This is a genomic window from Flavobacterium cupreum (genome assembly GCF_003996965.1).
Taxonomy (GTDB): domain Bacteria; phylum Bacteroidota; class Bacteroidia; order Flavobacteriales; family Flavobacteriaceae; genus Flavobacterium; species Flavobacterium cupreum.
This window is the reverse complement of sequence record NZ_QWDM01000005.1, coordinates 1-57671: the sequence shown is the minus strand read 5'-3', so window position 1 is coordinate 57671 and position 57671 is coordinate 1. Positions and strand designations below refer to the sequence as shown.

The following is a 57671-nucleotide window of genomic DNA, read 5'->3' as shown; positions in this document are numbered from 1 at the left end:
ATTCAGGACCGGATGTAGTAGGTGGAAATGTTAAAACATTTAACCCGCTGATCCCTGGTGTTACGTATACGTTTGTGGTACACGATTTAACTACAAACTGTTACTTCTTAAAATCTGCGGCCGGACCAATTCCATCAGCTTCTACGTTAGTGGGTACTCCAACTCCTCAGAATGTTACTTGTAAGGGACTTGGTGATGGTAGAGTGACCTTTACTATTACAGGACAACACGCTACTACAACATCTGTAGATTATCAGATTTTCAGAGATCAGGATAATGCTGTGATCAGTCCTTTATTAAATGCACCGGTAGCTGCACCATTTACAGTTACATATCCTTCAGCAGGTCCTGGAACATTAGTACCGGGAAGATATTATATTGTATTCACAGAAAGAGGCGGAACTATTGACGGTTGTCAGTCTGCTTCGACAATGTTCGAAATAAAAGAATCCACAACACCATTAACCTTATTGGCATCATCACTTGGAAATGCCAATTGTAATCCAAACGCCGGTATTGTTACCGCGCAGGGTAAAGGTGGAGCAGGTTCTTATTTATACCAAATCATTACAGATACAGGAGCAATTGGTGACGCTGACGATCCAAAACCAACAGCAGCATCATTCCTGCCGATCCACAGTACCAATACATTCTTTGTTAATTCAGGAGATTATTTGGTATGGGTTAAAGATGCAAACAACTGTATTACAAGTGCAACTGTTAAAGTTATTCAGGATCCTCTTCCGGTATTTAACGTTGACTTTACTACTTTTTGTGCAGGAGAAGGCGCATTTGAAGTTACGGTGAATATAACAGATCCGGTACCTACAATGGGTCCATATAAAGTAAGTGTTGATAACGGTACTCCGGTTCCGGTTACAGGACTAAGCTACACTGCTTTAGGTCTTAATTCAGGACCACATACTTTTGTAGTAATAGACAAAAACAATTGTTCTCAGGCACTGCCAACTAATCTAAACATAAATGCAACGCCATCTGCAATAGCATCTATTGGAAAAGTATTAGCTTGTTCGGTTACAGGAACTGTAGTGGAAGACGCTGTTATTCATGTTGAAATTAAAGACGGTACACCGGCTTATACATATGAAGTTAAGAAAGGAATTGCTGGTTTCGTTACAATAACGCCTGCGACAACTGTTGTTGCCGGAGTAACAGCATTCGATTACGCAGTGCCTTCAGGAGCTGCAGATACTTATATCTTCAGAATTACAGATGTAAATGGTTGCCCTGTAAGTACAAATGCAGTAACAATTGAAGCTATTGTACCAATTGTACCGGCAGCTAATCCGATACAGCCATTATGTTTTGGTGGTACAGGTACTATTGTATTGTCGGCAACTGGAGGACAAGGACCTTACAGGTATAATTTCAATAATTTAGGATTCTCTACAAACGATACGTATACGGCTACTGCAAGTGCAACAGCTTACCCGTTTATTGTAAAAGATAATTTAGGTTGTGAAGTTTCCAGTTCTGTAATTTTAGGGGAACCAACAGAGGTTAATTTCATTGCCCCGGTTATTACACCTTTAACGTGTGGTCCTGGTAATGTGGGAGTAGACGCTCAGGTTGTTTTATCTGCAAGTGGAGGTACAGGAACTATTGAATATAGTTTTAACGGAAGTGATTTCAGTACTCAGACGACGTACAATGTTATTGATACGGGAAGCGATCAGCTGAATATTCCATTCAGTGTGAGAGATGCAAATAGCTGTTCTAAATCAGGTACTGTGGATATCCTTAAATTAGATCCGCCTGTATTTAATGAACCGGCATTTACACAAACTACTATTACATGTCTGGCAACGACAAGTGATGTTCAGGTGGTAAGTACCAATGGAATTGGAACTTCTACTTATAAAATCATTTCGCCGGTTGCACAGGCAGGAAATATATCAGGTTTAAACTCTGGTCTTTTCACAGGTTTACCTGCTGGTGACTATATCTTTGAAGTGACGGATTCCAGAAACTGTAAAGATCAGGCTCCGTATACTGTAAAAGATGTAATCAAAATCAACGTAGTGGAGCAATCCACAACTGGAATAACCTGTGCTACGGCTACAGACGGGAAAGCTACTTTCTTCGTATCGGGCTTTGGTTCAGCTGCTCCGGGAACATACCACTATATATTAGATACAGATCCAGCTGTAAATAACTTAACAGCTTCAACAATTAATTTAACAGGATTGTCAAGCGGTAATCATACCCTTACGGTATATGATGATGTAACGGGCTGTTCTATGGCATTGCCATTAGGATTTGACATTGCTGCACCACCTGCTCCGCTATCAGCAACTAAAGTGGTTACACCATTAGGTTGTACTACTTTTGGAGCCGTAACAATTACAGCTGTTGACGGTTGGGGTGATTATACGTACACTTTAACTCAGGGTGCAACTGTTAAAACAAATACAGATGGAATTTTTGCCGGTCTTACTGTAGTAGGTACCTACAACATTTCTGTAAAAGACAGTAATGGTTGTGAAGTAACAGATTCGTTTAGTTTAACAACTCCTGTTAAACCAACAATTGCAATAGATGCTTCTAATTACTGCTATGTAAATGATAATACAACAACAATCAATGTAAGTGCTACTTCTGTAGGTACGCCACATCCTGTAACACCATACGAATTTAGTATTGATGGTACAAACTGGCAAACTTCAGGATCATTTACAGATCTGAAACCTGGTGATTACACCATTACGGTTAGAGATAAATTTGGTTGTACAGATGCTATAACAACTAAGATTAACGGTCAGCTTTTCGCTTCTGCGGAAAACAGAAAAGACCTTTATTGTGCAGGTCTTGCTGCTGACGGAACAATCAGAGTGAGTGCTGTTGGCGGATATCCGGCTTACACTTACACGGTAAATATTAATGGTGCCGGAGCTTCTGCACCAGTGGTATTTACAAACCCGGCTTTCTCTGATTACACTGTAACAGCTGCTGGTAGTTATGTATTTACAGTATACGATTCAAGAGGGTGTGCGTATCCGATTCCTGCTGTAGTAATGTTAGATCCGACTCCGGTTGTATTTACTGCTGCACCAACTTCACCAAGTTGTTCAGGAACTCAGGGAACTGTAGGCGATGGTTCGATTTTATTTAATTTGCCTCCGTCTAACAACAATCCGGATTACAGGTACACGATTCAACGTACAGTGCCGGCTGGTGGTCTGGTGGTTACGCAGGTGAACAATCCTTTATTCAAAGATTTAATTGCAGGTACTTATACAGTTACTGTAACATCAGGAAGAGATTGTCCGGCGACAGACACCGTTATTATCAATCCTCCAACTCCGGTTGTGGCTTCATACTTAGTGACACCGTTTAAATGTTCAGGAACAAACACCCTAAATGCAACTGTAGTTACGGTTACAGGTACAGGTGGAAAAGGAACTAATCTGATTACAGATTATACTTACAGTGATAACGGATCGAACTGGAAAACAACAAATACTTTTAATGTGATAGATAACGGATCAGTTCAAAATCCAGTCTATTATGTGAAAGATGGTAACGGATGTATCGCTTCTATTTCAGTTCCGGTAAACCCATTCCCTAAATTGATTTCTGCTACAGCTACTTTAGATACTAAAGCAGATTGTAAGAATGCAGGAGAAATTATTAACGTCGTTATCGCAGGCGGATCTGTTCCGGCTAATTTTGAATATGACGTTTATAAAGATGGTATTCTGTTTGCTTCTGCTATTCCTGTAACAGGTAATACATTTGACTATACAGCACCGGATGCAGGTCATTTCTATCAGTTTAAAGTAATTGATAAAACGACAGATTGTTTCATTCTTTCTAATGTATATAACGTTCCGTTATTCAATACTATGAAAGTGATTGCGACAGCGTCTCAAATGGTAAGCTGTAATGGTTTCAGCGATGCAGAAATTACCGTGAGCATAACCAATTATACAGGTGCATTTACCTACCAGGTTTACGATGCAGCTAATACTGCCGTGCCGGGTGCTTCTGGAACAGGAAATGCTGCAACAGGTAATCCGTTTACAATTACGGGACTTCCTTTTGGAGATAATTATACTGTTAGAATTACACAAACAGCTTACCCTGAATGTACAGTTGATTCAAACCCTGTCGATATTACACAGCCTCCGGTATTAAGCCTGGCAGGTTTAAAAGTGGACAATGTAAACCAAAACTGTAACAATGACGGAGCAGTACTGACGGTAGATCCTTCAACAATTGTTGGTGGTACTCCTGGATTTATGTATGCATTTGCTCCTGCGGGAACAAGTACAGCGCTTTTAGTGTATACGCCGTCTCCGACAAAAACAATTGTAACAACGAAAGTGTTCCCATTATTTGATGCGTGGGATGTGTATGTAAAAGATGCGAAAGGTTGTTTTGATCATGTAACAGTAAATGTTTCATTAGATCCTAAACCGACCATTAAAGATGTAAAAGTAGCGAGCCAGTGTGACAGCGCTTCAGGATACAGAATTGATGTTACGGCCACCGGAGTTGGAACTTTACAATACAGTTTAGACAACGGACCATTTACAACAGATAATTTCTTTATCGTTTATTCTCCGGGACAATATACCGTTACCGTACAAGATGCAAATCAATGTACTACAACAGCTCTTACACCGGTTACTGTTTTGGAACCTCTTACACTAAGTGGAGAAATAACGGTGATGTCAGATTGTAACACGGCAACAGGAGAAATTACTTTACATGCTGAAGGCGGTACGGTTTTACCAGCTAACAGTTATGTATATACGAAAGACAACTGGGTTACAAGCCAGGTGAGTCCTGTCTTTACAGACCTTGCTCCTGCTGTATACAAATTTAAAGTAAGAGATATTGTTACTTTATGTGAAAAAGAGTTTGATATCGAAATAGAAAAACCAACAGATGTAACCGGAATTATTTTAACTCCAACAGCTGTTTCTTGTAAAGATGGTTTAGATGGTACAATCACTGTAGCCATTGCAACTTCAAATAATAACCCTGTTTATACCTATAGTTTAACAGGTCCGGCAGGATTTACGCCTAGACCAGCGCAGGAATCTCCTGTTTTCAAAGACTTACCGTACGGACTTTATACCGTAACCGTATTGTCAGGAAGAGGATGTTCAGGTACAGCAACAATTACTGTTGCCGAGCCAGCTGTAATGGCGATAGGTTTACCGGCGGTTACGCAATATGTTTGTAACACGGGCAGTAATGCAGTTAAATTTGCGACGATCACCGTAACTCCGGGTTCTGTTGTTGGTGGTTCAGGTAACTACCTGATCTATGAATTCTTCAGAGATGGTAAATCAGTTCAGAAAGACGATAGAAATACGTTTACGGAATTTGATTACTTAGGCGGAACGTACACCGTAACGGTTTACGACAGCAACAATTGTCAGGCACAGTCTAACAGTGTGATTATTGCTCCATATGCAGATATTGATGATTTAAAAATCGATGTAACTAAAATAACTTGTAAAGACCCAGAGTCAATTCAGGTTACTGCAATTAATACAAAAGGAACGTTGCCAGCTTTAGATTATACAATCGAAGGTGTTGCTCCAAATACTTACCCGCTTACCTCTAGTCCAACAGGATTATTTGCAGGATTAAATGTGGGTCAGTACAAAATCACGGTGACAAATCCGGTAACAGGATGTAGTATCGTAAGATACCATACCGTGAATGAGCCAAACACATTCAAAATTGTGGCTACAGAGGTGAAAAACCTTATTTGTTTCAGTGATACTAACGGAAGCGTTACACTAACATTAGTAGACAATATTGTACCATCAGATGAAGCAGGTGTGTTTAGTTATGTTATCACACATGAATCAGGTACACAGCAAAGTGGCGTTACGACATCAACGGAACTGAAACTTGCTAATCTGATCAGAGGGAAATATACTGTAGCAGCTACTTTAGTTAATACACCATTCTGTCCGGTTACTACTGAATTTAGTATTGAAGGTCCGGCAGAAGAATTGTTACTTACACCAAGTGTAAAACAAATTACTTGTGCAGACGGTAACAGCGATGGTATTATTTCTGTATCAGCAACTGGCGGATGGCCGGGTGAATACCAATATAAATTAGAAGGTGCCAAAGCAGTACCATATTCTACTGTAAATGTTTTCGAAAATTTAGCAGTTGGATCATATGTAGTATTTGTGAAGGACATTAACGGTTGTGAGGTGTCAGCACCAATTCAGTTAGATGCTCCGAAACCAATTGATGTAACGGTTGGTTTAGATAAAACAAAACTTCTTTGTTATGATGATACAGATGCTACGTTAACGGTTAACACGATTACAGGCGGATCAGGAAACTACACGTATACCTTACACGGAACTTTGGCAAACGGTACAGTAATTACCAGAGATGCCCAGCCGGATAAAGTATTCGCAGGATTAGGTGCAGGAACTTATTTTGTTACTGTTTCTGATGACTGGACTTGTGTAGGAACATCTAACACAGTTACAGTTGACCAGCCAAACGTAGTGGAAGCAACTATAGCTATAGACAGAACAGAAACTTGTGCCATTACGCCAAGAATTATTCTTAAAGCTACAGGCGGAACAGGTCCTTATTTCTATAGTACGGATGGAACTACCTATAACCCAACATCATTTGTATCACAAGTGACGATTGATTTACCAAAAACCACGGCAAATGTAACGTACAAGTATTTTGTAAAAGATTCAAATGATTGTAATGCTGCAACCGAAGTGAATGTTGAATTCTCACCAGTTCCTGCAATTACATTGGAAGTATATGAGCACCAGGATATTCAGTGTAGAGGATCTGTATCCGGATCTATTACGGCTATTGCAAATGGAGGTTTAGGGAATTATGTTTACATTTTAACAGATGTAAATGGTAATGCAATTACTCCGGCTCCGACACAATTGACACCGGGTGAATTTACAGAACTTGCTGTAGGCAAATACCGTGTGACAGTACAAAGTCTGGATTGTGAGCAGCCTTTCGAGATCATCGAAATTACACAGCCGGATACTGAATTGTCTGCAACATTAGCTGTAGAAGATGTGAAGTGTAACGGATTCAGTAATGGTAAAATTACGGTTAACGCTGTAGGAGGAACGGGTGCATATGTATATGCATTACATCCAAACCTTAAACAGTTCTTTGATTCAAATGTTTTCGATAACTTAAAACCTGGTATTTATACCATAAGAGTTCAGGATGCAAACGGATGTTACCGTGATTACCAGGATGAAGTTAAACAACCAGACCCATTAGATGTTACTGAAATTGTAAGTTCACAAATTCCGGAATATTGTTTCGGTGATAAAGACGGAGTTGCATTTGTTGAAGTGACAGGTGGTGTGGGACCATATATGGCCAGTATAACAGGAGATGGTGTTACAATTGATTTCAGAGCACCGGATGTTGATGCCAATACATTTAGTTTCCAGGGTCTTTCTGGCGGAATTGAATATCACGTAATAGTTAAAGATCTTAACGAATGTACCAATGAGGTATTCCTTAAATTACCGGATCCGGTTAAATTAAACCCGATCGCGAAGGAAAACTACAGTTGTGAGAATGACCTTCCGGTGAATAATATCACGGTTGAGGTAGATGCAAGTATCGATGATACCAGAAAAGCGACTATCGTTTATACTTTATTCGAAGATGGAGTTTCTAAAGGAATTACCCAAACCGGTAACCCGATATTCAGAAATCTTCCTACTGGTAATTACAGTGTTCAGGTTGTCCTTGAAGGATGCGAGAGAATGACAAATACCGTTCGTATTGATGCTGTTCAGCCATTGAATTTAATAGATGTTACGGCAACTGTTAACAAAGACCTGAATATTATCGAAGTGAAAGCTTCTGGTGGTGTACCGGCTTACGAATACAATTTCAATGATGAAGGATTTACGTCATCAAATACCTATAGAATCTATAAAACAGGTGAGTATAGCGTAGTGGTGAGAGACCAGAATGGTTGTGAGTTCAGAACTACAGTGAAGGGTACATTCTACGACTTCTGTCTGCCGAATTACTTTACACCGGACGGTGACGGACGTACTGATCTGATCGGTCCTGATTGTGGCGCATTAGCATACAAAAACCTGACTTTCGATATTTTCGACAGATATGGCCGAGTAGTAGCGAAGTATCATGTAGGTGAGAAATGGGATGGTAGATACAACGGCGCAGAATTGCCAACAGGTGATTACTGGTATGTTCTTAAACTAAATGACGAGAAAGATCCAAGAGAGTTTGTTGGACACTTCACTTTATACAGATAACAAAATTATAGCCCCGATGATGTTATCTAAAAAATTTATTACAATGAAAAAATTTATTCTATCCTTAGTACTCCTGGCTGTAACAACATGTTACAGCCAGGAGCTAAACCTACCGGTGTTTACACAGTATTTAGCTGATAATCCTTTTATACTTTCGCCTGCTTATGCCGGTATCGGTGATAACCTGCGAATCAGGGCCAATGGTCTGACGCAGTGGGTCGGAATAAAAGATGCTCCTGATAACCAGTCTGTATACGCCGATTTTCGTGTGCTGGATCGTTCCGGAGTTGGTATATCATTGTACAATGACAGCAATGGTAATACGAGACAAACGGGTGCTAAAGTTTCTTTTGCGCATCACCTTATTTTAGATTATACGTCAAAACAATACCTTTCCTTTGGTATTTCGTATAACTTTAATACGTTTCGAATCTTAAAAGAAAACTTCACTGATAATAGTAATAATCCAAATGATCCTCCGGTTACGCTGAACCCGGCGTTGCTTGGAGATCGTAACAACACGAACAATAACTTTGATATTAGTGCGCTGTATCGTAATAAAAGCTTTTACATCAGTTTTAATGCCAATAACGTTTTGAAGAAAAACGTGGATAAATTCAAAGGAGTAGAGCCGGAATTGCTTTCTAACTATCAGGTGTACACCGGATATGTTTTTAAAGATGGTGAAAACAGCCGTATCGAATACGAGCCATCTGTTTTCTATCAGTATTTTGCAAGTGACCAGCGTTCTACAACCGATTTCAACTTCAAATACAGACGTTTTAACCGTTATGAAGATTACTACTGGATTGGTGTTTCCTATCGTTTCCTGAATGACCAGTTTCCAAAACCATTATCTGTGGGGCCTATGGCCGGTTTTATGAAGTCTAAATTTTACTTCGCCTATTCGTATCAGGTAATGTTCAACGATCTTGGAAGCTACAATACAGGTACGCACTCTATCACAATCGGATTTGATTTCTTAGGGTCCATCAGTAACTGTCCTTGTACACAAAGTCCTGTTCACGACTAATAAAGTATACTGTTGAAAATCTGTTTCAAACGAAGTTTTCATGCTGTAAAGAGTATGAAACACTTCTGTTTGAAGCCGGTTTTTGACCGTTAACTTATAAATAAGCATTTTTATCTTTTTTAAATATAAATTTGTTTTTTTTCATAATTTACAACGTTTTCGTTGTTATTGATCCGTTATTTTTGCTTTTTTCAAATTTAATACTACTCTAAAAGTTCTATATTTGTTATTCTTTCAAAAAAATTAAAAATTTATCAAATGAAAACTTTAAACGATTTCGATTTTAAAAATAAAAAAGCAATTATCCGTGTTGACTTTAATGTGCCACTGGATGAAAATTTTAAGGTGACGGATGCAACTCGTATCGAAGCTGCCAAACCAACCATTGATACTATCCTGGAACAAGGTGGAAGTGTGATTTTAATGTCGCATTTAGGAAGACCAAAAGGTGTTGAAGAAAAATATTCGTTAAAACATATTTTGAAAACGGCTTCAGAAATTTTAGGAGTGGAAGTTAAATTTGCTACAGATTCTGTTGGAGAACCGGCTCAGACTGCAGCAAAAGAGCTTAAACCTGGAGAAGTTTTATTATTGGAGAATTTACGTTTTCATGCTGAAGAAGAAGCAGGAGATGTTGCTTTTGCAAAAGAACTGGCTTCACTTGGAGACATCTATGTAAACGACGCTTTCGGAACGGCGCACAGAGCACATGCCTCTACTACTATTATTGCACAATTTTTTCCAACTGAAAAATGTTTCGGAACCTTATTGGCAAAAGAAATAGAAAGTTTAAATAAAGTACTTAAAAGTAGCGAAAAACCGGTAACGGCAGTTTTAGGAGGATCTAAAGTATCTTCTAAAATTACGGTTATCGAAAATATTCTTGACAAAGTAGATCACATGATCATCGGTGGTGGTATGACTTTTACATTCATTAAAGCGCAGGGTGGTAAAATTGGTGAATCAATCTGTGAAGATGATAAACAGGAACTGGCACTTGAAATTTTAAGATTGGCCAAAGAAAAAGGCGTACAGGTTCACATTCCTGTTGATGTAGTGGCTGCAGATGATTTTTCTAATACTGCCAATACAAAAATTGTAGATGTGAAAGAAATTCCTGACGGATGGCAAGGTCTTGACGCAGGTCCTAAATCTTTGGAAAATTTCAAAAAAGTTATCCTGGAATCTAAAACGATTTTATGGAATGGCCCATTAGGAGTTTTCGAAATGGAGTCCTTTGCAAAAGGAACAATCGCACTTGGTGATTATATTGCTGAGGCTACGGAAAACGGGGCTTTCTCCTTAGTTGGGGGAGGTGATTCTGTTGCTGCCGTGAAGCAATTTGGCTTCGAAGATAAAATGAGTTACGTGTCCACTGGTGGAGGCGCTATGCTTGAAATGCTGGAAGGAAAAGTACTGCCTGGAATCGCAGCAATTTTAGACTAAATATCACAATTAACATTTTTTTTGATATTTTTCTTCCACAAAGGCCTTAAGTTTGCAAAAATACAATCCTTCTAATTATTTGAATTATAGGATTTTAATAAAATGTTATATGATTGTAAGAAAAATTTCCTTAGCGGTTTCTGCTTTTTTCTCTATCGCTGCTTTTGCACAGGATGTGGCAAGTTCAGACGTTCAGATTAAGCCCGAAGTTAAAATCTCGTACTTAGATTCAGTAAAGAGTTGTTTCAAAAAAGACAATATGGCTACCCGCGTAGACAGTCTCTGGATGAACGAATTAGTAAGTCTTGACATCTACGATGATTTAACGAAAGACATTCAAACCATCAATTCAGACGTTTCTGTAGATGAAGAACTGCCAACCGAGTTGCTGAAACAGCGTCTCCAGGCCATGAATGAGAAATCACCTTTTGAAATAGAATACAATCAGGGCCTTGAAAACATCATAAAGTCGTTTCTGAAGAACCGAAAAAAATCGTTCTCACGTTTAATGTCTTTATCAGAATATTACTTTCCAATTTTTGAGGACGCTTTTGCAAAACAGAACGTTCCTCTTGAAATTAAATATCTAGCCGTTGTAGAATCTGCTTTAAATCCTAAAGCAGTTTCTAAAATGGGCGCCACCGGTCTCTGGCAATTTATGTACGGAACCGGAAAACAATATGCTCTTAAAATCGATTCATACATTGACGAACGCAGTGATCCGCTGAAAGCTACTGCGGCCTGTTCGCAATACATGACCAAAATGTTTACTATTTTTGGAGACTGGGAACTTGTTCTGGCCTCTTATAACTCAGGCCCGGGAAATGTAACAAAAGCCATTCGCCGTTCAGGAGGAAAAACAAAATACTGGGACATTCGAAACCATCTTCCAAAAGAAACCCAGGGGTACGTTCCGGCTTTCCTTGCTACGATGTATCTTTTTGAATACCATAAAGAACACGGAATCAATCCGGAAAGAGCAGTGGTTAAGAATTTTGAAACCGATACGGTTCAGGTTAAATCTCAAATGTCATTCAAACAAATTGCTGATTTGTTAGACATGCCACAATCACAAATTCAACTTTTAAATCCTTCATACAAATTAAACGTAGTTCCTTTTTATCAAAGCGAAGCACACTACTTACGTTTACCGAAAGATAAGATCGCCGCTTTTGTTTCCAATGAAGATAAAATTTACGCTTACGTAAAACATCAGTCTGAATTTAAGGGACTTCCAAAGCAGCTTGCTTTAAAAGTTTCCCCTAAATCGAAAGCCAGACTTGAAAAAAGTGCCGAGGATATTCAGTTTTATAAAGTTCGTAAAGGAGATAATTTAGGTACGATTGCAGATAAATACGATGTGTCCATACTGGACTTAAAGAAATGGAACAATCTGAAAACCAATTCACTTTCTCTGGGTAAAACACTGAAAATTAAATCTAACGATTCGATTGTTAAATCTCCGAAAGAGTTAAAAGCACCGTTAATCGATAAAAAAGCAGCTGAAGAAGCAATTGCAGCTTCAGACAATACTAAAGAAAAAACTACTGTCCCTTCTCAGGAATATAGCGTTGCAGCCGGAGATAATCTGGGAAGTATTGCTAAAAAGTTCGGTATGACTATTGCTGACTTAAAAGAGCTAAACAACCTGACATCAAATAATATTGGTTTAGGAAAAACTCTAATGGTGGCCAAAACTGCTGTTGTTGAAGAAACAACAACTGCAACTACGGCTATCGCCTCAACGTCTTCTATAGATTCATTTAAAAAGAAAGCACTATCTGCTAAAAATTTAGGTGAAGATTATTACGTTAAAAAAGGAGATTCATTATACAGTATTTCAAAAAAATATCCGGGAGTTACGATTTCAGATATTAAAAAGTGGAATGGTATAAAAGATGATGATTTAAAACCGGGAATGAAACTTAAAATAAACGGATAATAAAAAATCTTAACTAAATTTGGGTTTTATTTCATAAATTATAAAAATGAATAAAACCCATTTTTTATGCCTTATACTTTCGTGCCTTTTTGTTTCTTGTTTTAAAAACGAAAAGCAGCCACAGCCTGTATCCGGCAAAACAAACACCATTTCAATTATCATAGACGATCAGTTGTGGTATGGCGAAGTTGGTGACAGCATTCGGAATAAATTTGCCTCTCCTGTTCTCGGACTTACACAGGAAGAACCGTTGTTTACCATAAATCAGTATCCCGCCAAACTTCTGGAGGGATTTGTAACCGACAGCCGCAGTATCATTGTGGTCAAGAAGGCAACAATGGACAAATTTGAGATCAAACACAATTCCAAATCACTGCCTCACAACACTTTTCGAATTTATGCCAAATCGGTAGATGATATTATCTGCAGTATCGAATTTAATTCCGCGCAGATTATTAAGGTCATTCGTGATGCCGAAATTCAGAAGATCCGGCAGGACAACAGTAAATCACTCCTGAATCCGGCCGTTATCAAAAACAAATTCCATATCAATTTGCAGATTCCGTCGGGATATGAATACATGCTTCATAAGAAGAACTTTATCTGGCTCAAAAAGGAAATTATAAGCGGCAACACCAGTTTGCTTATTTATCAGATACCGCTGCCAAAACTTAAGCAGGGTTCGAATGTGGTTGAAAGCATCGTCCGCATGAGGGATTCTGTAGGTCGTTATATAAAAGGCCGTGAACCCAACACGCAAATGATTACCGGAGAAGCCTATGCGCCTTATTTTTCGATCACGGAATTAGACGGTAAGAAAACCTTTGAAACCAAAGGCACCTGGGAATTAAGAAATGATTTTATGACAGGCCCTTTTATTAATTATGCCATAATTGATAAAGCCTACAATCGAATTCTGGTGATTGAAGGATTTTGTTATTCACCGTCCTATCAGGAAAGAGATCTGATGTTAGAACTGGAAGCCATAATCAAATCGGTTAAGGTAGATAAGAGATAGGTTTATTATTTTTTCGTTACTTTTGTTTTAATAAACTTTAAATCAGGTAATTATGAAAAATCTATGGATAACATTTTCACTGTTGGTATTTTGTTTTTCTTCTTGTAAAAAGGATATAAACACAGAAACACAAAACATTAAAGTTACGGACAGTGTTACAACCGAAGAACCTGTAACAGAACCACCTTTAGATTCTGCGGCACAAATGAAAGCATGGGTAGCCTATGCGACACCCGGAAGCCCCCATAAAATGATGGCAGACGAGACAGGGATCTGGAACTGCGAGATGACTTTTTGGATGGAACCCAATGGCAAGCCGGAAAAAGCAACTTCTACAGCAACAATCAAAATGATATTGGGCGGCCGTTATCAGGAAGCGAATTATTCGGGAACCATGATGGGGCAGCCGTTTGAAGGTAAAAGCACCCTGGCGTACAACAATGCCAGTAAAGAGTATACCACAACTTTTATTGACAATATGGGAACTGGTATACTGACGGCCACAGGTAAATACGATGAGAAAACTAAAAGTATAGCGTTTAAAGGAGATATGGTGAATCCGCTAAACGGTAAAAAAACACCTTACAGGGAAATTTATACCATTGTAGATGCTACAACCCGCAAGATGGAAATGTTTGATGTTAAGAATGGAAAGGAATACAAGAGTATGGAAATTGTCATGAAGAAAAAATAAAATAATTTGTAAGTTCTGATTGAAATCCCGGTTGCAACTCGCAATCGGGATTTCTATTTGATAATATTTAATGTAATTTTGCTTTCAGTAAGTTAACAACAACAACAAACCCAAAACAACAAACCCAAGTTACATGGAATTAAAATGGAAAATAAAGCCTTTTGAGGCATTAACGGTACATGAGTTATATGATTTGCTCAAACTGAGGAGTGAAATCTTTGTAGTGGAGCAAAATTGCGTTTATTTGGATCTTGACGATAAAGACAAACTTGCTTTGCACCTGATCGGAGAGTATGATGGAAGAACGGTCGCTTATGTACGTTTATTCGACGCAGGAATCAGTTTTGATAATGCTTCAATCGGACGAGTAGTGGTAGATGCCAATTATCGCGACCGAAAATGGGGGCATGACTTGATGCGGGAAGCAATTGCTGCAATAAAAACCAACTTCAGTAAAGATGCGATTACTATCGGTGCTCAGTTGTACTTAAAGAAATTCTACGAAAGTCACGGTTTTGTTCAGACCAGCGAAATGTATCTGGAAGATGATATTCCGCATATCGAGATGGTTCGTTCTTAATAATATAGAGAGTAGCTTTCCGGAATAGTTTCTTTCCGGAAAATATTTTAATTTACTGAAATAGACCCAAGATTAGTTTTGTATTAAAGATTATAACAATATGAAAGGTACAGGTTAGAAGCTTGCAGGAACAAGAAAGTCAATGTAAACGTATAAAATAGCCGGAAAAACGGAAGGACTTTCCTGCTTTTTTATGCTCTTATATTTTATCAATCATCCCAATCATCCCAATCATCCCAGTCACCCCAGGGATCATATTTATAATTATCATCAATCTTTTCAAACTTAATGCCACGCAATTTAAGTGACTCGAACTCACTCTTAAATAATAGTGAGCACACGGGCTTTGATATTTCCTTACAGAAAAACAAATGTTCTTTTATGTCACTCCTAATTTTAAATTTATCTATCTTCTCATAGTGAGTTTTATCTAAACCTCTTTCATCTGGAGTGTTTAATTTCCCTGTTTTTATATTCTTTGATATCTTGAATACTGAGTTCTCCTCATCCATTATAGATAAATAACTAGAAAGGTAGAATAAAAAATATTTATTTGACGGGGTCTTGTCTCTATATAAACTTACTTTAACGGGGACGCTTATAAATTTTACATCCAGCTTAGAGACCAGCATTAACATTTCAGATGAAATTAAGTCATCATCCGGGAAATAGTCCCCATCTAAATTGTACGCCTTTACTTTGGCTAAATAATGATCTGCAAAGTCACCAGAAGATGGCGGGGCCTTAAAAAAATCATAATCAGGTAATTCAGGTTTCCATTCCTTATCCATAAAGTGTGGCATGCCTGAATCATTAGGTTGATATTCGATAACAAAAAAATCATTTTCATCATTAATCATGGTAATCTGCAATTTGTATGAACTAACTTATTAAAATTTAAGAAATCATTATCATCTAAAAGAAAAATTTTCCTTAACAGTTTCAGATACCAATTGATTAAATGGACTTTCCCAGTTAGAAATTGAAAAACAATCTATTAATAAAAGCAAATATAAAAATATAATTTAAATCTTACAAAATGGATTTAAAAAATATAAAACCTTGAAATACTGCATTTACTTAGACCTCGAAAGGAAAGATAAAAGGCGTTACATCTAATCGGTGAGCATAATGGAAAAACGGTAGCTTATACGTTTATTCAGCGCGGTTAATCTAAATTTGGGTGATAAAAAACTCAACACGCCTGTCTAACTTATCGCCCCGGCCCAACGGATATTTATTGCCGCAACCCTGGAAGGTCATTCTGCTTTTGGATATTTTTCTATCCATTAAATACATAAAAACGGTCCTGGCGCGATTCCACGAAAGTCTTCTTTCTTTGGTCGCTTTATCGATTCCGTCGGTGTAAATTTCAGGAGTGCAGCAGACATGGCCGCGGATTTCAAACTCAAGGGTGTTTTTCTCCTGAAGGAGGGTGGCAATTTTGTCTAATTCTTTTTTGGAATTATGAGTGAGTCTGGAGCTTCCGATATCAAACAAGATATTGTCCAGATAAATTTTATCGCCAACCTTTAGTTTGTTTTTGAAAGAGTTGTGAATTCCTTTTCCAAAACTGTTCCGCTTAACTACGATTAAGTCCACACGCCGGTTTTGCGAGCGGGTTTCGTGCAGATTTTCTATGGTATCCGGTTTGATGATCACACGGCCTTTTCCTTCCAGAATCACTATTTTGCTCTGTTTAAAACCATGCAACAGCAATAATTCCTGAATGGTATTCACCCGGTTTTTTGACAGCCTGAAATTGTATTCGTCAGTGCCGCGATCATCACAATAGCCGTAGATTTGTATAGATTCTACTTTGGAGGTATCAATAGTTTTTATAAAATAGGTAACGATATCTGCTTGCTGATCCGTAAGATTGAACTTGTCGAAATCAAAATATACCGTTTCAACGGGTTTCTGTTGTGCTGACAAGTTGAAAATAAAGAAAAGAAACAGAACTTTACAAATTTTCATTTTTTACATTTTTAAAATCGTTTTATACTCAGTCTGATTATTCAAAACGGTCACCGCTTTTTTAATTTCTGAATTGTTTTTAATGTAGAATTGATACAAACCTTCCTGGTACTGGTACCTTTTTATAAGTTCTTCCTGAATCAGGTTTTTAATTTCCTTTTGGTTTTTATCCAGTAAGGTGGTTTCGCTTTTTTCAAGGGCGTTTAGTAATTGCTGGTATTCCGGTGCGATCGTTTCATCTATTTTTTCACCTTTGGCAGCAGCCAGTGTATTTTTCAGCGCTATCTCGGTTTCGGTATCAAAACTGATTTTGTTGGTTTTTAGATATTGTTTAAAGGCGGTATAATCTGCCTCGGTAAGTACAGGGATTTTATCTCCTAAATTCGGATTTTTGTAGTAGTAAGACGTTGCATAATCAAAGATTCCGTCGTTTTTTAACAACGCATTCGTGATCGGACTCATTTTGGTTTCCTCCAGTTCAATGTCCGGTAAAACACCGCCGCCATCATAAACAGTTCTTCCTTTTCGGGTTTTAAAAGCGTTGAAGTTTTTGGCATCTGTTTTTTGGGCTACGCCATTTTTGTCTTTGTGAGCATAATCCAAAGCCTGAATACAACGGCCTGATGGCGTATAATAACGGGATATGGTCACTTTCAACTGCGTTCCGTACGTAAGATCAACAGAACGCTGTACAAGTCCTTTTCCGAAACTGCGGCTCCCGAGAATTACGGCACGATCTAAATCCTGTAAAGCTCCCGAAACAATTTCGGAGGCAGAGGCACTTCGCCCGTTGACCAATATCGCTAAAGGAATCTCCGTGTCAATAGGCTCGTTTTGAGTTTTATAGGTATTATTGTGTTTTTCAATTCGGGATTTGGTAGTCACGATCACTTCATTTTTAGGAACAAACAAATTGCAAATATCAATGGCTTCGTTCAGTAAACCTCCCGGATTCCCTCTTAAATCAAGTACAATCTGTCTGGCTCCGTCTGCCTTTAGTTTCTCCAAAGCACTTTTAACCTCAGCAGAAGCTTTTCTGCTAAAATGTGCCAAAACGATGTAACCGGTTTTATCATCTATTTTCCCGTAGAAAGGAACCGATTTAATATCCACTTCATCCAATACAAGTTCGGTGGTATACGGTTTTCCCTGACGCAGGTATTTGATCGTGATCTTAGTATTTTTGGTTCCCTTTAATAATTGCGAGGCATCATCTTTAAAATCAGCAATCAATACATCTCCAATCTGGATGATTTCGTCACCCGCTTTCAGTCCGGCTTTATCAGCAGGATAATTTTTATACGGTTCACGAACAATCAGACGGTCTTTTTTTCGGGCAATCATAGCACCAATTCCGGTGTATTCTCCCGTATTGTTGATTTTGAAGTTGACCACATCCTGTTCGTTAAAGTAAACGGTGTAAGGGTCTAAACTTCCCAGCATGCTTTTTATGGCTTTATCCATCAAATCACCCGGATTCGTTTCGTCTACATAATTGGTATTGACAGCTTTGAATAAAGTGGTGAAAATCTCGATTTGTTTGGCGATTTCAAAAAAGTCTTCTTTGAAACTGGTTCCGATAAATAAAAACCCGGCCGCAACAGCAGGAATAATGAATTTCTTTTTGAAATAAGGATACATGAGTTATATTTTTTTTCTTTTAAATCTTCTTCTAATATAAAAGGCAATTACGCCAAACAGGATAAGAAACGGCCAGACACTGATGATCCAGATGAGTAATCCTGATAATTCAAAAAATCCGGATTGTATGGCAGTCAGTATTTTGGAACCATACGAAATTTTGATGCTTTGCTTTTCAGCAATAGGTTTGTAAAATTCAATTGAAATCCTGCTTTCGGCAACGCGGCTTTCGAGGTATTTTAACTGACCTTGTTTCGATTCGATTTCTTCACGAATCGTTGAGATCTGTTTTTCAATTTCTAATATTTCACTGATCTTGGTGGCTTTCTTTAAAATTTCTATGTAGCGTTCTTCCAGCTTTTGCTTCGTTTTTAATCTCGAATCCAGATCAATGTACTGCTCCGTTACGTCTTCCGTTGAAATGTCTTTCTGGTCAAAATAGGAAACACCTTTTGAGATTGATTGCAGAAAAATATCAAAATTCTGGCTGGGAACACGAACGGTTATATTTCTAAAAAGCGAATTGTCATTTTTGCCTTCAGAGTCCGATTGTATCGTGGCATGAGTTTCCTTCACAGCGGTTTGTATTTTCCGGAAGGTCTCCTCTATATCATTCGTTTCAAATCTCAGGCTGGCATATTTAATTATTTTTTGCGGAATTGCTTTTTCTTTATCAGGAGAAGAAGGAGAGGGTGCGGACATTGTTATGGCAGCAACTTCACTTTTATAAAGAGCTTTGTCATTTTCTGCCTGTTTACTGCAGCCTGAAAATAGCGATGCAAAAAGCAATAAATATAAAATATGTCGCATAAAATTTCAATTTAGAGCTAAAACTACAATTTTTTTATAATTTTTTATCTAATCTGATAAATAAAGTTGTATTTTATAGCTTATAACTCAGTTTTATGCTCAGAATCGGCCGTTTTGTTTACCTGTAGGAGAAATTTCTCAAACAACTGAATAGTTTTGGTGTTGATTTCATCGTAAGACAAACGATCCTTGCTTTGATAAAAAAGCATAAAGGAATAATGTTCTTCGACGTTATCCCAAAGCAAATTTTTATTGAGGCGATACGTTTCTCTTAAGACACGTTTGAAGTAATTGCGATCAACAGCTTTTTTGAAGTATTTTTTAGAAACCGAAACGCCCACCCTGAATTTTTCCTCCGATCCTGCTTCTCCCGCACAGTAAACCAAACGCAGCGGATACTTGGAAACTGATTTTCCCTCAGAAAAAAGTAAACCAATGGTTGTTTTGCTCTTTAAGCGTTCGTTTTTTGGATAGGTAAAGTTCATTTAATTCAGAAAAAAGTTGCAATTTTATAGGGCAAAGGTACAATTAAACCATAAAAACGGTTATTGTTTTTAATTTTAATACCGCTAAAAATATATTTATTACTTTTGGCCTTTAATTTTTTTAAGCATGCAAAAGATAATTTCGTATCCCATATCCGTAATTTACTATTTATGTTTTAGTTTATGTTTATTGGTTTTTCATCCAATACAATGGATTTGCCTGAATCTTTTTGGTTATCAGGCACATAAAAAGAGCGTTGATTATTTGAATTTTTTCCTTTTAAGATGTACGAATCTTGTGGGAACGACCTATAAAATTGAAAACAGAGAGACAATTCCTACTGGAGTTCCGTTAATTTTTGTCTCAAACCACCAAAGCATGTACGATATCGTAGCAATGATTTGGTACTTTAGACGTTTTCATTGTAAATTTGTAAGTAAGAAAGAGTTAGGTAGCGGAATCCCGAGTGTGTCATTCAATTTACGTCATGGAGGTTCGGTGCTAATTGACCGTAAAGATCCAAAACAAGCCATTCCCGTGATCAAAGGCTTGTCTGAATATATCGAAAAACACACAAGATCTGCCGTTATTTTCCCGGAAGGTACCCGAAGCAAAACCGGAAAACCAAAAGAATTTGCCCAAAGCGGTTTAAAAATCTTATGCAAATATGCACCATCTGCATATGTAGTTCCGGTCAGCATCAACAATTCATGGAAAATGGTACGATACGGAATGTTCCCTGTTGGTTTAGGAAATCGCCTTACCTTTACCGTTCATAAAGCTTTGGCCGTAAAAGATTATGATTTCGCCGAGTTAATGGCTATTACAGAAAAGGCAGTTGTAGAAGGAGTAAATGAATATAAATAGATTTTCGTTTTGTAAAAGCAAAACCTTAAATCCCAAATCTAAAATAAGTAATGTCTATAAAAAACATTAGATTAGAAGTAATGCAGTTTTTGGAAAAAAATGTAGATAGCTTCGTTGAACAGTATTTAATTCCAGTGGAAAAAATTTGGCAGCCGTCTGATTTTCTGCCTAATTCTGAAGGAGATAATTTCTTTGAAGAGGTTAGAGAATTACGTGAAATTGCTAAAGAATTGCCGTATGATTTCTGGGTAACGCTTGTGGGTGACACCATCACCGAAGAAGCTTTGCCAACCTACGAATCCTGGTTGATGGATGTAGAAGGAATCGATCAGATCGAAAATGGCGGAAATGGCTGGTCCAAATGGATTCGTCAATGGACCGGAGAAGAAAACCGTCACGGTGATTTACTGAATAAATACTTGTATTTGTCCGGACGTGTAAATATGCGTGAGATCGAAATGACCACACAGCATTTAATCAACGACGGTTTTGATATCGGAACCGGATCTGATCCGTACAAAAACTTTGTATATACCAGTTTCCAGGAATTAGCAACGTATGTATCACACAACAGAGTAGCCCAGATGGCTAAGAAATTCGGTGATAATAAATTGTCTAAAATGTGTAAAATGATTGCAGGTGACGAAATGCGCCATCATCATGCGTACAGTGAATTCGTTACGCGAATTTTTGCGGTTGATCCGAGTGAAATGATGTTAGCTTTTCAATACATGATGAAACAGAAAATCGTTATGCCCGCACATTTCCTTAGAGAATCAGGTCAGAAAATAAGTTCTGCTTTTGAGCAGTTTTCAGATTCAGCACAACGTATTGGTGTGTATACCGCAAACGATTATGTGGATATCATGCAGAAGTTAATCGATAAATGGGAGGTTGATAAAATCACCAATCTGACAGACGAAGCCGAAAAAGCGCGTGATTATCTAATGAAATTACCGGCTCGTATGGCCAGAATTTCAGAACGACTGGTAATTCCACAGGAGTCACATATTTTCAAATGGGTAGAACCGGCGAAACTGTAATCTCACCGTTTTGACTAAAAAATTCATTTAAAGCAACTTTATTGCATTAAATAAACAAAAAAATTTATGTTGATTATTGAAGTTTATAAAACTTTGATAATCAACATTTTTTAATAAAACGGGTTGACAATTATTTGTTAATGCAACAATGTTCTGCCAAAAACCTGCAAATTCACATCCTTTTTCAAGCACAAATATTTTATGAATACGACAGACCTGATACACCAAACAATTCAATTTGTAAAAGAAAAATTAAACGATGCCGAAGGTGGGCATGATTGGTTTCACATTGAACGTGTGTATAAAAATGCGTTGTTGATTGCAAAAAATACAGTCTGTGATTTGACAGTGGTGGAGTTAGGCGCTTTGCTTCATGATATCGCTGACAGCAAATTCCATAACGGAGATGAAACAATCGGTCCGAAAACAGCACGTTTATTTCTGGAAGCTCAAAATGTTTCGGAAGAGATCATACAGCACGTGGTAAACATCATTGAAAACATCTCTTACAAAGGAGGTAATTTCGAAAAGAAATTTTCTTCAATGGAACTGGATATTGTTCAGGATGCCGACCGTTTAGATGCCATAGGTGCGATCGGAGTAGCGAGAGCTTTTAATTATGGAGGTTTTAAAAACAGGGCACTTTACAATCCTGAAATTGAGCCGGTCACCAACATGACGAAAGAAGAATACAAAAAGAATAATGCGCCGACCATAAATCATTTTTACGAAAAACTCTTACTCCTAAAAGACAAAATGAATACCGAAACCGGAAAACAAATCGCTGCCGAAAGACATCGTTTTATGGAGTTGTTCCTTTCGCAGTTCTACGCGGAATGGGAGGGCGAGAAGTAGTTTTTTAGTCTCAGTATTCAGTCGCAGTGTTCAGTTGCAGTATTTAGTGACAGTTTTCCAGAAGCGAAAGTATTTAAATTCTCAGAACCTTAGCATCTCAGCATCTTAGCGCCTCAAAAAAAAACCTTTGCCCCTCTGAACCTCAGTACCTCTGAACCTTAAAATCAGCTACATCCGCAATTCCCGTCACCACAGTCCTTTTTCTTTTTAGATTTCCAAAAGAATTTCTTAATCAAAAAGACAACAGCGAAAGCTAGTATGGCGAAGGCAATGATTTCCTGTATCATGGTTTTATTTTAGGATTTGGTACGCGATTAAAGCGACAAGGTAAGCAAGGCCGCTCATGAAAACCAGCTGCATGGCAGGCCATTTCCAGGAGTTCGTTTCTTTTTTGGTAATGGCAAGCGTGCTGGCACATTGCATGGCGAAAGCATAAAACAGCAGCAGTGAAATTCCCGTCGCAAAATTAAAAATCCTGGAACCCGTTTCCGGATCCACTTCCTGTTTCATTTTGCTTTTTATAGTAGCTTCATTATCGCTGTCACCGACACTGTAAATAGTTGCCAGCGTTCCCACAAAAACCTCACGGGCAGCAAAGGAACTAATCAGTGCAATTCCGATTTTCCAGTCGTAACCCAGAGGTGCAATGGCAGGCTCAATCGCACGGCCCATAATTCCGATATAGGAATTCTCTAATTTCTGGGATGCCACTTCATTTTCAAACTGAACCTGATTTAGCTGTTTTTCTGCCGTTCTTTCTTTTACGATGGCTTCAGCCTCATTAAAATCCTTTCCGGGGCCGTAAGAAGCCAAAAACCACAAAATAACAGAGATGGCCAGGATGATCTTACCCGCTCCAACAATAAACGCTTTTGTTTTCTCCACCACATTGATTCCAACATTCTTGAGAAGAGGTAATTTATAACCGGGCATTTCAACTACGAAATACGTTTTGGTTTCTAATTTTAAAACTTTGTTTAAAATATAAGCCGATAAAATGGCCGTTCCGAATCCTAAAACATACAGGAACATTAGCGTAAGCCCCTGAAGATTTAAAATTCCAAGAACTCGTCTGCTCGGAATCACCAGCGAAATAATAATCGCATACACAGGCAATCGCGCAGAACAGGTTGTAAACGGAGTTACTAAAATGGTGATCAGACGTTCTTTCCAGTTTTCGATATTCCGAGTGGCCATAATCGCCGGAATGGCACAGGCTGTTCCTGAAATCAAAGGCACGACACTTTTTCCGGAAAGCCCGAATTTGCGCATGATTTTATCCATAAGGAAAACCACACGGCTCATATAACCACTTTCTTCGAGAATAGAAATAAACAGAAACAAAAAGGCAATTTGCGGAATGAAAATAATAACCCCGCCAATTCCCGGAATAATTCCCTGAGAAAGCAAATCAGTTAAAATACCACTTGGTAATTCCTGGGCGACCCAACTGCTTAAAGACGCAAAAGTGCTGTCAATAAAATCCATCGGAATCGTGGACCAGCTAAAAATTGACTGGAAAATAAGAAACAGTATGCCTGTGAAAATCACATATCCCCAGACCTTGTGTGTTAAAACGCGGTCCAGCTTCGCCCTGATGTCCTTTGCCATTGTGGCATCGATTTTCAATGTGTCTTTTAAAACATTGTTAATGAACTGATACCTTTTTATGGTTTCTTTTTGCTGTAGACGTTTCAATTCCGAATGCGATTTGGTATAGGCATTTCGAATTTCATTTCGGTCCAGATTAGAGAAATTGACATCCTGCGTGATCACCAGCCATAATTTGTACAGCAATTGATTTGGAAATAATTTTTGTAATCCGGTAAAATATTCAGGATCAATTTCCAAAGCATTCAGGCAGGATTCATGCTGAAGCGTTTTATAGGAAACAATCAGGTTTTTCAAATCTTCAATTCCGGTCCCTTTTCTTGAACTGATCAGGGCAATTTTGGTTTTTAGTTTTTCTTCCAAAAGCGGAATATCCAGCGTGATTCCTTTTGTTTCCATTCGATCCGCCATATTAATGACTAAAATCGTCGGAATTTCAAGGTCTTTTATTTGGGTATAAATCAGCAGGTTTCTTTTCAGATTTTCAACATCGGTTACAACGACGGCAACATCGGGATATAATTTGTCATTTTTGTTCAGCAGCAGTTCAATCACCACACTTTCATCCATAGAACTGGCGTTCAGGCTGTACGTTCCCGGTAAATCTAAAATATTGGCTTTTATGCCATGCGGCAGTTTACAGAAACCTATTTTTTTTTCAACCGTTATTCCGGGATAATTCCCTACTTGCTGATTAAGTCCGGTAAGCTGATTGAAGACTGAAGTTTTTCCTGTATTTGGATTCCCGATAAGGGCAACATTAATATTTTCGACACTCATTACAAATTGGTTTTGATAAGTTCAACTTCAATTTCACGAGCGGTTTCAATGCGAATAGCCACATGAGAGCCATTAATGTCTAAATACAAAGGATCTCCAAAAGGAGCAATCTGAAGTAATTCAACCATACTGCCCGGCAGGCAACCCATTTCTAATAATTTAAGAGGAATAACATCGATATCAAAATCTTTGATAATGGCTTTCTCGCCTTTTTTTAGGGAATGGATCGTATATTGCAAAGCTTATTTAGATTGAATTTAGATTGCAAAAATAGGCAATTATTCTATATGTCACCGTATTTAATGCCTATACAAATGCTAAAACTTTCTAAAATAAAGTGTTTTATTCGTTACACAGAAAATCAATGTCTGCTAAAAGACGTTTGATATCTTCTTTATTGGTTCCGTCATAGAAACCGCGAACACGACGCTTTGTGTCTACCAGAACAAAATTTTCAGTATGAACCATATCGTACAGCTGATCCGGTCTTCCAAGTTTTACCGCCAGGTATGATTTTCGGGCCATTGTGTAGATTTCTTTTTTATCGCCCGTAACCAGATTCCATTTACTGTCAACAACACCATGTTTTATGGCATACGCCTTTAGCACCGGAATACTGTCCACTTCCGGGAAAACCGTGTGAGACAGCAGCAGTACTTTAGGATTGTTTAAAACCGCTTTTTGAACATCAGCTAAATTGGTAGTCATTTTAGGGCAAATGGAACCACAGGTGGTAAAGAAAAAATCGACCACATAAATTTTGCCTTCGTAGTTTTTCTGCGTAATGGTATCCCCGTTCTGATTGACAAAAGAAAAATCGGCAATCGTATGGTACTTGCTTTTGTATTGAATCGTACTGTCTACCAACTCAGGATTTACGTCGGCAGGATTGTAAATGGGTAATGTTTTTTGTGGCTTTAAAGCCGAATAAAATAAGGATATAGTGACAACCGAAAATAAAATTAAAACAATAAAAAATTTGCGGTATTTGTATAGCAGCGATTTCATAAACATAATTTGGCGCAAAAATACAAAAAGCACTTTTTAAATTGCCGGTTCGTCCCTTTTTTAACTTCGAAAAGTGGGGTAATTTTTAAAGAACGGAATTCAGTATTTATTTTTTCAATCCTTTGCCGGATTTTATCCAAAATTAAAGGAATCACTTTTTAGGGAATACTATTTAATCTTAGCTTTTCGAATGGATTTATTGACCAGGTACAATCCGATTAAGGTGACCATAACGCCAATTGAAATCGCCTGGGTGAGCGGTTCCCCAAAAAGAAAAAAGCTCAGGATAATAGCCACGACCGGATTGATGTACGCATAAATACTGCTGACTTCTGTCGAAAGGTGCTGTAAGGAATATATAAAAGCTATAAAAGTCAGGATAGAACCAATTACGACCAAATACCCAATCGCCCACCAGGAATTTAGGGGGATTTCACTATAAGGAATATTGATTCCGGCAATTTCTGTTACAGAGAAAAGTATAAAACTCGAAATCACCATTTGTAACCCTAAACTAAAATACGGATTAAAACTTGCTGCTTTTTTCTTAGTGTGTAAAATTCCAAAAGCCCAGGTAATCGTGGATGCCACAGACAAGAAGATTCCAAATTGAAAATCCGGTCGCAGGAAATCGCCCAGATGATCCATGAAAATAATACAGATTCCGCCAAAACAGATCAAAAGTCCTGTTACGGCCAATTTTGCAATTCGTATTCCTTTGAAAAAACAAATGACAACAATCCAGATCGGGAAGATCGCACCAATGATAGCGCCCAGTCCGCTGCTGATGTATTTCACGCCCCAGGTGCTCAGTCCGTTACTGCAGACAAAGTTCAGAATAGCCAGAATCAGGATGGTTTTCCATTGTTTGCCTTTGGGCCAGGGTTCTTTTTTCAGTAAAAAGTAACCCACATACAGGATACCGCCCATAAACTGACGGATCGTAGCCAATTGTAAAGCCGGCATGTGTTTTACCCCTTCTTTAGAAGCCAGCCAGGTTGTTCCCCAAAAGAAACTTACCCAGCATAAGGCGAGAATTGGTAATCCTATGGCTTCCACTTTACCGGAAAATGCGGCTTGTATTTTTGCTCTCACTTTTGTTTGGATTGGTTTGACAAATATTCCAAAAACTATTTCAAATAGAAGATAAAAACAGCATATATATTCATGAAAATTTTAGGGGATTAGAATGAAATATTTGCATTGAAAATTCACGATTCACAATTATATAATTTTAACATAAAGTTTACAATAATAGCAATATGTTTGTATTAAACCCTTAATTCATAAATTATAATGATTAAACACCTTAACAAACCAGTGTTTTGTGTTGTTTCTGTAATGTTTTCACTAACAGCAGTCACAGCTCAAAATGCAAAACCTAAAGAACCGGGAATCAATATTTCCTACATGAATACTAAAATCAGTCCTACAGAGGATTTTTTCCGTTATGTAAACGGAACCTGGCTGGATAAAACAGAGATTCCAAGTGACCGAAATTCATGGGGAAGTTTTAACGAACTAAGGCAAAAAACCGACGATAATTCGCTGGCTATTTTGAAAGAAGCTTCGAAAGATCCTAAATACAAATCCAATACAGATCAGGGAAAAGCAATTGCATTGTTTAACACCATTTTGGATACCGTTGGAAGAAATAAGCTGGGCGTAAAACCTCTTGAGCCTGTTTTAAAGAAAATCGATGCCATAAAAAATGTAACAGACCTGCAAAATTTCCTTATCGAAATGGAACCTCAGGGCGGTATTGGCTTCTTTGGAGTAGGAATTGGTGCTGATGCAAAAAACAGTAACGTCAATTCAGTGAGTATCGGACCGGGACGTTTAGGCCTTTCGGATAAAGATTACTACAATGCCGATGATAAGGATTCTAAAGAAAAACGTGCTAAATACGAGCTTCATGTTGCCAGAATGATGCAGTTTATCGGAGAAAATCCGGCAAAAGCAAAACAAAGCGCGGCTCAGATTCTGGCATTGGAAACGGCTATGTCTGCTCCGAGATTAGATCGTGTGGAACGCAGAGACCGCAGAAAACAATACAATCCAACCGCGGTTGCCGATTTAAAAAAGACGATTCCTTCTATTCAGTGGGATAAGTTTTTTGCAGGAATCGGAATGGCAAAAGTTGATACGGTAATTGTAACTCAGCCTCGTTATATGGCTGAACTGGAAAAGATTTTTACTGAAAAGAAAGTAGCAGACTGGAAAGAATACCTGAAATGGTCCGCTTTAAACAAATCAGCTTCTTTATTAAGTACAGAGATTGAAAATGCCAATTTTGATTTCTACGGAAAAACATTAACAGGTGCATTAAAACAACGTCCGCGCGAAGAAATGGCTTTGCAGGTAATCAATAATGCAACCGGAGAAGCGTTAGGAAAATTATATGTTGAAAAATTATTTCCTGCTGAAGCAAAAGGCAAAGCACAGAAAATGATTCAGAATGTTATTCTGGCTTATGAAAACAGAATCAATGCATTGCCTTGGATGTCTGCAGCGACTAAAGTAAAAGCAATTGAGAAATTAAAGAAAATTACCATCAAAATTGGTTATCCGGACAAATGGAAAGATTATTCAGCTTTGGAAATTAAAAATGTTTCAGAAGGCGGAACGTACTTTACCAATGTATCCAATTTATCAAAATGGGATTATAAGGAAGATTTAGGTAAACTGGGTAAACCGGTTGACAAAACGGAATGGGGAATGTCTCCACAAACGGTAAATGCCTATTACAATCCGTCTTATAACGAAATTGTTTTCCCTGCGGCCATTTTACAACCTCCATTTTACAACTACGAGGCAGACGAAGCTGTAAATTATGGTGGAATCGGAGCGGTTATCGGTCACGAAATCTCACATGGTTTTGATGATTCGGGAGCACGTTACAATGCAGACGGAAACCTTGTTGACTGGTGGACGGCTGATGACTTAAAACAATTTACGGAACTTGGAACTGCATTAGCAGCCCAATACAGTGCTTTGGAGCCTTTACCGGGAATACATGTAGACGGTAAATTTACTTTAGGTGAAAATATTGGTGATTTAGGCGGAATAAACGCTGCTTACGATGGATTGCAATTGTATCTGAAAGCCAATGGGAATCCGGGTTTAATTGACGGTTTCACGCCGGAACAACGTTTCTTTATTTCATGGGCTACCGTTTGGAGAACAAAATCAAGAGATGAGGCAATCAAAAGCCAGGTAAAAACAGATCCGCACTCTCCGGGAATGTACAGAGCGTATGTGCCAATTCAGAATGTAGATGCTTTTTATGATGCTTTTGGAATCAAAAAAGGAGATAAGATGTATGTAGAACCAGAGAAAAGAGTTAAAATCTGGTAATACCAAATCATAAAAAAACGGCGCCGATTTCAGCGCCGTTTTTGTTTTATCTTTTACGGAATGGCAATAAACAGGTCTGCTGCTGCATTTTCAGGGTCTTGTGTTTTCTCATCATACACTTCAAAATCAGTGGTAAAACTTCGGTTTAAACCGGAATTCCACATTTCCAGCCATTTATTGAAAACAATGCCTTCGTTTAAATTTCCTTTGACAGTAAACTGCTCGTACCCGGCTGTCTCAATTGATTTTCCTACCATATTCTCAGGGATGAAATCCAAACTTTCAACCTCACAGCCCAGAATAGTGGTGTAGGGTTTGGTATGATCTTTTTCGTAATCAGTATACAGACAAAAAAGAGTCTCTGAAACCTTACCCGGAATTTTATGCTGAATTCCTTCAGACATAAATTGGTTCCAAAGGGCAGGAATATCTTCTCCTGATTTACCATTTTCGTTTGTAGTTCGTACTGAAATACCGATTACATTGAATTTTTCAATGATCATTTTTACTTGATTTTTAATTAAGCGATAAATTTAAAATCATGCAATGACAACAGTATGTCAGCAGGAACGAAAGACTATTTCAAATTACTGTAGATATACGTTTCTATGGCTTTCAGTTCTTCATCAGACATGGCCTGCGTTACAGGAAAATTGGTTTTCATTACCGAAAACTGACTCGGATCAACGATAGGATCGGCATTTCCTTTTAGAAAAGTAACGATGTCTCCCTTTTTATCTTTATAAATTTTGGCAATTTCCTGAATGCTCGGACCAATTACTTTTTGATCCACCTGATGGCAGGAGGTACAATTTCCTCTTCCTTCAAAAATTTCTTTTCCCAAAGCTTCGGGAGTTGCAGCTTTTGCTGTTTCTCCTTCTGAGTACGCTTCTGTTGAGGTTGTAACAGGATTTTCAGTGGTTTCTTTTTTACAGGAAGCCAACGCTAAAACGGCAGATAAGAATAGTATTTTTTTCATTTTTTATTTATTTAAAAGGATGGCTGCTTCTTTGGCAAAATAAGTCGAAATCAGGCTGGCACCGGCGCGTTTAATACACATTAGTTGTTCCATCATGATTTTGTCATTATCCAGCCAGCCTCTTTCTGCAGCTGCTTTTATCATTGCATATTCTCCGGAAACATGATAAACGGTAACCGGAACATGAACGGCATTTTTTACTTCACGGACAATATCCAGATAGGCAATTCCCGGTTTTACCATCACCATATCTGCACCTTCTTCAACATCAGATAAAGCTTCTTTTATGGCTTCGATACGGTTGGCATAATCCATTTGATAGGTTTTTTTATCTTTCGGAATATCAGTTGTATCGACCGGAGCCGAGTCTAAAGCATCGCGGAAAGGGCCATAAAAAGCAGAGGCATATTTAGCCGAATAGCTCATGATGCCAACATTGTGGAAACCAGCCGCATCCAGGCCATCTCTTAAACGCAAAACACGTCCGTCCATCATATCGCTTGGTGCCACAAAATCAGCTCCTGCCTGAGCATGGGAAACGGCCATTTTTACCAGTGCGGCAACAGTGCTGTCGTTTTCAACATCTCCGTTTGCTATAATTCCGTCATGGCCGTAAACAGAATAGGGGTCTAAAGCCACATCCGGCATTACGATCATTTCCGGACAGGCGGCTTTGATAGCGCGAATCGCCTGTTGCATTAATCCGTCCTTATTCCAGGCTTCTTTGCCGGTATTGTCTTTTAGGTTTTCGCTTACTTTTACGTAAATGTTAACCGCACGAATACCCAAAGCATAAATTTCTTTTACTTCTTCTACTGTTAAATCAATCGATCTGCGGAAAATTCCGGGCATCGAAGGAATTTTAACTTTTACATTTTCGCCTTCAGTAACAAACATCGGAAACATAAAGTCTGACGGACTTAAAGTGGTCTCACGAACTAAAGAACGAATGGATTCATTTACTCTTAATCTTCTGCCTCTGTGTAATGGGAACATAGTATTTTAGATTTTAGATTTTAGATTTTAGATTTTAGATTTTAGATTTTGATCTGATTTCTTTGAGAGCAGATTGATTAATCTTTGTCCTAAATGTGATATTGTTTTTGTTTTTTTTGAAGATTATTCAAGCTTTTAATAAGTGCTGCAAAGTTAAAGAAAAAGGAACAGAATAAGGATATTAGCTGAGGTTAGAATGAGTTAATATTATCTAAAAAAATGGCTGGATATTGTTATTTAAAGTAGATTTGTAAAATTAGGAAAAATCTTATTTTTAATAATAAAGCGATATGTCTGATTCATTTTTCGAAAAAGTAAATACTATAGATTGGTTTTTTAATTGTGGAAAAGAGTTTTCTATTTCAAATTTTCCAATCAAAATTAAGTTTTTGACTTCTCTTGATGAAATGCAAGAGAATATTTCTTCTCAAAATTGGGAAGATTTCACATTGGAAGCGAAAAATAGATTGACTGTTTTTCTCCATAGAAATAATCAAAATGATTATCAGGATTGGAATAAGATTGCAGAAATTGTGAAAAAAAATCTGAAACCTACAGAAGAAATTGCTGAAAAATTCATAGAAAAAAATAAGCTTAATAAAAGCATTGTTGATGACGTCTTATGGAATATTCATGGGGCGGCAATGGAAAATCATTATTTTTCAATGAATAAAAAAATTCCAGTATTTTTCAAATATCTTTTAGAAATCTATTCTGCAGGAAATATTCCATGTGGTTTAATAGGCGAGTTCAAGGAAGATTTTGATGGAAAACAAATTGATTTTTCTGATTATACATTGTTAGTGTATTAAAAAAGTATTAACAGAGTAATCTATTCTTTTCTCCACTAGATCGAGTCTCACTCTTAGAAGAACATTTGTCTCGTCCTGAAATTTTTTTAATATTTACAGTTAAACCTAAAATAGCTTTACAGGATTATTTTAGATTTTCATTTTATCTCGGGGATTTTTTATAAAACTGATTTTAATTTTGATATTAAGTAACTGAAGCCGTATAAATCTCTCCAATAGTCTTTTTTAGTTTAGTATTGAATTCAGCATCAGATTGACCAGAGCTAAGTCCTTCAGAAAGTGCTCTTGAGAAACTGGCAATCAGCCCATGGTTTTGAGAAAGTTTGAGATTTGCTTCGTCCTGACCGTATCCGCCGGATAACGCTACAACACGCAACACATGCGGGTCTGACATTAGTTCTTTGTAAAAATCATTTACCGTCGGAATCGATAGTTTTAGCATCACTTTTACATCTTTATCCAATACGTTGAGCTGTTTTTTGATTTCTTCTTTTAGAATTTCTTCTGACTTTTCTTTATCGGCGCTATAAATATCAACCTCAGGTTCGATAATTGGGATAAGTCCTTTTTTGAAGATTTGCAAACCTACAGCAAATTGCTGTGCTACTACTTCGCGAATTCCTTCAGCATTGGCTTCTTTAATCACAGAGCGCATCTTGGTTCCAAAAACGTTTTTTTCTACGGCACGATTTAGTAATTCATCTAAATTAGCAATAGGTTTCATCAATTGTACACCATTTTCAAGGTCAGCAAGTCCTTTGTCTACCTTTAAAAACGGAACTATGTTTTTCTTTTCCCATAAATAGTCGGCCGTCCATTGTCCGTCTATTTTGCGATCCATAGTGTTTTCAAACAAAATAGCGCCCAGAATATATTCGCGATCAAAGGCAGGGCTTTTTATAATTCGGGTTCTCATTTCATGTACAAGCGTATACATTTCTTCATCGTTCGTAAAACTGCTTTCCTGCACACCATATTGTGCTAAGGCTTTTGGAGTGCTTCCGCCGCTCTGATCCAGTGCTGCAATAAATCCTTTCCCGGAATGCATACGATGTAATTGTGCTATGTACCTTTCTCTCTTTTCCATAATATTTTAAATTTTAGACTGAAGATTTTGGATTAAATTACAATTTAAATTTATGATTACAAATGAGTTAAATGAATTTTGGCTTTAATTTCTCAGATCCATTCCTGCGGATGCTCTAACACATTTAGTAATTTTTCTTCTTCACTTCCTGTTTCCGGATGATGATCGTAAACCCACTGCACATGCGGAGGTAAACTCATCAGGATACTTTCGATTCTTCCGTTGGTTTTTAAACCAAATAAAGTACCTTTATCATGAACCAGATTGAATTCGACATAACGGCCACGACGGATTTCCTGCCAGTTTCTTTGTTCGGGTGTATAAGGCAGATTTTTTCTTCTCTCCACAATCGGAACATAGGCTTCCAGAAAACTATTTCCCACTTCGCTTACAAAACTGAACCAGTCTTCCATAGACATTTGCTCGTTTGCTTTGCAATAATCAAAGAACAAGCCACCAAGACCACGGGCTTCGTTTCGGTGTGCGTTCCAGAAATAGGCGTCGCACTGTTTTTTATATTTTGGATAAAACTCCGGATTGTGTTTGTCGCAGGCCGTTTTACAGGTTTGATGAAAGTGTTTGGCATCTTCTTCAAACAAATAATAAGGCGTTAAATCCTGCCCGCCGCCAAACCATTGTTCGATTACTTTTCGTGGCCCTGTGCTGAGCGAAGTCGAAGTATCATACATTTCAAAATAACGCCAGTTCGCATGAACCGTCGGAACCATCGGGTTTTTAGGATGGATCACCAGGCTTAGTCCGCAGGCAAAGAAATCAGCTTCCCCAACGCCAAACATCTTTTGCATGGCTTCCGGTAATTTTCCGTGCACGGCTGAAATATTTACTCCGCCTTTTTCGATAACCGTTCCGTTTTCGATAACGCGTGTCCTTCCGCCACCGCCTTCAGGGCGTTCCCAGAGATCCTCACGGAATTTTGCAGTTCCGTCAACGGCTTCCAGTCCGGCGCAAATCTGGTCTTGTAACTTTTGTATGTATGCGTAAAATCTATCTTTCATGGGTCTTGTATTCTGATTTAAGTAATCCGAAATAAACGGTGTTTTGCAATTCGCCGTCGCCGTTTCTAAATTCATCGCGTAAAATTCCTTCTTGTTTGAAGTTATGTTTTAATGCAATTCGCTGGCTTGCCACATTAACTTCCGAAGTACAGATGAAAACTTTATTCAGCTTTAATTCATTGAAACAAAAAGCAAGTGCCTCCGAAACCATTTTTGATGTAATTCCTTTTCCCTGAAAATCTTCGTCAATAAAATAACCCAATTCACATTTGGAAATACGATAATCGATCGTTTTTACACATAAATAACCAATTAAGGTATTGTTTGTCAAATCTCTGGCGTAAAAATAAAATCCTTCTTTGTTTTTTTCTTTGTCAAGACTAACCTTCAGGAAATTTTCTGCTTTCTTCAGAGCATCAGTATTGGCAAGTGTTACCGGGAAAGTTTTTGCAATATGATTTTTATTCTTATCAATTAAACTGTAGAATTCTTCGGGAAGAATATGCTCAATACGGTCTGTTTTCCAATCTGTAAAACTCATTTTTATTTGTTTTTAGCAGAAGCGATTTTAGTATTTACTGCAAAAGAAAAAATGTTGCTTTCTCGCTGTATATATTGGTAAATAGCTAAAGCTTTATCTTCAAAATTATAATTTTCCACTTTTGAAAATTCCATTAAAAAATCAGCAAATTGCTCTAATTGATTAAAATCTAAATGACATCGAACTAATAGTGTAATCAATTCTTCATTTTGATATTCTACTAAACTTTCAATGTCTAAACCAAATTCTTTTAACTGATTTTCAACCTCAAATTTTTTATCATCGGTTAAAGGCTGAGGTACAAAATCAAGAGCACGCAATGTTTTCAGGACATTGTCAATTCTGACGCTTTCGTCGTCTCTTAGGCCTTTGTTTAACATTTTTCGTTTGTTACGTTTCCTGCAAGGTTTCCAAAGCCTTGTAGGTATTCTTTACCGCTACTAGTAACTTATTTATATCTACAAGGTTTTGGAAACCTTGCAGGAAAGCCAATCGTTGACTTAAAACTAAATACTATTGCCCGTATTCCTTCACCGCGTCAATAAATGCTTTGGCATGGTCTACAGGGATGTTTGGTAAAATTCCGTGGCCTAAATTTACGATATATTTGTCTTTTCCGAATTCGTCGATCATTTCATGAACCATTTTTTTGATAGTTGGAATAGGGGAAAGCAATCTTGAAGGATCAAAATTTCCCTGAAGCGTAATGTTTCCACCCGATAAATAACGGGCATTTCTGGCCGAACAAGTCCAGTCAACACCCAAAGCCGAAGCTTTACTTTTACCCATTTCATTCAAAGCAAACCAGCATCCTTTTCCGAAAACAATAACCGGAGCGTGATCGGCCAACGCTTCAACGATCTGGTTGATGTATTTCCAGGAGAATTCCTGATAATCTACCGGAGAAAGCATTCCTCCCCAGGAATCAAAAATCTGAACAGCATCAACGCCTGCTTTTACTTTTTCTTTTAGGTATAAAATGGTGGTGTCTGTAATTTTTTGCAATAAAGTGTGGGCTGCTATCGGATTGGAAAAACAGAATCCTTTGGCAGTATCAAAACTTTTAGATCCTTTTCCTTCAACGGCATAACAGAAAATCGTCCATGGCGAACCGGCAAAACCAATTAACGGTACTTCGTCGTTCAGCATTTCTTTAGTCAGTTTAATGGCATCCATTACATATCCTAAGGTTTCCTGAATGTCCGGTACATAAACGCCTTCAACATCAGCCGTGGTACGAATAGGATTTGGAAGAAACGGACCGAAATTCTCTTTCATTAAAACTTCAATTCCCATTGCCTGAGGGACAACCAGAATATCCGAGAAAAGGATTGCGGCATCCGGAGCAATTCTGCGAATAGGCTGTACGGTAATTTCAGCAGCTAATTCCGGAGTCTGGCAACGGGTAAAAAAATCATACTTATCACGCAAAGCGATGAATTCAGGTAAATATCTTCCTGCCTGACGCATCATCCATACTGGCGGTCGCTGAACAGTTTCTCCTTTTAGTGCTTTTAAAAATAGGTCGTTTTTTAACATTGTTTTTTTTGCTTTAGGCTTTAAGCTTTAGGCTTTAAGCTTTGTTTGTCTTTATTTTTTCGCTTATGGCTTACTGCCTAAGGCTTATGGCTTTACTTATTTGTATTCCTCAATTACATCTTCAATTACATCTTCAACCGTTGGCTGATCTGCAATGATAATGTTTTTGGTGATTTTTTCTAAAGCGTCTGCGGTGGTTTCTCCAATGCAGAAGCATTTTTCTTTCTTTATGATATTCTCTTTTAAATAACTTTCAACGCCGGAAGGGCTGAAAAACAGAATGGCATCCGGTGCTGTTTTTATTTTCTGAGGCGTTAATGAAGTATCATAAACCTGAATTTCATTAAATTTCACATCAGCCTCTTTCAGTGCTTGCGGCAAAGTTTCCCTGCGAAGGTTACCGCTGAAAAAAGTAAAGCTTTCATTGCGGTAAATCAAGGTGATAATTTCGGCTAAATCAGAAGCATAACCAGTATAAGCTACAACATTAAAGCCGCTCTCCGATAAAAGAATCTTTGTTTTTAAGCCTACGCAAAAAACATTTTTACTTTTCAGTTTTTCTGATTCCGGATTAGATAAAACGCTGTGAACGGCATTCTGACTCGTAAAAATCAGGTTTTCGTTGAGGTCTTTTAATTCGAAAGGTTTGTTTTGGGTCTGAATAAAATCAGCTTCAACAACTTCAATATTGACTTTTGCCAATGCTTGTTTTTGTTCGCCCGACAGCTTTTTTGTAGCTACTATTTGAATTGGTTTGGCCATTATTTTTTCAGGGATTCTTTAATAGATTGCATCAATTCGGCTCCGCCATTGTTCAGGATTTCCTGAGCAGCGAAGAATCCCAGTTTTTTCCATTCTTCAATGGCAACTGTTTTGTCAATTTCAAGCTTTTGTTTTCCGTCAACAGAAAGCAAAACGCCTTGAAAGTGAAGGGTATCCTCGTCTTCATTATAATTTACCAATGCTCCGATTGGTGCTGTACAGCCGCCTTCTAAAGTTCGTAGAAACTGACGTTCAATGTACGTACAGATTTCCGTTTCAATATGATTGAGCTGTGATAAGGCATCCAGCGTATAATTGTCGTTTTCCATAGCCACAACAAGCATCGCTCCCTGTGCCGGTGCCGGAATCATCCAGTCTAAGTTGATATAATTTTCCGGTTTCAGGTTTATGCGTTCCAGGCCTGCAGCAGCAAAAACAGCTCCATCCCAGTTGTTGTCCTGTAATTTTTGCATGCGGGTGTTTACATTTCCGCGTAAATCAACGACAGTATGATTCGGATATTTATTAAACCATTGTGCCTGACGGCGCAGGCTTCCTGTTGCAATTGTACTTGGCTGGTTAGTAAAGTCAGGATTTCCTTTGTGAACCAAAATATCGAGAACATTTGCTCTTTCCAGAACTGCTGCCTGAACAATACCTTTTGGTAAAGCTGTCGGAACGTCTTTCATCGAGTGAACGGCAATGTCTACCTCACCATTAATCATGGCAATGTCGAGTGTTTTGGTGAAAATTCCTGTAATGCCAAGTTCGTAAAGAGGCTTGTCCAGAATTATATCACCTGTTGATTTTACAGCTATAATTTCGGTTTTATAACCCAAATCGTTTAGTTGTTTTTCAACATTATGTGCTTGCCAAAGTGCCAGTTCGCTGTCGCGGGTTCCAATTCTAATTATTTTTTCAGCCATTTTTATTTTTTTTCTCACCATAGAAGTTATTTAAGTTCATTTAAGCATTGCGCTTATAATAATTTAAATAATTTACATGGTAAAAAATTGTATGATTTAAGATGCTTTTATTTTGAATACTTTCTCAATCCATTCGATGCTTTCATCGACCATGGTATCGTCGTCTTTTAAGTGATTGGCGAAATGTGTAGTTATTTTTTGAATGATTCGCGCGCTGATAATTTCAGCCTGTTCCTCATTAAAGCCAGCAATTTTTTTGCTTTGGAAATTTAATTCTGAATTCTTTATATCGTTCAGTTTTTCCTTTAAAGCATTGATGGTAGGAGCAAATTTTCTTCCTTTGGTCCAGGTTACAAATTCTTCCTTTACTTCTTCAATGATTGCTTCAGCGGCCGGAATATGTTTTTTGCGGTTTTCAAGGGTTTCATCTGTCAATTGAGACAAATAATCCATGTGGATCAAAGTCACGCCTTCTAATTCTTCTACATTTTCATTTACATTTTTCGGAATCGATAAATCTAAAATCAGTAAAGGTTTTTTAAGATTTAAAATAGCTTTGTCAACCGTCGGGTTTTGGGCGCCCGTTGCTACAACCACAACATCTGCTTTTTGTAATTCAAGGTGTAATTCCGAGTAGTCTTTAACAATCAGATTCAGTTTTCCGGCTAATTTCTCTGCTTTGTCCTTGGTTCTGTTTATTAAGGTAATGTGTTCGTTTTTGGTATGTTTTACCAGATTTTCGCAGGTATTTCTTCCGATTTTTCCGGTGCCGAACAGTAAGATGTTTTTATTGCTGATATCCTCAACGTTCTTAAGGATGTATTGTACAGAAGCAAAAGAAACCGAAGTGGCTCCTGAACTGATTTCCGTTTCGTTTTTGATTTTTTTACTCGCCTGAATTACCGCATTCACCAGTCTTTCTAAAAAAGTATTGGTCAGATTCATTGATTTTGAATGTGCAAAACAGGTTTTGATTTGGGAAATAATTTCGAAGTCACCAAGAATCTGACTGTCTAATCCTGTTCCAACGCGAAACATATGATTGATCGCTTCCTGATTTTTATAAACAAAACCAACTTTCTGGAAGGCATCAACAGAACCGTTGCTGTTGTCGCATATTAATTTAATTAGTTGAAATGGGTGTTCTGCAAAACCATAAATTTCAGTTCTGTTGCAGGTCGAAGTTACAATCAAGCTTTCTATCCCTTCCGTTTTAGCCTGTTCCAGCAAACGCGTTTTTGCAATTGCATCCAGACTAAATTTACCTCTTACCTCAGCATCGGCTTTTTTGTAACTCAGACCAACTGAGTAAAAATAAAGATGTTTCGGTATGTTATTGTTTTCCATAAATCCACTTTCATAAAAGTGCAACAAAATTATCATTATAGCTTTTATAAAAGTAACGCTCAAAGTACTTTTTGTGTCGCTACATGATTTTTTATTTCTAAACGTCTGTTTTTAGGCAAAAAGCATTATTTTTGTAGCAAAATCAAGTTGTTAGAAATGTTTTGTTTAGAGTCATTCTAAATAACATTTTGCTTTTCACTTCATTTATCTTTCAAAAAAATATCGCTATGAGTTCTCAGGAAATTATAAAAATTGAAGACGACTTTACACTCATCCGCTTTCAAAACGACAGTTCAGAACCTTTTTTTGGACAGCATGAAGTGGGTAGTGGCCTGATACAGTTTCACTTCGGGATAAAAGGGAATGCCAAATTCTTGTTCAATCAGGGCACTTATGCACTGGATCTGAAAGAAGAAAAATCATTGCTTTTGTACAATCCACAGAAAGAATTACCGCTGAATCTGGAACTCGCTCCGAATTCCTGGGTGATTTCTGTCATTGTTTCGATTAAGAAATTTCACGCGTTGTTTTCTGCTGAAGCCGATTATATTACTTTTTTAAGTCCTGATAATAAAGACAAAAAGTATTATAACGAAGGAAATATCAGTCCGTCCATGGCAATTGTTTTGAGTCAGCTGTTTCATTATAATCTGCATCCGTCTATAAAAAACCTTTATTATAAAGGAAAAGGATACGAATTGCTGAGTTTGTATTTTAACAGAACCGAAGATCCCAATGCAGAACAATGTCCGTTTTTGATTGATGAGGATAATGTTTTAAAGATTCGAAAAGCCAAAGAAATCGTTATCGCCAATATGGCCGAGCCACCGGGTTTGCAGGAACTGGCTGATGAAATTGGCCTGACTCTGAAGAAACTGAAAATGGGTTTTAAACAAATTTACGGCGATACCGTTTATGGTTTTCTGTTTGATTATAAAATGGATTTCGCCAGAAAACTGCTCGACAGCGGCTCCTACAATGTAAATGAAGTAGGATTGAAAATAGGCTACAGCACCGGAAGTCACTTCATTGCGGCATTCAAGAAAAAATTTGCCACAACTCCAAAAAAATACCTGATGTCGATTAATACGAATGTTTAAGTTTTGTTTGCCACGAATTTCACGAATGGGCACGAATTAGCAATCTGCTTAATCTGCAAAATCTGCGAGCAACTACTTAGTAAATCGATTTTAGATATTTCACAATAAATAAAAAGTAATAATTATCATATTTCTAAAAAGTGCTATACGATACTTTTGACGAAATTTTTATAAACAAATTAAATGCTTAAAGCCCAAAGCTTAAAGCCTAAAGCAAAATAACATAATGAAAGGCGTATTATTAGTAAATCTGGGATCTCCCGAAAGTCCAACCGCAAAAGACGTAAAACCGTATTTAGACGAATTTTTAATGGATAAATACGTGATTGACGTTCCGTATTTATTGAGGGCTTTATTAGTCAGAGGTATCATTCTGAGAAAAAGACCCGAAGAATCAGCACACGCTTATGCAAAAATCTGGTGGGATGAAGGCTCTCCATTAGTTGTTCTTTCCGAAAGAATGCAGAAGAAAGTGCAGCCGTTGGTAAATGTACCCGTTGCATTGGCCATGCGTTACGGAAGCATGACAATTGAAAAAGGACTTCAGGAATTACATGATAAAGGAGTTACCGAAGTAATGCTTTTTCCTTTATATCCGCAATATGCGATGGCTTCGACCTTGACTATTCTGGTTAAGGCTGAAGAAATCAGAAAGAAGAAATTTCCGCAAATGACTTTTACGGATGTTCCTGCTTTTTACAATAAACCCGATTATATTAAAAACCTGGCCGATTCCATTCAGAAACATTTAGCAGGATTTGATTACGATCATTTATTGTTTTCGTATCACGGAATCCCGGAGCGCCATATCCGTAAAACAGATGTCACCAAATCGCATTGTAAAATTGACGGTTCTTGTTGTAATACTCCATCTGCGGCACATGATTTTTGTTACCGCCACCAATGTTATGAAACAACAAAACAGGTGGTGAAATTACTAGGCCTTCCTAAAGACAAATACAGTCTGACTTTTCAATCCAGATTAGCAGGAGATAAATGGCTGGAGCCTTATACCGACATTGAAATTGATAAAATGCCGGCAAAAGGAATCAAAAATCTGGCTGTCGTAACACCGGCTTTCGTTTCGGATTGTCTGGAAACACTGGAAGAAATCGCCATGCGAGCCAAAGAAGATTTTGAGGCCAAAGGAGGCGAACAATTCCTGGCTGTTCCTTGTCTGAATGACGGCGACGAATGGTGTCAGACCGTTAGTAACTGGATTAACGACTGGGCTGAATAGAAGATAGAAAATAGAAAATAGAATAAAGAGTAAAGAATAAAGAGTAAAGAGTAAAGACTTTATGATGGACATAAGTTGTGTTCGAAATAATAGTTGTTTAAGGTTTCAAGTTATAATCAACTTTGGAAAAAAACCTGAAACCTGAAACTTGAAACAAATAACAATGGAATATTATAACTACTTAAAATCACTGCATCTTATTTTTGTAATCACCTGGTTTGCCGGGTTATTTTATATTGTACGTTTGTTTGTGTACCAAATTGAAGCCAGCGAAAAACCATCTCCGGAAAAAGAAATTCTGCAGGTGCAATACAAAATAATGACGTATCGTTTGTGGTACATCATCACCTGGCCCTCTGCGGTTTTGGCCAGTATTTTTGCTTTTTGGATGCTGCTTTTTACTGATCTGGGAAACGCCTGGCTTAAAATGCCGTGGATGCATGTAAAATTGTGTTTCGTTTTTTTACTGTATTTGTACCATGCCAAGTGCCATCAGATTTTCAAACAATTGCAAAATGATGAGGTGAAATATTCCAACAATTTTATGCGTTTATGGAATGAAGGCGCCACGATAATATTATTCGCAGTTGTTTTTTTAGTGGTTTTAAAAAGCGCCATCAACTGGATTTATGGTGTAATCGGAATCTTTTTGTTCTCCATTATCATTATGCTGGGCTTTAGGTTTTATAAGAGAATTAGAGAGAAAAAATAGTTATGAGTTTTGAGTTATGAGTTGTAAGTTTATGACGCATAACTCATAACTTATAATTCATAACTTAAAACTATGTTGAACAACTTCAAAATGTCGATGCTTTCCTTGCGTACCAGGATTTTCCTGTCGATGATTGTATTGATTGTTGTGGCATCTTTTTTACTGGCTTCCATTTCGATTATTCAATTTAAAAACGAAGCCAAGGAATACCATCAGGAACGACTCGAACGCAAGGAAAACGCGGTAAAGGAACACATTAACTATGTGCTGTCTACCACGACCTATCCGCTGAAGACCGGAAATCTGGATTTGATTTTTAAAGATAAAATCCACGAGCTGGCCCAGATCCATAAAATAGAAATTAATATTTACAGCCTTGACGGGAAACTGCTCAAATCTTCCAAGGAATCTTTTGCCGTCGACAAAGCACCGCCGCCCATTCCGGAGTACATTCTGAAACTGGTGCGGTCTTCCATTGAAAAGCGTTTTGTAGATATTAAGACGATCGACGGGGTAAAAAACAGATCCTCTTACAGTCTGATTAAAGATGAAAAGTTCAAACCGCTTGGGATTTTAAATCTCCCGTATTTGGAAGATGACGGATATTATGACAACGAATTGAATACGTTTTTGATCCGTTTAAGTCAGGTATATTCCTTCATGCTTTTGGTTGCTTTTGCCCTGGCTTATTTCCTTTCGACTTATATCACCAAGTCCTTAAAAACAATTTCAGACCGACTCGAAGAAACCAATCTGGATCAGAAAAACGAGAAAATTGTTCTGGAAGCGAATAGTAAAGAAGTCAATTTCCTGATTAAAGCCTACAACGGAATGGTGGATAAACTCGAAACCAGTGCGGTCAAACTGGCCCAGAGCGAACGTGAGGAAGCCTGGCGTGAAATGGCGAAACAAGTAGCCCACGAAATTAAAAATCCGCTTACGCCAATGCGTCTGACAGTGCAGAGTTTTCAGCGAAAATTTGATCCGACTGCCCCCGATGTAAAACAGAAATTAAACGATTATTCCGAAACGTTAATTCAGCAGATTGATACCATGACAGCGGTGGCTTCGGCGTTTTCGAATTTTGCCTCGATGCCGGCCCAACAGAACGAAACCTTAAATGTGGTTGAAGTGGTCGAACTTTCCCTGGATATTTTCAATGAAGACTATATTGTTTTTGAAAGCGAAGAAGAAAATATCATCTCCAAAATGGATCGTACGCAATTGATCCGTATTATTACCAACCTGGTTAAAAATGCCACCCAGGCCATTCCGGAAAGCCAGTTTCATAAATCGATTGTCGTAACGGTGAAACGCAGGAATAATAACGTTGAAATTGCCGTAAAAGACAACGGAATCGGAATTCAGAAACTGGATACAAGCCGCATTTTTGAGCCAAAGTTTACCACCAAAACAAGTGGAATGGGTCTTGGACTCGGAATTATAAAAAACATCATCGAAAATTACAAAGGAACAATTACCTTTGAATCAACTTACGGAAAAGGAACCACATTCACAGTTTCATTACCGATCACCAACTCATAAAAACAGCGTTATGAACTACGAAAATCTTTTGATCTCAATTGAAGAAAAAATTGCAACCGTAACAATAAACAGACCTGCCAAACTAAACGCTCTGAACAAAGCGACAATCAGCGACCTGAGTAAGGCCATAAAAATGTTAGGGAAAAATGATGACGTTCGCGTGATTATCATTACCGGAAGTGGCGAAAAAGCATTTGTAGCCGGAGCCGATATTTCGGAATTTGCCAATTATACCGTTGTTGAAGGTGCAATGTTAGCAGCTGAAGGACAAGAATCACTATTCGACTTCATTGAAAATTTAAAGAAACCCGTAATTGCTGCCGTTAATGGTTTTGCACTGGGCGGTGGATTAGAACTGGCAATGGCCTGTCATTTCAGAGTGGCTTCAGACAATGCTAAAATGGGATTGCCGGAAGTAACTTTGGGACTTATTCCGGGTTACGGAGGAACACAGCGTTTGCCTCAGTTAGTAGGTAAAGGCCGTGCGATGGAAATGATTATGACGGCAGCCATGATTTCGGCAGAAGAAGCTAAACAATACGGTCTGGTCAATCATGTGACAGCTCCCGCTGAACTTTTGGATTTTACAAAAGGAATTGCACAAAAGATTATTAAAAATGCCCCCTTTGCCATCAGCAGAGCAATAAAATCCATTAATGCCAACTACAAAGATGGAAAAGATGGTTTTGAAACTGAAATAAAATCTTTCGGAAAATGCTTCGGAACTCAGGATTTTAAAGAGGGAACAACAGCATTCCTTGAAAAACGCAAAGCTGAATTTACAGGAAAATAATTTTTTTTAACCGCAAAGTTCGCAAGGTATTACGCAAAGGGCACAAGGAAATTAAAAACTTAGCGAACCTTGCGATTGGATTAACACAAAATTGCTCAAAGATTAAAAAACTTAGAACCTTAGCATCTCAGAACCTTAGAACCTAAAAAAATGTACGAACCTATATTTGCTCTTTTTTGCGAACGCGTCAAAGAAAGCATCCAAGCCGGCACTTTTGCCAAACTCACTCTGGCCAAAACGATTGGAGATACCGAAATCAAAAACATCTATTTTCGTTTGGTATTAAATGAAGATAACACCTATTCAATTTCACTGACGACCCGTTATAAAACCGAAGAAACAGAAAGCATTCACACTTTAGACGAAGCACTATTGGTGTTGGGAACTTACATTAAAAATCCGTTTTTGACCGCTTTGTTGTTTACAACAGACAATGATGTGACTTTTAAAGTAAACAAAAAGAATGCAGGAAGTATTATCGAACAAGAGCCGACCTTTAAAAATGCTTCACCCGTAATGCTTGAAATGATCGAGAAGGGCATTGTTTAATACCAGGATTGGTTGTAGGAGCTAATCCCGCTATCCGTTTCAATCTTTTGTGGCGAACCACGCCACAAAAGGATTTCCACTGCTATCGGGGCTAGAGAGCACCTGGTTTGTCAGACTTAGCGAAGTCGGATTCCGGCGAAGTAACTCCACAAAGCTGCATTCGACTTCGCTAAGTCTGACAAAAAGATAAAATCTTTGTGATTCTCTGTATAATCCTTCGCGAATCTCCGTGAAACAACTCTCTAAACCAGCTTCACAAACAAATTCGAAGCGATTTTATTAGAAATACACAGTTCTCTGCTATCCACTTTTATTCGTAACGATAAATCGAATGACTCTTTTGAAATAAATTCGATTTTTGATCCCAAAGCAATTTCCTGTTTGTCCAGATACTTCAAAAACTCTGAAGAAGTATCTTTTACACCGACACAAACTCCGGTTTGCCCTTCATTTAATTCAGAAAGCAGGTATTTCTCGATCTTAACGATTCTTCCATTCGCATCCGGAATCGGATCCCCATGCGGATCTTCGGTTGGATTTCCCAAGAAATCATCCAGTCGGTTAATCAATTGCTCTGATTTAATGTGTTCGAGCTGTTCGGCGATATCGTGAACCTCATCCCAGGAGAAATTTAATTTTTCAACCAAAAAGACTTCCCATAAACGATGTTTTCGAACAATCATTTTTGCGGCAAGTTTGCCATTTTCTGTCAGGGAGACTCCCTGATACTTTTTATAATGAACCAAATCTTTCTCCGCCAGCTTTTTAAGCATATCCGTAACCGAGGAAGCTTTCGTTTCCATCATTTCTGCAATAGCGTTCGTACTTACTTCCGAATCGTTGGAAGTCGTAAGGTGATATATCGATTTTAGATAATTTTCTTCTGAAAAAGTCATTTTTTATTTTTTGAGGTTCAAAGTTGCAAAGGTACAAAGGCTCATAGTTTCTAAACCTTTGTACCTTTGTCACTCTGGCACTTTGCATCTATCTTTTAACAATCAACAAAGGTATTGAAATTTTATGTCTCAATTTGTCTACGGTTGTTCCAAATAAAATATCTTTTAGTCCGGTGTGGCCGTGGGTTCCCATGACCAAAACATCAAAATTACCGGCGTTGATAATCTTCGGAATCACGGTATTGGGTTTTCCGAAACCCAGTTCGGTTTCGATTCTGAAGCCCTTCTGCGAAAGCATTTCTTTGTATTCTAATAATAATTTTTCATCGATCGTGGTTTCGTGATCGTCCACATGTCCACCGTACATTAACGCACCAACAGTTTCTACAATATGAATTAAGGTGTATTGCGCGTCAATTCCGCCCAGTTCAAAGGCATTGTTTAGCGCCGCTTCATCGGCTTTGGAAAAATCTACAGAAATGGCTATGTTTTTCTTGCTGTACGTTTCTCTTGGGGAATATTGTAGTTTTAAATGATGAGGGGAATGATTCTCAATATCTGATTTGGCCCTTGCGATAAAAGGTTTTGCAATTATATAAAGGAGCAAAGCTAAAAATCCAAAAGCAAGCGGAACCACGGTAAACCAAAGAATCAGCGGGTGACTGGCACTTTCCAGCCAGGAAGTAATTTCGTCATAAACCAATTTCGCATTTAGCGAAACAATAATCAAAGCAATAATCCAGGCCACGACCTGGGTGATTCGAGAAATATGGAAACCTTTCATTTTGGTTTTATCGCTCACAAAATGAATCAGCGGAATAATCGCAAAACCCAACTGTAAACTTAAAATAACCTGACTCAGAATCAATAATTTCCCGGTAACGCTTTCGCCATAGATCAAAATCACGATAACGGCGGGTACAATGGCAATTAAACGGGTTATGATTCTTCGTACCCAGGGCTGTATGCGTAAATTCAGGTACCCTTCCATTACAATTTGTCCGGCTAACGTTCCTGTTACCGTAGAACTTTGTCCTGCAGCAATTAAGGCCACCGCAAATAAAATCGGTGCCCATTTTGTTCCCAGTAAGGGTTGTAAAAATTGATGGGCATCCTGTATTTCGGCAACTTCAAACATTCCGTTTTTATAAAATGTGGCTGCGGCCAGAATCAAAATGGCGGCATTGACGAAAAACGCAAGGTTTAAAGCTATAGTAGAATCTATAAAATTGTATTTCAAAGCTTGTTTGATTCCCGCAGGAGTACGATCGAATTTACGGGTCTGTACTAATGAGGAGTGTAAGTATAAATTGTGAGGCATTACCGTTGCACCAATAATCCCGATAGCAATATACAAAGCAGCAGAATTCGGCATGGAAGGAATAAGTCCGTACAGCACTTTATCAAGCTCCGGTTCTGCAAAAATCATTTCGAAAATAAATGAAAATCCAATAATCGCTACGAGAACAATTATAAAAGCCTCCATTTTACGTATGCCTTTGTTAATGAGGAAGAGTAATAAGAAAGTATCCAAAACCGTAATCAAAACGCCTTCGATCAGCGGAATATCAAAAAGAAGATTGATTCCGATGGCCATTCCTAACACTTCGGCCAGATCACAGGCTGCAATCGCAATTTCAGCCAGGAAGTACAGGATGTAATTGATAAACTTCGAGTACGTTTCGCGGGAAGCTTGTGCTAAATCTCTTTGTGTTACGATTCCCAGACGGGCACTTAAGCTTTGAAGCAATAAAGCCATTAAATTACTCATTAACAAAACCCAAAGCAAAGAATAACCGAACTGGCTGCCTCCGGCAATGTCTGTCGCCCAGTTTCCGGGATCCATATATCCTACACTTACTAAATAGGCCGGACCTAAAAAGGCTAATATTTTTCTGAATCCTGTTTTTTTATGCTCTGTTGCAACCGATTGGTGAACTTCTTCTAGAGATTTGGTCATTGTAGAAATGTTGTTTCAACAAATATAAGTATAAATTATATTCGTGCAACAATATTTTTAGGCAAGTCTAAAACTTAAATGTTAGAATTTAAACAATTCGGACACAATCCTGATAACGTAAAATTGATGTCGGTAACTTTATAGTTGTGCGGAATAATGTAACTGGGCTTCACACTTTCCAGACATGTAATCTCGTGACAATTTTCGCAGCTGAAATGGGCATGATTGTGTATCGTTACCGGATGCGAATGATGGCATTTTGCATATTTGACCGTACCATCAAGGTCAACGATTTTATGTACAATATCATCATTCACCAGTCGATCCAATATCCTGTAAATTGTAACACGATTGCATAAATCAGCTGTTAATTTATATATTTCGGAATGTGAAAGAGCAGTTTTAGATTTGCTAAGAATCTCTGTAACGGCCGTCTTTGCTGTAGTGTTCCTTGTGGTTTTCATACTAAATGAATTAAATTATATTATTGCAACATAGTTGCGATACTTATTTTCATGTATATTTGCAACTTAATTGCATTAATCAAATATACAAGAAATGAAGGAAAAGACAACACCGGTTTACGATATTTTAGGAATTTCCAGTGCAACCATTTGTCTGGTGCATTGTTTGGTCTTTCCGTTGCTTACCATTCTGCCTTTAGGATTAAGTCACAGTCCTTTTATTGACTTGACTTTTGCCAGCATTGGCTTATTTTCAATTCTCAAAATTATTAAAAAATCAAATCTGTTAACCGCAAGTATTCTCCTTATTTCAATGTCATTGATTTGGATTAGTGTTTTGAGTGAACTTTTTTTCGAAATTCATCTCGACCTCATTTTTATTGGCGGTATCGGAATGATCATTGGCCATTTTCTAAATTATCAATCACATAAAAAAATAAAAAATCATGACACAACAAACAAATTTTGAAGTTATTATCATTGGAGGAAGTTACAGCGGACTTTCGGCAGCAATGAGTCTGGGGCGTTCTTTACGAAACGTGCTGGTTATTGACAGTGGCCTGCCTTGTAACCGACAAACGCCACATTCGCATAATTTTATTACACAAGATGGCGAAAAACCAGCTGTTATTTCGGCTAAAGCGAAAGTGCAGGTGGATTTTTACAATACGGTTCAGTTTTATAATGGATTGGCAGTAAGCGCTATCAGGACTGAAAACGGATTTGAAATTAAAACCGAATCCGGAAAACAATTCACTTCTAAAAAAGTCCTGTTCGCCACCGGTGTAAAAGATTTGCTTCCGGAAATTCCGGGTTTTGCAGAATGTTGGGGTATATCAGTTATACATTGTCCCTACTGTCATGGCTATGAAGTAAAAACTGAGAAAACGGCCATTATTGCCAATGGTGATATGGGTTTTGAATATGCAAAAATGATTTCGAACTGGACCAAAGACCTGCGACTGATCACAAATGGAAGATCAACTTTAAGTTTAGAACAAACTCAAATCCTGAAGAAACATAAAGTTGAAATTATTGAAGAAGAAATCGCTGCCATCGACCATGAAAATGGGAATGTTAGACAAATCATCTTTCAAAATCAGTCCAAAATAGCAGTAAAAGCTATTTATTTTAAGGCACCTTTTCAGCAACATTGCCCTTTACCGGAATCTTTAGGCTGTGAATTAACGGAACAGGGTTTACTGAAAGTCGATGCTTTTCAGAAAACTACGGCTCCGGGAGTGTATGCCAGCGGTGATTGCCATATTCAGGCAAGATCAGTTGCGATGGCAGTTTCATCAGGATCTTTAGCCGGAGCGATGATCAATAAAGAACTTATTGACGAATCATTTGTATAGCTATCTTTTTTTTGCTACAGATTTCACGAATTGAAATGATTAATCTTTTTAATCCTTGAAATCTGTGGCAATAACAACCACAATCCATTGAATTAGAAAACGTTTAAATATTTTTAGCGTTCTAAACCATATTTGTCAAATTTAATTTTTAGTTTTGTCTAAATTTAATTTTAAAATAATGAAAAAACTATTTTTGATCTTGCTTTTGTTTGGTATACAATATTCGTTTGCACAGGAAACTGCAGTTCTATCCGGATTTATCTCCGGAGATGGCCATAAATTGCAGTTGGCAAACGTTCATTTAACAGGAACAAAATATAAAACGGTGACGGATAGTTTAGGATATTACAGATTAGAAAATGTTGCTGTTGGAAATTATACCATCCAGGTTTCTCAAATGGGTTTTCAGACTTTGAAAAAGAAGATAGAAGTGGTGAAAGATTCTCTTCAATCCTATAATTTTGAATTGACGGATAACGAAAATCAACTCAATGAAGTGGTCGTTTCCGGAACTTTGAAAGCCGTAAAACGACTGGAAAGTGCTGTTCCGGTTGAGGTTTATTCGCCGGTCTTCTTTAAGAAAAACCCAACGCCGAGTATTTATGAAGCGCTTCAAAACATAAATGGTGTCCGGCCGCAGCTCAATTGCGGTGTCTGTAATACGGGTGATATTCACATTAACGGACTTGAAGGGCCTTATACGCTGGTTTTGATTGACGGAATGCCCATTGTGAGCAGCCTTTCAACGGTATATGGATTGTCAGGAATTCCGAATTCTCTGGTGGAACGCATCGAAATTGTAAAAGGTCCTGCTTCTTCTTTGTACGGAAGTGAGGCGGTTGGCGGGCTCATTAATATTATTACCAAAAATCCAACAAATGCGCCGCTATTTTCTGCTGATGTTTTTTCAACCACTTATCTGGAAACAAATGTAGATTTGGGAATGAAATTCAATCCATCGAAAAAAGCAACAACACTTTTGGGAATCAATTACTTTAATTACAATGAGGTTGTAGATAAAGATAAAGATGGTTTTACGGATGTAACACTGTCGGAAAGGATTTCGGTTTTTAATAAATGGAGCTTTTTACGAGGGAATAACCGTTTGTTTACGATCGCAGCACGCGGAATGTATGAAGACCGCTGGGGTGGGGACGTCCGTTGGGAGAAGAAGTACCGGGGCGGGGATCAAATTTACGGCGAAAGTATTTATACTAAAAGAGGGGAACTGATTGGAAGTTACCAATTGCCTTTTCAGGAAAAACTGATGCTTTCGTTTTCCGGAAACGTGCATTATCAGGACAGTCGCTACGGAACTACTTCGTATATCGCCAATCAGAAAATTGGTTTTCTGCAACTGACCTGGGATAAGAAAATTGGCCGAAATGATTTCCTTGCCGGAATGGCAACCCGATATTCGTATTACGACGATAATACCGCTGCCACAAAAGCAGCCGAAAATACCTGGCTGCCGGGAATTTTTGTTCAGGATGAAATTACGCTGTCGCCCAAAAGTCAGGTGCTGCTGGGAATGCGTTATGATTACAATTCGATTCACGGTTCTATTTATACACCACGAGTGGCATACCGTTGGAAAAAGAATGATAATACCATTTTCCGCCTGAACGCGGGAACGGGATTTCGCGTCGTAAATTTATTCACCGAAGATCACGCAGCACTTACCGGTTCGAGAGATGTGGTCATTAAAAGTGATCTAAAACCGGAACAATCGGTGAATGTGAATCTGAATTATATCCAGAAAATAAACTTTACCAACGGAACGTTTATCGGAATTGAAACTACGGCTTTTTATACGCGATTCAGTAACAAAATTATATCCGATTATATCACGGATCCGAATAAAATTATTTACGACAATATCAATGGTTATGCGTTAAGTCAGGGAATCAGCACGAATGTAGACCTGAATTTTCCGTCAGGATTGAAGTTTATAGTCGGGGCGACTGTTCTGGACAACAAAAATGTGGAAAACGGAGTTTCCCAAACGCCTTTTTTAACCGAGAAATTCACATCGACCTGGAGTGTATCCTATAAGATAGATTCGATGAACTTATTGCTGGATTATACCGGTAATGTCTATAGCCCAATGAAACTGCCTTTGCTGAGCGATTTAGATCCAAGAAGTCCGAAATCGCCCTGGTACAGTATTCAGAATATTCAGTTTACCTATTTTGGATGGAAGAATTTTGAGCTTTACGGCGGAATCAAGAACTTGCTGAATTTTACACCCAAACAAAATAATCCGTTTCTGATTTCAAGAACCAATGACCCTTTTGACAAAAACGTGCAGACTTCCGATGGGACCGCTATTGGTATGAGGGGTAACGTGATTCCAAAAGGCCAAATAGTCGATACTCCGGATAATCCGTATGGGTTAACTTTTGACACGACTTACGTGTACGGGCAAAATCAGACCATACGCGGGTTTTTTGGGTTAAGATATACTTTGAGATAAATATTTTTGCCACTCCCGATAGCTATCGGGAGTAGCAAAAAAAACAAACCAAATGAAAAAACTAACTTTAATACTTTTCTTTTTAGGAATTACTGCAACAGGATTCTGCCAGCTCAAAGCGCGGTCTTTTGAGGAAGTCGATAGCTTACACCACATTCAAAAGAGAAAAATAATTGTTTTTATTCATACCGACTGGTGTCAGTTTTGCCAGAGAATGAAAAATACCACTTTTAAAAATCAGAAAATTATTGAGAAACTGAATCTCGATTTTTATTTTGTGGATTTGAATGCTGAGGAAAAACGAGCTATTACTTTTAATAATCAGACTTTTAAATATCAGCCATCGGGCAATAACGTTGGTGTTCATGAATTGGCGTTACAATTAGGAACGGTAAACAATCAAATCGTGTATCCGGTTTTATGTGTTTTGAATGAGAAAAATGAGATCATTTTGCAGTACAGTAATTATCTCGGACCTCAAGATTTTAACCTTCTTTTAGAAAAATTGAAAGAATAAAATTTGCTATTTTTGGGAATGCAATCTTCAGAAATCAAACACTTCAGCTATATTTTTACCGGAACAGGTCTATCCGCATTGATGACGGTTTATAAAATGGCAGTGTCCGGTAAATTTTCTGGCAAAACTATTTTATTATTAGACGAAGACGCGAAAAAGACAAACGACAGAACCTGGTGTTTTTGGGGTCAGGAAGAATCACTTTGGGATTCAATAATCTCTAAAAAATGGGATTCGGCTTTATTTGTCAACGAAAATTTTAAACGTGATTTAGTGCTGAAACCCTATCAGTACAATCAGATTCGCGGATTGGACTTCTATAATTTTGTCCTCGAAACAATTTCAAAACAATCCAATATTACTTTTTTACATGAAAAAGTAACCGATATCAATGAACTCGAAACCCATGTTTTTGTGGGAACGGAAGCGAACTGTTATACCTGTGATTCTTTATTCAACAGTATTTATAGCAAAGGTTTTGCATTAAATCAAACCCAATATCCTGTTTTACAGCAGCATTTTGTCGGCTGGTTTGTAAAAAGTGAATCCGAAATCTTTCATCCGGATCAGGCCACTTTTATGGATTTTTCGGTAGAGCAAAGAGGGAACACACGTTTTATGTACGTATTGCCTATTTCTGAAACCGAAGCCTTAGTAGAATATACGCTGTTTTCTGAAAATCTTCTTCCCGTAGCAGAATACGAAAATGAGATTCAGATTTACCTGAGAAACCTTGGAGCTGACCAATACGAAATTACCGAAAAGGAGCAGGGCAGTATCCCCATGACCTGTTATCCTTTCTGGAAGAAAAATACCAAACGGGTTTTAAATATCGGCACAGCCGGTGGCTGGACTAAAGCAAGTACAGGTTATACGTTTAAAAATTCCGATAAAAAATCAGCAGCATTAGTTCAGTTTCTACAACATGATCCTTCTTCTAAAATGGCATCTTTTCATCAAAAGAGCAGATTTTGGTTTTATGATTTGTTGCTTTTGGATATTCTGCACCGTCATAATGAATTGGGAAGCCGTATTTTTTCATCCTTATTCAAAAAAGGAAATCCCCAATTGATTTTTAAGTTTTTGGATGAAGAAACCACTTTTGTCCAGGATGTTAAAGTTATTTTAAAGTGCCCTAAAATACCATTTATAAAAGCGTTATTTAGCGTTATTTTTCGCTCAGATAAATGTAACCAAAAACAATAACCTTTGAAAAATATTACTTTAGGATTCAGTTTCTTTTTTACTCTTCTGTCTTTTGGACAAGTATCGACAAACAAAGCACATGATGCATTAGTGGAGGAGTTTTTGACGAATTGTGCAGAGAAGCACAATTATGTTTATGAAATGACCGAATGGCAGGATTGCCTGGATCAGGGCTTGAAAAAAGACAGTACGGTCGCTTATTTATGGCAACAGAAAGCAATGCCGTATTTTAAATGTAAAAAGTATGAAGTCGGAATGGCATTTCTGGACAAAGCTGTTTTCTATAACAAGCAGGAGTGGTTACCGTATAGAGGTTTTATGAAGTGTATTTTCTCAAGAAATTATAAAGACGCGATTAAAGATCTGGAAGAATGCATTAAACTATATGGCAACGGTTATAGAATGGATCATACGTATGGTTTTTATATGGGACTTTGTTACCTGCAGCTCAATGAATATAAAAAAGCGGAGCAGCTTTTTGACGATTATGTCAATGACATCTATAAAAACAGACAACAATTAGAACATCCCACGGCTTATTTTTATCAGGCAATTGCTAAATATGAACTTAAAAAATGGGACGAAGCAATTGCTATTTTTGATAAGGCCCTTAAAATATATCCGGAATTCTCAGATGCCAAATACTACAAAGCCATCTGCTGGCTGAAACAGGGAAAAACAAAAGAAGAAGTAGTAGCATTGGTGGGTGTTGCCAGAGAAGATGCTGCAAAGGGATTTTCGATCAATGAAGACAATACTGTTTACGAAACCTATCCGTACCAAAAGAAGTTTAGTAAATAACAATCGAACTATAACAAAACTTTATACTTCAAATTAAGTAGTTGCGACTAAACTTTGTAACTTTGCAGTTCAAAAGTAAAATTTAAAAATAAAGAAATATGTATCCAGAAGAAATGGTAAAACCAATGCAAGCTGAATTGACTGCTGCAGGTTTTCAAGATTTACATAGTGCTGACGCGGTAGATAACGCTATCAAAGCTGAAGGTACCACTTTGGTTGTTGTAAACTCTGTTTGTGGTTGTGCTGCAAGAAATGCACGTCCGGGAGCAAAAATGAGTTTAGAAGGAGCTAAAAAACCAGATCACTTAATTACAGTTTTTGCTGGAGTTGACAAAGAAGCAGTTGATGCTGCAAGACAACATATGTTTCCCTTTCCTCCATCATCGCCATCTATGGCTTTATTCAAAAACGGAGAATTAGTTCACATGTTAGAGCGTCACCACATCGAAGGCCGCCCTGCTGAATTGATTGCTGAGAACTTACAGGATGCTTTTAATGAGTATTGCTAATTAAAGGTTCAAAGATGCAAAGGTACAGAGGTACAAAGATTTTAAAAAAAGCACTATTAATTTAGTGCTTTTTTGTTTTTAATACTATCAGACTTAAAACCTTTGAACCTTTGTTACTCTGTACCTTTGTACCTAACAAACCTTTGCAACTTTGAACCTTTTTCATACCTTTGCACCTCAAAAAATATTTTCTTAACTTAAATAGTTTATAGCATGCAACTGTATAACACTTTAAGCGCAGAAGAAAGAGCCATCATGATCGATGATGCCGGTAAACAACGACTAACGTTGTCTTTCTATGCGTATGCCAAAATTCAAGATCCCAAAAAATTTCGCGATGATTTATTTGTAGCCTGGAACGCACTCGATGCTTTGGGCCGCATATATGTTGCCAAAGAAGGAATAAACGCTCAGATGAGTATTCCTGAAGAAAATCTGGAAGCCTTTAGACAAACTCTTGAAATGTATGATTTCATGAAAGGCATACGACTGAATGAAGCGGTTGAACATGATGATCATTCCTTTTTAAAACTCACCATTAAAGTTCGTGACAAAATCGTTGCCGATGGTCTTAATGACGAAACTTTTGATGTTACCGATATAGGCGTTCACCTGAAAGCCGCAGCATTCAATGAGATATTAGAGGACCCGAATACAATTGTTGTTGATTTTAGAAATCATTACGAAAGCGAAGTGGGACACTTTAAAAATGCTATCACTCCCGATGTAGAAACGTTCAGGGAGAGTTTACCGATTATCAACGAACAGCTTCAAAATCATAAAGAAGATAAAAACCTCGTCATGTATTGCACGGGCGGAATTCGTTGTGAAAAAGCCAGCGCTTACTTCAAACATCAGGGCTTTAAGAATGTTTATCAGTTAGAGGGCGGAATCATCAATTACGCCAAACAGCTAAAAGAAGAAGGCCTTGAAAGCAAATTCATCGGGAAAAACTTTGTATTCGATAATCGTCTTGGCGAAAGAATTACCGAAGATATCATTTCACAATGTCATCAATGCGGAAAACCTTGTGATAACCACACTAATTGTGAAAACGACGGATGTCATTTGTTGTTTATTCAATGTGATGAATGTAAAGCAGCAATGGAAAACTGCTGCTCTACAGAATGTCTGGATATTATTCACCTGCCTTTGGTGGATCAGGTTCGTCTGAGAACCGGAAAACAGGTGGGTAACAAGGTTTTTCGAAAAGGAAAATCTGAAAATCTGAAATTCAAGCATTCAGGAGAATTAGCTGATACTGCTTTGGCTACAGCCGAAACCCGAGGTGGAGCCGAACATAGCGGAGCTAAACAAGCGGATATCCATCAGAAAATAAAAGTAAAGAAAGCCTTGCTTGGAAAAGCGGAGCATTATTATGTAAAAGCTAAAGTAGGTCAGTTTACAGTTGAAAACCAGACCTTGCAAATCGGCGATAAAATCTTAATTTCCGGTCCAACAACAGGTGAGCAGGAATTGATTTTAGATAAAATGATAGTGAATGGTTCTGAAACTAACATAGCAAATATTGGTGATAAGGTTACTTTTGAAGTTCCTTTTCGTATTCGTTTGTCAGATAAATTGTATAAAATTGTAAATTAGCAGAAATTTTGCTAATTTATTTATGTCACAATCCTATACCAAATTATGGATTCATGCAATTTGGGCAACGAAACATCGTCAAGAATTAATTGATTTTTCAATTGAGAAGAGAATGTATGATTTTATCTGGCAAGAGTTAACCGAACTCGGATGCCCAGTTAGAATCATAAATGGAATGCCAGATCATGTGCATGTTTTGTTTTTACAAAATCCACAAAGAACTATCTCAGACATTGTGAAGCAAATAAAAGGAAGTTCTTCTCATTTTATAAATAGAGAAGACCTTATCCTTGAAAAATTTGCTTGGCAAACCGGCTATGCGGCTTTTTCTGTTAGCGAGTCTCAGTTAGATGCTGTTTACTATTATGGAAAAACCGGTCAATTTGACCACCTAATTCCGGAGTAAATTGACCACCCGTTCCGGAGCAAACTGACCACCTAATTCCGGAGCAAATTGACCACCAGGTTTTGTGGTGAATTAAGTATTAAAAAC

General features: G+C 37.8%; 51 protein-coding genes (1 of these 51 running past the window's edge). 27 read left to right on the top strand and 24 right to left on the bottom strand.

The annotated features are described in order from the left end of the window. From D0817_RS08815 to D0817_RS08785, 7 genes are all read left to right on the top strand, one after another. Nucleotides 1-8297 carry the 3' portion of a T9SS type B sorting domain-containing protein gene (locus tag D0817_RS08815; protein WP_161568421.1) on the top strand. 10027 nt of this gene lie to the left of the window's left edge, so the window shows 8297 of its 18324 coding nt (coding positions 10028-18324); its start codon lies beyond the left edge, outside the window; its stop codon occupies nucleotides 8295-8297. Nucleotides 8298-8340: 43 nt separating this feature from the next. Beyond that, nucleotides 8341-9330 (top strand): PorP/SprF family type IX secretion system membrane protein, encoded by a 990-nt coding sequence (locus tag D0817_RS08810; RefSeq protein WP_238160846.1) that lies wholly within the window; start codon nucleotides 8341-8343, stop codon nucleotides 9328-9330. 258 nt (nucleotides 9331-9588) lie between these two features. Next, on the top strand, nucleotides 9589-10776 hold the full coding sequence (locus D0817_RS08805) for a phosphoglycerate kinase (RefSeq protein ID WP_127338033.1): 1188 nt from the start codon (nucleotides 9589-9591) through the stop codon (nucleotides 10774-10776). A 109-nt stretch (nucleotides 10777-10885) separates the two neighbouring features. Continuing rightward, complete coding sequence (locus D0817_RS08800; RefSeq protein ID WP_127338032.1) at nucleotides 10886-12718, top strand: LysM peptidoglycan-binding domain-containing protein; 1833 nt, start codon at nucleotides 10886-10888, stop codon at nucleotides 12716-12718. Nucleotides 12719-12764: 46 nt separating this feature from the next. Continuing rightward, nucleotides 12765-13736, top strand: a complete 972-nt coding sequence (locus tag D0817_RS08795; RefSeq protein ID WP_127338031.1) for a DUF4837 family protein — start codon at nucleotides 12765-12767, stop codon at nucleotides 13734-13736. 52 nt (nucleotides 13737-13788) lie between these two features. Continuing rightward, nucleotides 13789-14430 (top strand): DUF1579 domain-containing protein, encoded by a 642-nt coding sequence (locus tag D0817_RS08790; RefSeq protein WP_127338030.1) that lies wholly within the window; start codon nucleotides 13789-13791, stop codon nucleotides 14428-14430. 133 nt (nucleotides 14431-14563) lie between these two features. Then, nucleotides 14564-15010, top strand: a complete 447-nt coding sequence (locus D0817_RS08785) for a GNAT family N-acetyltransferase (RefSeq protein WP_127338029.1) — start codon at nucleotides 14564-14566, stop codon at nucleotides 15008-15010. Nucleotides 15011-15219: 209 nt separating this feature from the next. On the opposite strand, the gene D0817_RS08780 is transcribed toward D0817_RS08785, so the two are convergent. The 5 genes from D0817_RS08780 to rnpA form a co-directional block, all read right to left on the bottom strand. Continuing rightward, on the bottom strand, nucleotides 15220-15870 hold the full coding sequence (locus D0817_RS08780) for an imm11 family protein (RefSeq protein WP_127338028.1): 651 nt from the start codon (nucleotides 15868-15870) through the stop codon (nucleotides 15220-15222). A gap of 313 nt (nucleotides 15871-16183) precedes the next feature. Next, the gene (locus tag D0817_RS08775; protein WP_127338027.1) at nucleotides 16184-16987 is read right to left on the bottom strand and encodes an OmpA family protein; all 804 of its coding nucleotides are present in this window, start codon (nucleotides 16985-16987) and stop codon (nucleotides 16184-16186) included. Between the two features lie 3 nt (nucleotides 16988-16990). After that, nucleotides 16991-18628, bottom strand: a complete 1638-nt coding sequence (locus D0817_RS08770; RefSeq protein WP_127338026.1) for a S41 family peptidase — start codon at nucleotides 18626-18628, stop codon at nucleotides 16991-16993. 3 nt (nucleotides 18629-18631) lie between these two features. Further along, nucleotides 18632-19438 (bottom strand): DUF4349 domain-containing protein, encoded by an 807-nt coding sequence (locus D0817_RS08765; RefSeq protein WP_127338025.1) that lies wholly within the window; start codon nucleotides 19436-19438, stop codon nucleotides 18632-18634. 80 nt (nucleotides 19439-19518) lie between these two features. After that, nucleotides 19519-19923 (bottom strand): ribonuclease P protein component, encoded by a 405-nt coding sequence (gene rnpA, locus D0817_RS08760; RefSeq protein ID WP_127338024.1) that lies wholly within the window; start codon nucleotides 19921-19923, stop codon nucleotides 19519-19521. 127 nt (nucleotides 19924-20050) lie between these two features. On the opposite strand from rnpA, the gene D0817_RS08755 reads away from it, so the two are divergent. The 3 genes from D0817_RS08755 to D0817_RS08745 all read left to right on the top strand — a co-directional run bounded on the left by D0817_RS08755 (nucleotide 20051) and on the right by D0817_RS08745 (nucleotide 22689). After that, complete coding sequence (locus tag D0817_RS08755) at nucleotides 20051-20791, top strand: lysophospholipid acyltransferase family protein (protein ID WP_127338023.1); 741 nt, start codon at nucleotides 20051-20053, stop codon at nucleotides 20789-20791. A gap of 50 nt (nucleotides 20792-20841) precedes the next feature. Then, on the top strand, nucleotides 20842-21834 hold the full coding sequence (locus D0817_RS08750) for an acyl-ACP desaturase (protein WP_127338022.1): 993 nt from the start codon (nucleotides 20842-20844) through the stop codon (nucleotides 21832-21834). Nucleotides 21835-22035: 201 nt separating this feature from the next. Further along, a complete protein-coding gene (locus tag D0817_RS08745; RefSeq protein ID WP_127338021.1) occupies nucleotides 22036-22689 on the top strand; it encodes an HD domain-containing protein in 654 nt (217 codons plus the stop codon). Between the two features lie 164 nt (nucleotides 22690-22853). On the opposite strand, the gene D0817_RS08740 is transcribed toward D0817_RS08745, so the two are convergent. The 5 genes from D0817_RS08740 to D0817_RS08720 form a co-directional block, all read right to left on the bottom strand. Then, the gene (locus D0817_RS08740; protein WP_127338020.1) at nucleotides 22854-22976 is read right to left on the bottom strand and encodes a FeoB-associated Cys-rich membrane protein; all 123 of its coding nucleotides are present in this window, start codon (nucleotides 22974-22976) and stop codon (nucleotides 22854-22856) included. Between the two features lie 4 nt (nucleotides 22977-22980). Next, on the bottom strand, nucleotides 22981-25080 hold the full coding sequence (gene feoB, locus D0817_RS08735; RefSeq protein ID WP_127338019.1) for a ferrous iron transport protein B: 2100 nt from the start codon (nucleotides 25078-25080) through the stop codon (nucleotides 22981-22983). Then, on the bottom strand, nucleotides 25080-25319 hold the full coding sequence (locus tag D0817_RS08730) for a FeoA family protein (protein ID WP_127338018.1): 240 nt from the start codon (nucleotides 25317-25319) through the stop codon (nucleotides 25080-25082). Before D0817_RS08730 ends, feoB begins: the two co-directional genes overlap by 1 nt. Before the next feature lie 103 nt (nucleotides 25320-25422). Beyond that, nucleotides 25423-26088 (bottom strand): SCO family protein, encoded by a 666-nt coding sequence (locus D0817_RS08725; protein ID WP_127338017.1) that lies wholly within the window; start codon nucleotides 26086-26088, stop codon nucleotides 25423-25425. Between the two features lie 168 nt (nucleotides 26089-26256). After that, complete coding sequence (locus D0817_RS08720) at nucleotides 26257-27183, bottom strand: DMT family transporter (protein WP_127338016.1); 927 nt, start codon at nucleotides 27181-27183, stop codon at nucleotides 26257-26259. Nucleotides 27184-27384: 201 nt separating this feature from the next. On the opposite strand from D0817_RS08720, the gene D0817_RS08715 reads away from it, so the two are divergent. Next, nucleotides 27385-29445, top strand: coding sequence for a M13 family metallopeptidase (locus tag D0817_RS08715; protein WP_127338015.1), 2061 nt, complete (start codon nucleotides 27385-27387; stop codon nucleotides 29443-29445). Between the two features lie 53 nt (nucleotides 29446-29498). Here D0817_RS08715 and D0817_RS08710 read toward each other — a convergent pair whose 3' ends face one another. The 3 genes from D0817_RS08710 to hemB form a co-directional block, all read right to left on the bottom strand. Further along, a complete protein-coding gene (locus D0817_RS08710; protein ID WP_127338014.1) occupies nucleotides 29499-29948 on the bottom strand; it encodes a GyrI-like domain-containing protein in 450 nt (149 codons plus the stop codon). A gap of 74 nt (nucleotides 29949-30022) precedes the next feature. Continuing rightward, a complete protein-coding gene (locus D0817_RS08705; protein WP_127338013.1) occupies nucleotides 30023-30424 on the bottom strand; it encodes a c-type cytochrome in 402 nt (133 codons plus the stop codon). Between the two features lie 3 nt (nucleotides 30425-30427). After that, the gene (gene hemB, locus D0817_RS08700) at nucleotides 30428-31420 is read right to left on the bottom strand and encodes a porphobilinogen synthase (RefSeq protein WP_127338012.1); all 993 of its coding nucleotides are present in this window, start codon (nucleotides 31418-31420) and stop codon (nucleotides 30428-30430) included. A 290-nt stretch (nucleotides 31421-31710) separates the two neighbouring features. On the opposite strand from hemB, the gene D0817_RS08695 reads away from it, so the two are divergent. Then, on the top strand, nucleotides 31711-32232 hold the full coding sequence (locus tag D0817_RS08695) for a hypothetical protein (protein WP_127338011.1): 522 nt from the start codon (nucleotides 31711-31713) through the stop codon (nucleotides 32230-32232). Nucleotides 32233-32416: 184 nt separating this feature from the next. Here D0817_RS08695 and D0817_RS08690 read toward each other — a convergent pair whose 3' ends face one another. The 8 genes from D0817_RS08690 to hemA form a co-directional block, all read right to left on the bottom strand. Further along, on the bottom strand, nucleotides 32417-33319 hold the full coding sequence (locus tag D0817_RS08690; RefSeq protein WP_127338010.1) for a fructose bisphosphate aldolase: 903 nt from the start codon (nucleotides 33317-33319) through the stop codon (nucleotides 32417-32419). Between the two features lie 92 nt (nucleotides 33320-33411). Continuing rightward, entirely contained in the window at nucleotides 33412-34335 is a 924-nt protein-coding gene (gene hemF, locus D0817_RS08685) for an oxygen-dependent coproporphyrinogen oxidase (protein ID WP_127338009.1), read from the bottom strand. After that, entirely contained in the window at nucleotides 34325-34876 is a 552-nt protein-coding gene (locus D0817_RS08680) for a GNAT family N-acetyltransferase (protein WP_127338008.1), read from the bottom strand. The genes hemF and D0817_RS08680 overlap by 11 nt, the downstream gene beginning before the upstream one ends. Before the next feature lie 2 nt (nucleotides 34877-34878). Next, complete coding sequence (locus D0817_RS08675; RefSeq protein WP_127338007.1) at nucleotides 34879-35256, bottom strand: hypothetical protein; 378 nt, start codon at nucleotides 35254-35256, stop codon at nucleotides 34879-34881. A 133-nt stretch (nucleotides 35257-35389) separates the two neighbouring features. Continuing rightward, nucleotides 35390-36415 (bottom strand): uroporphyrinogen decarboxylase, encoded by a 1026-nt coding sequence (gene hemE, locus D0817_RS08670; RefSeq protein WP_127338006.1) that lies wholly within the window; start codon nucleotides 36413-36415, stop codon nucleotides 35390-35392. Nucleotides 36416-36511: 96 nt separating this feature from the next. Beyond that, nucleotides 36512-37177, bottom strand: a complete 666-nt coding sequence (locus D0817_RS08665; protein ID WP_127338005.1) for a uroporphyrinogen-III synthase — start codon at nucleotides 37175-37177, stop codon at nucleotides 36512-36514. Continuing rightward, entirely contained in the window at nucleotides 37177-38103 is a 927-nt protein-coding gene (gene hemC / locus D0817_RS08660; protein WP_127338004.1) for a hydroxymethylbilane synthase, read from the bottom strand. Before hemC ends, D0817_RS08665 begins: the two co-directional genes overlap by 1 nt. A 96-nt stretch (nucleotides 38104-38199) precedes the next feature. Next, nucleotides 38200-39450 (bottom strand): glutamyl-tRNA reductase, encoded by a 1251-nt coding sequence (gene hemA / locus D0817_RS08655; protein ID WP_127338003.1) that lies wholly within the window; start codon nucleotides 39448-39450, stop codon nucleotides 38200-38202. A 227-nt stretch (nucleotides 39451-39677) separates the two neighbouring features. Between hemA and D0817_RS08650 the strand changes: the two genes are divergently transcribed. The 6 genes from D0817_RS08650 (at nucleotide 39678) to D0817_RS08625 (ending at nucleotide 45389) form a co-directional block, all read left to right on the top strand. Beyond that, the gene (locus D0817_RS08650; protein WP_127338002.1) at nucleotides 39678-40550 is read left to right on the top strand and encodes an AraC family transcriptional regulator; all 873 of its coding nucleotides are present in this window, start codon (nucleotides 39678-39680) and stop codon (nucleotides 40548-40550) included. 226 nt (nucleotides 40551-40776) lie between these two features. Then, a complete protein-coding gene (hemH, locus tag D0817_RS08645; protein ID WP_127338001.1) occupies nucleotides 40777-41790 on the top strand; it encodes a ferrochelatase in 1014 nt (337 codons plus the stop codon). A gap of 163 nt (nucleotides 41791-41953) precedes the next feature. After that, complete coding sequence (locus D0817_RS08640; protein WP_127338000.1) at nucleotides 41954-42502, top strand: CopD family protein; 549 nt, start codon at nucleotides 41954-41956, stop codon at nucleotides 42500-42502. 129 nt (nucleotides 42503-42631) lie between these two features. Beyond that, entirely contained in the window at nucleotides 42632-44047 is a 1416-nt protein-coding gene (locus tag D0817_RS08635; protein ID WP_127338283.1) for an ATP-binding protein, read from the top strand. Between the two features lie 10 nt (nucleotides 44048-44057). After that, on the top strand, nucleotides 44058-44840 hold the full coding sequence (locus D0817_RS08630) for an enoyl-CoA hydratase/isomerase family protein (RefSeq protein WP_127337999.1): 783 nt from the start codon (nucleotides 44058-44060) through the stop codon (nucleotides 44838-44840). Nucleotides 44841-44990: 150 nt separating this feature from the next. Beyond that, entirely contained in the window at nucleotides 44991-45389 is a 399-nt protein-coding gene (locus tag D0817_RS08625; RefSeq protein ID WP_127337998.1) for a hypothetical protein, read from the top strand. Nucleotides 45390-45631: 242 nt separating this feature from the next. Here the strand turns inward: D0817_RS08625 and D0817_RS08620 are convergent, their stop codons facing one another. The 3 genes from D0817_RS08620 to D0817_RS08610 all read right to left on the bottom strand — a co-directional run bounded on the left by D0817_RS08620 (nucleotide 45632) and on the right by D0817_RS08610 (nucleotide 48709). Beyond that, nucleotides 45632-46285, bottom strand: coding sequence for a metal-dependent transcriptional regulator (locus tag D0817_RS08620; protein WP_127337997.1), 654 nt, complete (start codon nucleotides 46283-46285; stop codon nucleotides 45632-45634). 88 nt (nucleotides 46286-46373) lie between these two features. Further along, nucleotides 46374-48245 (bottom strand): Nramp family divalent metal transporter, encoded by a 1872-nt coding sequence (locus tag D0817_RS08615; RefSeq protein WP_127337996.1) that lies wholly within the window; start codon nucleotides 48243-48245, stop codon nucleotides 46374-46376. A gap of 74 nt (nucleotides 48246-48319) precedes the next feature. Next, nucleotides 48320-48709 (bottom strand): Fur family transcriptional regulator, encoded by a 390-nt coding sequence (locus D0817_RS08610; RefSeq protein WP_127337995.1) that lies wholly within the window; start codon nucleotides 48707-48709, stop codon nucleotides 48320-48322. A gap of 94 nt (nucleotides 48710-48803) precedes the next feature. On the opposite strand from D0817_RS08610, the gene D0817_RS08605 reads away from it, so the two are divergent. The 9 genes from D0817_RS08605 (at nucleotide 48804) to tnpA (ending at nucleotide 57584) form a co-directional block, all read left to right on the top strand. Beyond that, a complete protein-coding gene (locus D0817_RS08605) occupies nucleotides 48804-49178 on the top strand; it encodes a MerC family mercury resistance protein (RefSeq protein ID WP_127337994.1) in 375 nt (124 codons plus the stop codon). Beyond that, nucleotides 49156-50067, top strand: coding sequence for an NAD(P)/FAD-dependent oxidoreductase (locus D0817_RS08600; protein WP_127337993.1), 912 nt, complete (start codon nucleotides 49156-49158; stop codon nucleotides 50065-50067). Before D0817_RS08605 ends, D0817_RS08600 begins: the two co-directional genes overlap by 23 nt. A gap of 178 nt (nucleotides 50068-50245) precedes the next feature. Beyond that, nucleotides 50246-52543 (top strand): TonB-dependent receptor, encoded by a 2298-nt coding sequence (locus tag D0817_RS08595; protein WP_127337992.1) that lies wholly within the window; start codon nucleotides 50246-50248, stop codon nucleotides 52541-52543. A gap of 52 nt (nucleotides 52544-52595) precedes the next feature. Continuing rightward, entirely contained in the window at nucleotides 52596-53060 is a 465-nt protein-coding gene (locus D0817_RS08590) for a thioredoxin family protein (protein ID WP_127337991.1), read from the top strand. An 18-nt stretch (nucleotides 53061-53078) separates the two neighbouring features. Beyond that, nucleotides 53079-54266: a lycopene cyclase family protein gene (locus D0817_RS08585; protein ID WP_127338282.1), complete on the top strand. Its 1188-nt coding sequence runs from the start codon at nucleotides 53079-53081 to the stop codon at nucleotides 54264-54266. 3 nt (nucleotides 54267-54269) lie between these two features. Beyond that, entirely contained in the window at nucleotides 54270-55067 is a 798-nt protein-coding gene (locus tag D0817_RS08580) for a tetratricopeptide repeat protein (RefSeq protein WP_127337990.1), read from the top strand. Nucleotides 55068-55165: 98 nt separating this feature from the next. Next, on the top strand, nucleotides 55166-55576 hold the full coding sequence (locus D0817_RS08575) for a BrxA/BrxB family bacilliredoxin (protein ID WP_029271207.1): 411 nt from the start codon (nucleotides 55166-55168) through the stop codon (nucleotides 55574-55576). Nucleotides 55577-55789: 213 nt separating this feature from the next. Further along, nucleotides 55790-57178 (top strand): oxygen-dependent tRNA uridine(34) hydroxylase TrhO, encoded by a 1389-nt coding sequence (gene trhO / locus D0817_RS08570; RefSeq protein ID WP_127337989.1) that lies wholly within the window; start codon nucleotides 55790-55792, stop codon nucleotides 57176-57178. A gap of 22 nt (nucleotides 57179-57200) precedes the next feature. Continuing rightward, a complete protein-coding gene (gene tnpA / locus D0817_RS08565; RefSeq protein WP_127337988.1) occupies nucleotides 57201-57584 on the top strand; it encodes an IS200/IS605 family transposase in 384 nt (127 codons plus the stop codon). The last annotated feature ends 87 nt before the right edge of the window (nucleotides 57585-57671 follow it).

Coding starts and splice junctions, on each gene's coding strand:
- D0817_RS08630 (WP_127337999.1), top strand. CDS start 44,058: ATGAACTACGAAAATCTTTTGATCTCAATTGAAGAAAAAATTGCAACC.
- D0817_RS08695 (WP_127338011.1), top strand. CDS start 31,711: ATGTCTGATTCATTTTTCGAAAAAGTAAATACTATAGATTGGTTTTTT.
- D0817_RS08795 (WP_127338031.1), top strand. CDS start 12,765: ATGAATAAAACCCATTTTTTATGCCTTATACTTTCGTGCCTTTTTGTT.
- D0817_RS08625 (WP_127337998.1), top strand. CDS start 44,991: ATGTACGAACCTATATTTGCTCTTTTTTGCGAACGCGTCAAAGAAAGC.
- D0817_RS08780 (WP_127338028.1), bottom strand. CDS start 15,870: ATGATTAATGATGAAAATGATTTTTTTGTTATCGAATATCAACCTAAT.
- trhO (WP_127337989.1), top strand. CDS start 55,790: ATGCAACTGTATAACACTTTAAGCGCAGAAGAAAGAGCCATCATGATC.
- D0817_RS08790 (WP_127338030.1), top strand. CDS start 13,789: ATGAAAAATCTATGGATAACATTTTCACTGTTGGTATTTTGTTTTTCT.
- hemF (WP_127338009.1), bottom strand. CDS start 34,335: ATGAAAGATAGATTTTACGCATACATACAAAAGTTACAAGACCAGATT.
- D0817_RS08595 (WP_127337992.1), top strand. CDS start 50,246: ATGAAAAAACTATTTTTGATCTTGCTTTTGTTTGGTATACAATATTCG.
- feoB (WP_127338019.1), bottom strand. CDS start 25,080: ATGAGTGTCGAAAATATTAATGTTGCCCTTATCGGGAATCCAAATACA.
- D0817_RS08755 (WP_127338023.1), top strand. CDS start 20,051: ATGCAAAAGATAATTTCGTATCCCATATCCGTAATTTACTATTTATGT.
- D0817_RS08750 (WP_127338022.1), top strand. CDS start 20,842: ATGTCTATAAAAAACATTAGATTAGAAGTAATGCAGTTTTTGGAAAAA.
- D0817_RS08575 (WP_029271207.1), top strand. CDS start 55,166: ATGTATCCAGAAGAAATGGTAAAACCAATGCAAGCTGAATTGACTGCT.
- D0817_RS08640 (WP_127338000.1), top strand. CDS start 41,954: ATGGAATATTATAACTACTTAAAATCACTGCATCTTATTTTTGTAATC.
- D0817_RS08710 (WP_127338014.1), bottom strand. CDS start 29,948: ATGATCATTGAAAAATTCAATGTAATCGGTATTTCAGTACGAACTACA.
- D0817_RS08705 (WP_127338013.1), bottom strand. CDS start 30,424: ATGAAAAAAATACTATTCTTATCTGCCGTTTTAGCGTTGGCTTCCTGT.
- D0817_RS08585 (WP_127338282.1), top strand. CDS start 53,079: ATGCAATCTTCAGAAATCAAACACTTCAGCTATATTTTTACCGGAACA.
- D0817_RS08620 (WP_127337997.1), bottom strand. CDS start 46,285: ATGACTTTTTCAGAAGAAAATTATCTAAAATCGATATATCACCTTACG.
- D0817_RS08715 (WP_127338015.1), top strand. CDS start 27,385: ATGATTAAACACCTTAACAAACCAGTGTTTTGTGTTGTTTCTGTAATG.
- hemC (WP_127338004.1), bottom strand. CDS start 38,103: ATGGCTGAAAAAATAATTAGAATTGGAACCCGCGACAGCGAACTGGCA.
- D0817_RS08740 (WP_127338020.1), bottom strand. CDS start 22,976: ATGATACAGGAAATCATTGCCTTCGCCATACTAGCTTTCGCTGTTGTC.
- D0817_RS08635 (WP_127338283.1), top strand. CDS start 42,632: ATGATTGTATTGATTGTTGTGGCATCTTTTTTACTGGCTTCCATTTCG.
- D0817_RS08650 (WP_127338002.1), top strand. CDS start 39,678: ATGAGTTCTCAGGAAATTATAAAAATTGAAGACGACTTTACACTCATC.
- tnpA (WP_127337988.1), top strand. CDS start 57,201: ATGTCACAATCCTATACCAAATTATGGATTCATGCAATTTGGGCAACG.
- D0817_RS08600 (WP_127337993.1), top strand. CDS start 49,156: ATGACACAACAAACAAATTTTGAAGTTATTATCATTGGAGGAAGTTAC.
- hemB (WP_127338012.1), bottom strand. CDS start 31,420: ATGTTCCCATTACACAGAGGCAGAAGATTAAGAGTAAATGAATCCATT.
- D0817_RS08605 (WP_127337994.1), top strand. CDS start 48,804: ATGAAGGAAAAGACAACACCGGTTTACGATATTTTAGGAATTTCCAGT.
- D0817_RS08590 (WP_127337991.1), top strand. CDS start 52,596: ATGAAAAAACTAACTTTAATACTTTTCTTTTTAGGAATTACTGCAACA.
- D0817_RS08610 (WP_127337995.1), bottom strand. CDS start 48,709: ATGAAAACCACAAGGAACACTACAGCAAAGACGGCCGTTACAGAGATT.
- hemE (WP_127338006.1), bottom strand. CDS start 36,415: ATGTTAAAAAACGACCTATTTTTAAAAGCACTAAAAGGAGAAACTGTT.
- D0817_RS08675 (WP_127338007.1), bottom strand. CDS start 35,256: ATGTTAAACAAAGGCCTAAGAGACGACGAAAGCGTCAGAATTGACAAT.
- D0817_RS08615 (WP_127337996.1), bottom strand. CDS start 48,245: ATGACCAAATCTCTAGAAGAAGTTCACCAATCGGTTGCAACAGAGCAT.
- D0817_RS08680 (WP_127338008.1), bottom strand. CDS start 34,876: ATGAGTTTTACAGATTGGAAAACAGACCGTATTGAGCATATTCTTCCC.
- D0817_RS08745 (WP_127338021.1), top strand. CDS start 22,036: ATGAATACGACAGACCTGATACACCAAACAATTCAATTTGTAAAAGAA.
- rnpA (WP_127338024.1), bottom strand. CDS start 19,923: ATGAACTTTACCTATCCAAAAAACGAACGCTTAAAGAGCAAAACAACC.
- D0817_RS08775 (WP_127338027.1), bottom strand. CDS start 16,987: ATGAAAATTTGTAAAGTTCTGTTTCTTTTCTTTATTTTCAACTTGTCA.
- hemA (WP_127338003.1), bottom strand. CDS start 39,450: ATGGAAAACAATAACATACCGAAACATCTTTATTTTTACTCAGTTGGT.
- D0817_RS08690 (WP_127338010.1), bottom strand. CDS start 33,319: ATGGAAAAGAGAGAAAGGTACATAGCACAATTACATCGTATGCATTCC.
- D0817_RS08665 (WP_127338005.1), bottom strand. CDS start 37,177: ATGGCCAAACCAATTCAAATAGTAGCTACAAAAAAGCTGTCGGGCGAA.
- D0817_RS08800 (WP_127338032.1), top strand. CDS start 10,886: ATGATTGTAAGAAAAATTTCCTTAGCGGTTTCTGCTTTTTTCTCTATC.
- D0817_RS08805 (WP_127338033.1), top strand. CDS start 9,589: ATGAAAACTTTAAACGATTTCGATTTTAAAAATAAAAAAGCAATTATC.
- D0817_RS08810 (WP_238160846.1), top strand. CDS start 8,341: ATGAAAAAATTTATTCTATCCTTAGTACTCCTGGCTGTAACAACATGT.
- D0817_RS08785 (WP_127338029.1), top strand. CDS start 14,564: ATGGAATTAAAATGGAAAATAAAGCCTTTTGAGGCATTAACGGTACAT.
- D0817_RS08770 (WP_127338026.1), bottom strand. CDS start 18,628: ATGTATCCTTATTTCAAAAAGAAATTCATTATTCCTGCTGTTGCGGCC.
- D0817_RS08725 (WP_127338017.1), bottom strand. CDS start 26,088: ATGAAATCGCTGCTATACAAATACCGCAAATTTTTTATTGTTTTAATT.
- hemH (WP_127338001.1), top strand. CDS start 40,777: ATGAAAGGCGTATTATTAGTAAATCTGGGATCTCCCGAAAGTCCAACC.
- D0817_RS08765 (WP_127338025.1), bottom strand. CDS start 19,438: ATGCGACATATTTTATATTTATTGCTTTTTGCATCGCTATTTTCAGGC.